This window comes from Nonomuraea insulae (genome assembly GCF_042656245.1).
In genome coordinates this window covers 1-57,671 of the sequence record NZ_JBHSPA010000060.1, presented here as the reverse complement: position 1 = coordinate 57,671, position 57,671 = coordinate 1, and the positions used below count along the sequence as shown (strand labels likewise).

Annotated in this window: 46 protein-coding genes (1 of these 46 running past the window's edge); 22 read left to right on the top strand and 24 right to left on the bottom strand. The window is 69.9% G+C overall.

Translation table 11 applies throughout. The annotated features are described in order from the left end of the window. On the bottom strand, nt 1-1,048 hold the 5' portion of the coding sequence (locus ACFPZ3_RS44970) for an alpha/beta fold hydrolase (protein ID WP_379520529.1). It extends 395 nt beyond the left edge of the window; 1,048 of the gene's 1,443 nt are visible here — the first part of the coding sequence; its start codon is at nt 1,046-1,048; its stop codon lies off the left edge, out of view. Nucleotides 1,049-1,205: 157 nt separating this feature from the next. Between ACFPZ3_RS44970 and ACFPZ3_RS44965 the strand changes: the two genes are divergently transcribed. Next, nucleotides 1,206-1,850 carry a LuxR C-terminal-related transcriptional regulator gene (locus ACFPZ3_RS44965; protein WP_379520528.1) on the top strand — a complete coding sequence of 215 codons (645 nt, stop codon included), beginning with the start codon at nt 1,206-1,208 and terminating at the stop codon, nt 1,848-1,850. 1 nt (nt 1,851) lies between these two features. Here the strand turns inward: ACFPZ3_RS44965 and ACFPZ3_RS44960 are convergent, their stop codons facing one another. Then, nucleotides 1,852-4,065, bottom strand: a complete 2,214-nt coding sequence (locus ACFPZ3_RS44960; protein ID WP_379520527.1) for an MMPL family transporter — start codon at nt 4,063-4,065, stop codon at nt 1,852-1,854. A gap of 99 nt (nt 4,066-4,164) precedes the next feature. On the opposite strand from ACFPZ3_RS44960, the gene ACFPZ3_RS44955 reads away from it, so the two are divergent. From ACFPZ3_RS44955 to ACFPZ3_RS44940, 4 genes are all read left to right on the top strand, one after another. Further along, nucleotides 4,165-4,689 carry a TetR/AcrR family transcriptional regulator gene (locus ACFPZ3_RS44955; protein WP_379520526.1) on the top strand — a complete coding sequence of 175 codons (525 nt, stop codon included), beginning with the start codon at nt 4,165-4,167 and terminating at the stop codon, nt 4,687-4,689. Nucleotides 4,690-4,782: 93 nt separating this feature from the next. Beyond that, nucleotides 4,783-6,798: a hypothetical protein gene (locus tag ACFPZ3_RS44950; RefSeq protein WP_379520525.1), complete on the top strand. Its 2,016-nt coding sequence runs from the start codon at nt 4,783-4,785 to the stop codon at nt 6,796-6,798. A gap of 495 nt (nt 6,799-7,293) precedes the next feature. After that, the gene (locus tag ACFPZ3_RS44945) at nt 7,294-8,379 is read left to right on the top strand and encodes an AAA family ATPase (protein WP_379520524.1); all 1,086 of its coding nucleotides are present in this window, start codon (nt 7,294-7,296) and stop codon (nt 8,377-8,379) included. A 5-nt stretch (nt 8,380-8,384) separates the two neighbouring features. Beyond that, on the top strand, nt 8,385-9,056 hold the full coding sequence (locus tag ACFPZ3_RS44940; protein WP_379520523.1) for a DUF4276 family protein: 672 nt from the start codon (nt 8,385-8,387) through the stop codon (nt 9,054-9,056). Between the two features lie 144 nt (nt 9,057-9,200). Here the strand turns inward: ACFPZ3_RS44940 and ACFPZ3_RS44935 are convergent, their stop codons facing one another. From ACFPZ3_RS44935 to ACFPZ3_RS44915, 5 genes are all read right to left on the bottom strand, one after another. Next, complete coding sequence (locus ACFPZ3_RS44935) at nt 9,201-9,398, bottom strand: DUF6203 family protein (RefSeq protein WP_379520522.1); 198 nt, start codon at nt 9,396-9,398, stop codon at nt 9,201-9,203. Nucleotides 9,399-9,436: 38 nt separating this feature from the next. Further along, on the bottom strand, nt 9,437-11,383 hold the full coding sequence (locus ACFPZ3_RS44930) for a PASTA domain-containing protein (RefSeq protein WP_379520521.1): 1,947 nt from the start codon (nt 11,381-11,383) through the stop codon (nt 9,437-9,439). Between the two features lie 110 nt (nt 11,384-11,493). Then, complete coding sequence (locus ACFPZ3_RS44925; RefSeq protein ID WP_379520520.1) at nt 11,494-12,948, bottom strand: serine/threonine-protein kinase; 1,455 nt, start codon at nt 12,946-12,948, stop codon at nt 11,494-11,496. 67 nt (nt 12,949-13,015) lie between these two features. After that, a complete protein-coding gene (locus tag ACFPZ3_RS44920; RefSeq protein ID WP_379520519.1) occupies nt 13,016-14,515 on the bottom strand; it encodes a serine/threonine-protein kinase in 1,500 nt (499 codons plus the stop codon). A gap of 9 nt (nt 14,516-14,524) precedes the next feature. Further along, nucleotides 14,525-15,334, bottom strand: a complete 810-nt coding sequence (locus tag ACFPZ3_RS44915; protein WP_379520518.1) for an LLM class F420-dependent oxidoreductase — start codon at nt 15,332-15,334, stop codon at nt 14,525-14,527. Between the two features lie 83 nt (nt 15,335-15,417). On the opposite strand from ACFPZ3_RS44915, the gene ACFPZ3_RS44910 reads away from it, so the two are divergent. Together ACFPZ3_RS44910 and ACFPZ3_RS44905 are read left to right on the top strand one after the other, a co-directional pair. After that, entirely contained in the window at nt 15,418-16,665 is a 1,248-nt protein-coding gene (locus ACFPZ3_RS44910) for an LLM class flavin-dependent oxidoreductase (RefSeq protein ID WP_379520517.1), read from the top strand. Next, entirely contained in the window at nt 16,662-17,519 is an 858-nt protein-coding gene (locus tag ACFPZ3_RS44905) for a TIGR03619 family F420-dependent LLM class oxidoreductase (RefSeq protein ID WP_379520516.1), read from the top strand. Before ACFPZ3_RS44910 ends, ACFPZ3_RS44905 begins: the two co-directional genes overlap by 4 nt. Here the strand turns inward: ACFPZ3_RS44905 and ACFPZ3_RS44900 are convergent. Continuing rightward, a complete protein-coding gene (locus ACFPZ3_RS44900) occupies nt 17,503-18,051 on the bottom strand; it encodes a TetR/AcrR family transcriptional regulator (RefSeq protein ID WP_379520515.1) in 549 nt (182 codons plus the stop codon). The two genes, ACFPZ3_RS44905 and ACFPZ3_RS44900, sit on opposite strands and share 17 nt — an antisense overlap. Nucleotides 18,052-18,055: 4 nt before the next feature. Continuing rightward, nucleotides 18,056-18,493: a MarR family winged helix-turn-helix transcriptional regulator gene (locus ACFPZ3_RS44895; protein WP_379520514.1), complete on the bottom strand. Its 438-nt coding sequence runs from the start codon at nt 18,491-18,493 to the stop codon at nt 18,056-18,058. Between the two features lie 211 nt (nt 18,494-18,704). Here ACFPZ3_RS44895 and ACFPZ3_RS44890 point away from each other — a divergent pair, with 211 nt between their 5' ends. From ACFPZ3_RS44890 to ACFPZ3_RS44880, 3 genes are all read left to right on the top strand, one after another. Further along, nucleotides 18,705-19,508 carry a HipA family kinase gene (locus tag ACFPZ3_RS44890; RefSeq protein WP_379520513.1) on the top strand — a complete coding sequence of 268 codons (804 nt, stop codon included), beginning with the start codon at nt 18,705-18,707 and terminating at the stop codon, nt 19,506-19,508. After that, on the top strand, nt 19,505-19,882 hold the full coding sequence (locus tag ACFPZ3_RS44885; RefSeq protein ID WP_379520512.1) for a DUF3037 domain-containing protein: 378 nt from the start codon (nt 19,505-19,507) through the stop codon (nt 19,880-19,882). The genes ACFPZ3_RS44890 and ACFPZ3_RS44885 overlap by 4 nt, the downstream gene beginning before the upstream one ends. 61 nt (nt 19,883-19,943) lie before the next feature. Next, the gene (locus ACFPZ3_RS44880) at nt 19,944-21,590 is read left to right on the top strand and encodes a SpoIIE family protein phosphatase (protein ID WP_379520511.1); all 1,647 of its coding nucleotides are present in this window, start codon (nt 19,944-19,946) and stop codon (nt 21,588-21,590) included. Here the strand turns inward: ACFPZ3_RS44880 and ACFPZ3_RS44875 are convergent. The 4 genes from ACFPZ3_RS44875 to ACFPZ3_RS44860 all read right to left on the bottom strand — a co-directional run bounded on the left by ACFPZ3_RS44875 (nt 21,587) and on the right by ACFPZ3_RS44860 (nt 27,075). Next, nucleotides 21,587-22,429 carry a GNAT family N-acetyltransferase gene (locus ACFPZ3_RS44875; protein ID WP_379520587.1) on the bottom strand — a complete coding sequence of 281 codons (843 nt, stop codon included), beginning with the start codon at nt 22,427-22,429 and terminating at the stop codon, nt 21,587-21,589. The two genes, ACFPZ3_RS44880 and ACFPZ3_RS44875, sit on opposite strands and share 4 nt — an antisense overlap. A 72-nt stretch (nt 22,430-22,501) precedes the next feature. After that, nucleotides 22,502-24,094 (bottom strand): alpha/beta hydrolase, encoded by a 1,593-nt coding sequence (locus ACFPZ3_RS44870; protein WP_379520510.1) that lies wholly within the window; start codon nt 24,092-24,094, stop codon nt 22,502-22,504. Between the two features lie 365 nt (nt 24,095-24,459). Further along, nucleotides 24,460-25,623 (bottom strand): AAA family ATPase, encoded by a 1,164-nt coding sequence (locus tag ACFPZ3_RS44865; protein WP_379520509.1) that lies wholly within the window; start codon nt 25,621-25,623, stop codon nt 24,460-24,462. Between the two features lie 102 nt (nt 25,624-25,725). Further along, complete coding sequence (locus ACFPZ3_RS44860; RefSeq protein WP_379520508.1) at nt 25,726-27,075, bottom strand: helix-turn-helix domain-containing protein; 1,350 nt, start codon at nt 27,073-27,075, stop codon at nt 25,726-25,728. Nucleotides 27,076-27,282: 207 nt separating this feature from the next. On the opposite strand from ACFPZ3_RS44860, the gene ACFPZ3_RS44855 reads away from it, so the two are divergent. Further along, nucleotides 27,283-27,771, top strand: a complete 489-nt coding sequence (locus tag ACFPZ3_RS44855; protein ID WP_379520507.1) for an ATP-binding protein — start codon at nt 27,283-27,285, stop codon at nt 27,769-27,771. Between the two features lie 5 nt (nt 27,772-27,776). Here the strand turns inward: ACFPZ3_RS44855 and ispG are convergent, their stop codons facing one another. Together ispG and dxr are read right to left on the bottom strand one after the other, a co-directional pair. Next, nucleotides 27,777-28,940, bottom strand: coding sequence for a flavodoxin-dependent (E)-4-hydroxy-3-methylbut-2-enyl-diphosphate synthase (gene ispG, locus ACFPZ3_RS44850; RefSeq protein ID WP_379520506.1), 1,164 nt, complete (start codon nt 28,938-28,940; stop codon nt 27,777-27,779). A gap of 39 nt (nt 28,941-28,979) precedes the next feature. Beyond that, nucleotides 28,980-30,143 (bottom strand): 1-deoxy-D-xylulose-5-phosphate reductoisomerase, encoded by a 1,164-nt coding sequence (gene dxr, locus ACFPZ3_RS44845; RefSeq protein ID WP_379520586.1) that lies wholly within the window; start codon nt 30,141-30,143, stop codon nt 28,980-28,982. A gap of 476 nt (nt 30,144-30,619) precedes the next feature. Here dxr and ACFPZ3_RS44840 point away from each other — a divergent pair, with 476 nt between their 5' ends. After that, a complete protein-coding gene (locus ACFPZ3_RS44840) occupies nt 30,620-31,702 on the top strand; it encodes a trypsin-like serine peptidase (RefSeq protein WP_379520505.1) in 1,083 nt (360 codons plus the stop codon). A 33-nt stretch (nt 31,703-31,735) separates the two neighbouring features. Here the strand turns inward: ACFPZ3_RS44840 and ACFPZ3_RS44835 are convergent, their stop codons facing one another. Then, nucleotides 31,736-33,163: an aldehyde dehydrogenase family protein gene (locus tag ACFPZ3_RS44835; protein WP_379520504.1), complete on the bottom strand. Its 1,428-nt coding sequence runs from the start codon at nt 33,161-33,163 to the stop codon at nt 31,736-31,738. Between the two features lie 294 nt (nt 33,164-33,457). Between ACFPZ3_RS44835 and ACFPZ3_RS44830 the strand changes: the two genes are divergently transcribed. Beyond that, nucleotides 33,458-34,084 (top strand): TetR/AcrR family transcriptional regulator, encoded by a 627-nt coding sequence (locus ACFPZ3_RS44830; protein WP_379520503.1) that lies wholly within the window; start codon nt 33,458-33,460, stop codon nt 34,082-34,084. On the opposite strand, the gene ACFPZ3_RS44825 is transcribed toward ACFPZ3_RS44830, so the two are convergent. Continuing rightward, nucleotides 34,050-35,576, bottom strand: a complete 1,527-nt coding sequence (locus tag ACFPZ3_RS44825) for a PucR family transcriptional regulator (protein ID WP_379520502.1) — start codon at nt 35,574-35,576, stop codon at nt 34,050-34,052. The genes ACFPZ3_RS44830 and ACFPZ3_RS44825 overlap by 35 nt on opposite strands. 91 nt (nt 35,577-35,667) lie before the next feature. Here ACFPZ3_RS44825 and gabT point away from each other — a divergent pair, with 91 nt between their 5' ends. Beyond that, complete coding sequence (gabT, locus tag ACFPZ3_RS44820; protein ID WP_379520501.1) at nt 35,668-36,996, top strand: 4-aminobutyrate--2-oxoglutarate transaminase; 1,329 nt, start codon at nt 35,668-35,670, stop codon at nt 36,994-36,996. Nucleotides 36,997-37,204: 208 nt separating this feature from the next. Then, the gene (locus tag ACFPZ3_RS44815) at nt 37,205-37,405 is read left to right on the top strand and encodes a hypothetical protein (protein ID WP_379520500.1); all 201 of its coding nucleotides are present in this window, start codon (nt 37,205-37,207) and stop codon (nt 37,403-37,405) included. Between the two features lie 257 nt (nt 37,406-37,662). On the opposite strand, the gene ACFPZ3_RS44810 is transcribed toward ACFPZ3_RS44815, so the two are convergent. The 4 genes from ACFPZ3_RS44810 to ACFPZ3_RS44795 form a co-directional block, all read right to left on the bottom strand. After that, nucleotides 37,663-38,784 (bottom strand): extracellular solute-binding protein, encoded by a 1,122-nt coding sequence (locus tag ACFPZ3_RS44810; protein ID WP_379520499.1) that lies wholly within the window; start codon nt 38,782-38,784, stop codon nt 37,663-37,665. An 83-nt stretch (nt 38,785-38,867) separates the two neighbouring features. Then, nucleotides 38,868-40,376 (bottom strand): CoA-acylating methylmalonate-semialdehyde dehydrogenase, encoded by a 1,509-nt coding sequence (locus ACFPZ3_RS44805; RefSeq protein ID WP_379520498.1) that lies wholly within the window; start codon nt 40,374-40,376, stop codon nt 38,868-38,870. Then, entirely contained in the window at nt 40,373-41,653 is a 1,281-nt protein-coding gene (locus tag ACFPZ3_RS44800; RefSeq protein WP_379520497.1) for an aspartate aminotransferase family protein, read from the bottom strand. The genes ACFPZ3_RS44805 and ACFPZ3_RS44800 overlap by 4 nt, the downstream gene beginning before the upstream one ends. A 68-nt stretch (nt 41,654-41,721) precedes the next feature. Then, nucleotides 41,722-43,176 carry an MFS transporter gene (locus ACFPZ3_RS44795; protein WP_379520496.1) on the bottom strand — a complete coding sequence of 485 codons (1,455 nt, stop codon included), beginning with the start codon at nt 43,174-43,176 and terminating at the stop codon, nt 41,722-41,724. A gap of 55 nt (nt 43,177-43,231) precedes the next feature. Between ACFPZ3_RS44795 and ACFPZ3_RS44790 the strand changes: the two genes are divergently transcribed. From ACFPZ3_RS44790 to ACFPZ3_RS44770, 5 genes are read left to right on the top strand one after another with little or no spacing between them, the layout of a single operon-like run. After that, the gene (locus tag ACFPZ3_RS44790; protein WP_379520495.1) at nt 43,232-43,933 is read left to right on the top strand and encodes a TetR/AcrR family transcriptional regulator C-terminal domain-containing protein; all 702 of its coding nucleotides are present in this window, start codon (nt 43,232-43,234) and stop codon (nt 43,931-43,933) included. 13 nt (nt 43,934-43,946) lie between these two features. Continuing rightward, nucleotides 43,947-45,593 carry an AMP-binding protein gene (locus ACFPZ3_RS44785; RefSeq protein ID WP_379520494.1) on the top strand — a complete coding sequence of 549 codons (1,647 nt, stop codon included), beginning with the start codon at nt 43,947-43,949 and terminating at the stop codon, nt 45,591-45,593. Nucleotides 45,594-45,640: 47 nt separating this feature from the next. Next, nucleotides 45,641-47,257 carry a PucR family transcriptional regulator gene (locus ACFPZ3_RS44780; RefSeq protein ID WP_379520493.1) on the top strand — a complete coding sequence of 539 codons (1,617 nt, stop codon included), beginning with the start codon at nt 45,641-45,643 and terminating at the stop codon, nt 47,255-47,257. An 18-nt stretch (nt 47,258-47,275) separates the two neighbouring features. Continuing rightward, on the top strand, nt 47,276-47,659 hold the full coding sequence (locus ACFPZ3_RS44775; RefSeq protein ID WP_379520492.1) for a cupin domain-containing protein: 384 nt from the start codon (nt 47,276-47,278) through the stop codon (nt 47,657-47,659). Nucleotides 47,660-47,708: 49 nt separating this feature from the next. Further along, entirely contained in the window at nt 47,709-48,731 is a 1,023-nt protein-coding gene (locus ACFPZ3_RS44770) for a methyltransferase (protein WP_379520491.1), read from the top strand. Between the two features lie 14 nt (nt 48,732-48,745). Here the strand turns inward: ACFPZ3_RS44770 and trpS are convergent, their stop codons facing one another. Further along, complete coding sequence (gene trpS, locus ACFPZ3_RS44765; protein WP_379520490.1) at nt 48,746-49,708, bottom strand: tryptophan--tRNA ligase; 963 nt, start codon at nt 49,706-49,708, stop codon at nt 48,746-48,748. 255 nt (nt 49,709-49,963) lie between these two features. Between trpS and ACFPZ3_RS44760 the strand changes: the two genes are divergently transcribed. Next, nucleotides 49,964-51,433, top strand: coding sequence for a phosphodiester glycosidase family protein (locus ACFPZ3_RS44760; protein ID WP_379520489.1), 1,470 nt, complete (start codon nt 49,964-49,966; stop codon nt 51,431-51,433). 88 nt (nt 51,434-51,521) lie between these two features. Here ACFPZ3_RS44760 and ACFPZ3_RS44755 read toward each other — a convergent pair whose 3' ends face one another. After that, nucleotides 51,522-51,974 (bottom strand): Lrp/AsnC family transcriptional regulator, encoded by a 453-nt coding sequence (locus tag ACFPZ3_RS44755; protein ID WP_379520488.1) that lies wholly within the window; start codon nt 51,972-51,974, stop codon nt 51,522-51,524. Nucleotides 51,975-52,057: 83 nt separating this feature from the next. On the opposite strand from ACFPZ3_RS44755, the gene ACFPZ3_RS44750 reads away from it, so the two are divergent. Then, a complete protein-coding gene (locus ACFPZ3_RS44750) occupies nt 52,058-52,687 on the top strand; it encodes a LysE family translocator (RefSeq protein ID WP_379520487.1) in 630 nt (209 codons plus the stop codon). Between the two features lie 92 nt (nt 52,688-52,779). Here ACFPZ3_RS44750 and ACFPZ3_RS44745 read toward each other — a convergent pair whose 3' ends face one another. Next, nucleotides 52,780-55,995: a tetratricopeptide repeat protein gene (locus ACFPZ3_RS44745; RefSeq protein WP_379520486.1), complete on the bottom strand. Its 3,216-nt coding sequence runs from the start codon at nt 55,993-55,995 to the stop codon at nt 52,780-52,782. Between the last annotated feature and the right edge of the window lie 1,676 nt (nt 55,996-57,671).

Sequence of the window (57,671 nt, the reverse complement as noted above, 5' to 3'; positions counted from 1 at the left end):
CCGGCATCGCCCACACGTTCGCGTTGCCGAGGACGAACTCGGCGAATCCCGAACCGTCCCCGCGCCGTGCCTTGTCCACGGACGCGGCGAAGGCCAGCCACCGGGAGCCGTCCTGGCCCGGATCCGGGACGAAGCCGAAGCTCCGCAGCCGCCATCCCGTCAGCTCACCCTCGCCGAACTGCTCGGACGTGACGGGGATCGGCTCGCGGTCGGCATCACGGGTGAGCTCGCGCCACACCTCCGCGGCGTCCTGCCCGTGCAGCGCGCAGGCGGGCGTCTCCGCGCACCAGCGACCGAACCGGGTCAGCGCCGCCTCCATGCCGCCGGCCGCCACCAGGTTCGTGGTCGGCCAGCCCTCGGTCTGGTTGACGACCCCGTCCAGGTACATGGCCCGGATTCGCTGCGGGAACAGCCTGATGTACGCCGCCGCGGGCACTCCCCCGTACGAGTTGGCCATGAGGCTCAGCCGCTTCTCACCCAGCGCCTGACGGACGGCGTCCATGTCCCTGGCCACGGAGAGGGAGTCGAGGTGGGCGAACAGGCCCGTACGGTCGTCGTCCCGGCACGCCTTGAAGCCCTTGGCCATCGTCGCGGACAGGGCGGCGTACTGCCTGCGGTCGCGGGGTTCCGACAACGTCAGCGCGGGCCGGCCGCACGACGCCGGCATCCGTTCGCGCCAGACGGCGTTGCGCGGTTTGTAGGCGACGAGGTCGAAGCGGCGGCGCAACTCGGTCAGGTCGCCCGCCGCGTGCTTGAGGTCCTCGATGCCGTCGGCTCCCGGCCCGCCGGGCACCCCGAGCACACTGCCGATGCGGCGCCCGGGCTCGCCGACCGGCAGCCTGGCCAGCTCCAGCTCGACCTTCCGCCCCCGCGGCCTGGCCCAGTCCACGGGCACCTTGATCGCCGCGCACTCCATCCCCTCCGGCAGTCCCTCACCGGCGCAGGGCCGCCAGGCGACCCCCGACTGCGCCGCCGCCGGGGGCGTCAGACCCGTCAGCGCCGCGACCATCGTCAGTCCGGCGGCCGGCCCTGTCAGCTTGCCTAGCATGGCGTCTTCTCCGTTCGGCAGGTGGGCACAGGCCCACCTTCCGCCACGCGCCCGGCCCCGCACCACGGGGATCTCCGCCACATCGGTTCCGGACATCCCCCAGGGGCCTGCCCGAGGGCCTACGGTGGTCACCAGCCGGCTCGTGCACGGAGGACGCATGCGCATCGTGATCGCCGAGGACGCCGTGGTGCTCCGCGACGGCCTGTGCCTGCTGCTGACCTCGCGCGGCCACGAGGTGCCGGCCGCCGTGGGCGACGGCGAGGCGCTGGCGGCGGCCGTGGCCGAGCACCGCCCCGACGTGGCGGTGGTCGACGTCCGCATGCCGCCCTCCCACACCGACGAGGGCCTGCGGGCCGCGATCCAGATCCGCCGCGACCACCCCGACCTGGGCGTGCTGATGTTCTCCCAGTACATCGAGACCCGGTACGCGGCCCAGCTCCTCGCCGGCGGGGCTCGCGGCGTCGGCTATCTGCTGAAGGAGCGCGTGGCCGACATCCGCGACTTCCTGACCGCCCTGGAGCGGATCGCGGCCGGGGAGACCGTGCTCGACCCCGAGGTCGTCACCCAGATCATGGGCGCCAGCGGGCGCTCCGACGCCCTGTCCCTGCTGACGCCCAGGGAGCGCGAGGTGCTGGCCATGATGGCGCAGGGCCGCTCCAACAGCGCCATCGCCGAGGCGTTGTTCCTGTCGTACGGGTCGGTGGAGAAACACGTGACGCAGATCTTCACCAAGCTCGGCCTGGCCCCCTCCGACGGCGACCACCGCCGGGTGCTGGCCGTCCTGCGCTATCTGGGCGCCTGACCTACACGCCCACCTTGACCGGCTCCTCGCGCCGCACCGAGGGCTCGTCCTCCTCGTGCCCCTCCACCGACAGGTTCGGCAGGATCCGATCCAGCCATCGCGGGCACCACCAGTTGAGCCGCCCCAGCAACACCATCGTGGCCGGCACCAGGAACCCGCGGATGATCGTGGCGTCCACCGCGACCGCCACCGCCAGCCCCACCCCGAACGTCTTGACCATCGAGTCCGGGTAGGCGACGAACGCCGTGAACACGGCCACCATGATCAGCGCCGCGGACGTGATGACCCGCCCCGTGGACCCGAGCCCCTCGGCCACCGCACGCGAGTTGCGCCCGTGCCGCAGGTACGACTGCCGCACCGCGGTCAGCAGGAACACCTCGTAGTCCATCGACAACCCGAACAGCACCGCGAACAACATCAGCGGCACGTAACTCTCGATGGGCACCGAGAAGAAGACCGTCTGCACGTACGAGGAGTTGACCGGCGGATCCATGCCCACCAGCCCCGTCCCCAGTCCGATCGAGAACACCAGCGCCAGCGCCCCGAACGCGGCACCCAGCGACACCAGGTTCATCACCGCCGCCTTGATCGCGACGACGGGCGCGCGGAAGGCCAGCAGCAGCAGGAGCGCGCTCAGCAGCACCACGACGCCGATGACCAGCGGGGTGCGCTCCGCCATGCGGTCCCCGGCGTCGGTCAGGCCCGCGACCTTGCCGCCGACGTGCATCTGGACCCCGGGCACGGAGATGGCCCTGACGTCCCTGACGACCTGGGCGGCGCGGTCGTCGCTGGGGGCGTACTCGGGGATGACCTGCAGCAGCACCGAGCGGCCGGAGGTGTTGACCTTGGGATCGCCCACATACTTCACCCCATCGACGTCCTCCACCTCGCGGGTGAGGTTGTCGACGATGGGGTCCTCGGCGCCGGCCACCTTCGAGGGCAGCTCGGCGACCACGATCAGCGGCCCGTTGAAGCCGGGGCCGAAGCCGGTGGCCATCAGCTCGTACGCGCGGCGCGGCTCCGACCCCTTGGCCCCGTACCCCTCGTCGATCGCCCCCAGCTTCAGCGCCAGCGCGGGCGCGGCCAGCGCGCCGAGCACGAGGGCGCTGGCCAGCAGCACCTGCCACGGACGGCGCGCCACCCACCGGCCGAGCCCCGCCCAGCCGGTGCCGGAGGTCCCGCCGCCGCGCAGGAGGGGCACCTTGAGCGCGTTGACGCGGTGGCCGAGCAGCCCGAGCAGAGCCGGTACGAGCGTGACCGAGGTGAGCACGGCGGCCACGACCGAGATGCCGGTGACCCAGCCGAGCGTGGCCAGCAGCGGGAACCCGGCCAGCATCAGCGCGCTCAACGCGATGATCACCGTGCCGCCCGCGAAGACGACGGCCCCGCCCGAGCTGGCCACGGTACGCCGTACGGACTCCGCCACCGGCACCCCCTCCGCCAGCAGCCGCCGATGGCGGGACAGCAGGAACAACGCGTAGTCGATGCCCACGCCGAGCCCGATCATCGTGGCCATGATGCCGGCCTGCTTCGGCATGTCCACGACCCATCCGAGCAACCCGATCACGCCGAGCCCCGTGGCGACGCTGACGAGCGCGACGAAGATCGGGATCATCGCGGCCACCAGCGTCCCGAACGCGAACACCAGCACCAGCAGCGCGCAGACCACCCCGATGATCTCGCTGGGCCCGGTCTTGATCTCCTTGTCGGCCGGGTTGGAGGCATCCGCGGGCACGACCTCCAGACCGGCGGCCCGCGCCGGATCCGCCGCCTTCGACAACTCTTGCGTGGTGTCGGCGATCTGGTCGGAGTCGTTGCCCTCCAGCTTGATCGTGATGAGGCCGATCTGCAGGTTGGAGGAGATGCCGCCCTTGCGGAACGGGGTGTCCACCTGCTTGACGTGCGGCATCGTGCGCAACCGGTCCATCGACGTCTCGACGGCCTTCTTGCGGTCGTCCTCGATGAGGGCCCCGTCGGGGGAGTACACCAGGAGTTGCACCGTTCCCGCCGTACCGTATCCGGACCCGAAGCCCGTCTTCATCAGGTCGTGCGCCCGCTGCGCGTCGGTGCCGGGAATGCTGGCGTCGCTGCTGGTCGGGCTGGGGAAGGCCAGGCTCGCCCCCATCACCCCGGCCGCCACGACCACCCAGGCCACCAGCACGATCCATCCGTGCCGCGCGCACCAGCCGCCCAGCCGTCCCAGCAACCGCGTCATCGCTCAGCTCCCACTCGACGGCCGTCCTGTACGGGCGTACAGGACATACGATAAGACGGGATATATCCGGAAGGCTGTCTCCCGCAGGGAAATGAGACGATGACCACAGCCGACGACACCCGCGGCCGGATCCTGGCCGCCGCCAGAGAACTGTTCGCCGAACGCGGCTACGCGGCCACGTCCCTGGCCGACATCGCCGCCGCCGTCGGCCTGACCAAGACCGCGGTCGCCTACCACTTCCACCCGAAGGACCGCCTGGCCACCGAGCTCCTGTCCCCCGCGGCCGGCGACATGCTGGCGCTGCTGGACACCTCGTACCCGAGCCGGGAGGCGTTCGTCGAGACGCTGGTGGAGTTCGCGGTGCGCTACCGCTCGGTGATCCGCCTGTTCATGGAGGACCTGGCGGCGGACGAGGCCACGACCGCGCCCGGATCCGAACGCGATCAGGTCGGAACGTTCAGGGACGAGATCTACGCCAAGCTCGCAGGCGACGACCCGGCCCCGGAGACCAGGCTCAAGAGCTGGGCGCTACTCGGGGCGCTGCAGTGGGGCGCGGTCAAGACGATGGATCTGCCGGAGGAACAAGTCCGCGCCGTCCTGCTGGAAGCGGCCCGCGCCTACTAGGCCCGCGCTTACTAGGCCCAAAGTGGCCCCATGAACAGGCCATGAACCGGAATACTGGGAGTCCGGACTAGAGACAAGCAGGAGGGTCGCGCTTTGCGTACCTGGTTCGAGCCCGAGGAGACGGAGGAGTTCGAGGCGGCGAAGGCAGTGCTGCTCCGGCGCTGTCTCACCTGGGCGGACGAGCACGGCCGCCCCGCCGACGACCTGCTGATCACCGCCGCCATGGACGCCCGCCACGAGAGCCGCGACGGCCGCCTCGGCTACTGGGACGAAACCCAGATCAGACGCTTCCTTCTGGGCTGGATCCCGAAGTACGTCGTCGCTCCGAGGGAGATCCTCGACATCACCCCGGAGATCCTGCGCACCTACCTGGATTATCTGCACGACACCGGCCTGCGCGACCCAAGAGGCGAAACCCCGGCCGAGGCCGACGCCTCGATAGCCCGCCTCTCCGCCGACTTCCAGAAGGCCCTCGACGACCCCAACCGCCAGGGCCTTGCGAAATTCTGGGCGCAGACGGCCCTCGACCACGGCATCGACCTCGCCACCCCCGGCGAGCTGGAGACCTTCCAGCAGGACCTGGACGCCGGCCGCATCCGCTTCGACCAGGACGTCCTCGACAACCTCCTGGAGGCCCGCTTCATGGAGACGGGCCTGGACGTACTCGACGAGGAACGCGCCTTCCCCCAGCCGCCCATCGTCCTGCCCCCGCCTGCCGCCCTTTCCGAGGCGGCCACCCAGAGCAAGATCGTCCAACAGCTCATCTCCCTGACGACCTGGGCGGGCAAGGACGGCCACCCCCTCACCAAGGCCGGCAACCTCTCCCTGGCCGACGCCCGCGCCGTGTCGGCCCTGCTGGGCACCGGCGAGGACGAATACCAGGTCCGCAGCGCCGCCGACCTCCCCCACCTGAACCTCCTGCTCGCCTGGGCAAAAGAGATCCGCCTGATCCGCGTCGCCAAGGGCCGCGTGGTCGCGGTGGCCAAGGCCGGCCCCCTCCTTCGCGACCCCGAGGCCCTGTGGAACCGCGCCTTCGAGGTGCTCCCCGAGCTGGGCGACGTGATCACGACCCCCGTGGCGACCTGGCGCCCCGTCTCCCTCCTGGGCGACGCCTTCGACGAGCTCCTCCCGGACGTCCTCAACACGATGTACGGCATGGACGACATCCCGCTCGTTCGCCTGGAGGAGACCGTCTGGCTGGCCTGCCAGGAATACTTCGTCGTCGACGACCAGCAGGAGCACATCCAGGAGCTCTGGCGCGGCCAGGCGGCCCGCGACCTGCGACGCGCCTTCGAGGTCCTGGTCGACCTGGGCGCCGTCGAACTGACCCGCGGCCCGGCGGACGACCTCTACTCCAGCGACCTGGACCACGAGGACCAGCACCTGCCCCCCGACGCGGTGGACCGCCTCCGCGCCCGCCTCCAGGAGCCCGACCTCCTCCAGGCCCGCCTCACCCCGCTCGGCCTGCGCGCCGTACGAAACCGCCTCCTGTCAGAGGGCCGCGACGCGCCTCTGGTGGGCGAGCTGGCCGCCGCCGCACCCGCCGAACTTCTGGGCATGCTCACCCAGCACTACCCGCCCCCAGAGGCCGCCACGGAGCTGAACGGCTGGCTCTCCCACCCGGGCCAGGACATCGAGTCACTCCTGCGGGCCATCCGCGACTGCCCCTTCCGCACCAGGGCCGCCGCCATGCTCAACGTCCTGGCCGAAGCCCTCCCCGAGGGCCACACCCTCATCCGCGACCTCCGCCACGACCCCATCCTCGGGCCCGCCGCGCTGAGCCTGCTCATGGACTCTGGGGAGATCGATCCTGGGGCGTTGGGGCAGCGGGAACATCTGCTCCTGGGGGCCGAGAACTTCCTGACGTTGCTCGAACTCGGGGGGCCGGAATCGCTCATCGAGCAGCTCAAGGCCATGGCTGGGCCGGACGCGTACGAGTTCGTCCAGTCGGTGTTGTCGTCGGGGCACCATGACGTGGAGGGCTTGGCGGACATGCGCGAACTGGTCGCCGAACCCCTACGCGCCGCCCGAACCCACCTCCGCCTCGTCCCCAGCCCCTCCCCAGGCTCCCGCGGCCGCCCCAAGGGCAAGGGCAAAAAACGCCGCTAACGCCCGGGGAACTGCAAGGCCTTCCACAAGGGGACGCTACGCGCCACGGGATTCCAGACAACCCCTCCCAAGAAAGCTGCCGCCCCCTTTCGAACCCCCGAAAAGGCCGCTCGCCCTCAAACGCCCGCCCCCGGGCCCCATTCAGCGGCTGGATCGTTGGGACCACCCCGAAAACCCGTTCGCTTCGCTCGCCGGAGCGACCATTCGTGAGCGTTTCCACACTTAGAGCAATATCCCCGCGTGTCCATGTGGCTCAACGCCGGAGTCCCTGCTCCGCAGGTGGCTGAGTGGGCTGGGGCACAGCACATCCAGCCGACCAGGCAGCCGAGGCCGCTGGCTGCCAGGTTGCGCAGCCTGACCATGATCCGTGGTGCGGTGCCGGTCCGGACGCGGGAGGCGGCCTCGCGGTAGGTGACGTCGCGGAAGTGGTGTGTTCACTCTCCGACTGCAGGAGGGTGGACGCGCCGCCTGGGTAAGTCACTCTAAGCTGGGCGCATGGCGCCGCAGAGGTTGCAGTCGATCAGGATCAGGGGATACACCTCGATCCGCTCCGCCGAGGTGGAGTTGCGTGATCTCAATGTTCTGATCGGCGCCAACGGTGCGGGCAAGAGCAACTTCATCTCTGCCCTTGCCCTGCTCGGCCGGATTGTCGACGAAGAGCTCAACCTGTTCGTAGGCCAGGCGGGTGGGGCCTCCGCCCTGCTCTATCGTGGAAGTGAGAGCATCCCAGAGATCTCCCTGCGCCTGGAATTCGCGACCGACGAATATCGTGCCGAGCTCATTCCGGCGGCTCGCGACGAGCTGATCTTCGGCACTGAAGCTATCGAGTTGCATGGCGAAGGACATGTCCTGGGACGGGGACATCGGGAGACCCGCCTCTTGGATGAGATCGATGAGTCAGGCTTGTCGTCCGTCGCCGAACATGTAGTCGACACGCTGCGAGGCTGTCGCGTCTTCCATTTCCACGACACCAGCGTGAACGCCCCGGTCAAACAGACAGGGTTCGCCTCCGACAACATCGCGCTGCACCCTGATGCCCGAAATCTGGCCGCCATCCTGCTTCGCCTTCAGCGGGAGGACCACGCCGCATACAGGAGGATCGTCCGAACCATCCAGCAGGTCGCGCCGTTCTTCAGGGACTTCGTGCTCATCGAGGAGAATGGCCGGCTCCGACTGCGGTGGCAACAAGAGGGCTCGGACGTCGTCTTCCCTGCCGACGCGCTGTCGGACGGAACGCTCCGTTTCATCTGCCTCACTACATTGCTGAGCCTGCCCGACCTTCCGAACCTCGTCGTGCTGGACGAACCGGAGCTCGGTCTGCACCCGTATGCCATCGTCCAACTGGCCGACATGCTGCGCGCCGCGAGCAGCGCCAGCCAGGTCCTCATCGCCACCCAGTCGGTGACGCTCATGAACCAGTTCGAGGTGGACGATCTCATCGTCGTCGAGCGCGCCGGCGGAGCGTCGGCCTTCAATCGCCTCGCCCCCGAAGGGTTGTCCGACTGGCTGGCGGAGTACTCCTTGGGTGAGTTGTGGGAGAAGAATCTGCTCGGTGGCAGGCCGCAGGCCGAGCCGCGGTGACGGGAATGCGCCGACTGCACATTCTGTGTGAGGGCCAGACCGAGGAGACCGTGGTACGCGAAGTCATCGAGCCCTACCTGCTCAGCTCCGACCTCTACGTCACTTGGTCCATCTTCACCACCAAACGTCCCGCAGGTGGCCCTTCCTACAGGGGAGGTCTGTCCACGTGGGGCAAACTCGTCTCAGAGATCCGCCTACTTCTGGGCGATTCCTCCATCACCGTCCTGACGACCATGCTGGACTACTACGGGCTCCCTACCGACGCGCCCGGCATGGCGACACGCCCCTCGGGTTCGCCGCATGACCGTGTGACTCACGTCGAGCGTGCTATGGCCGACACCATCGGCGATTCTCGCTTCCTACCTCACCTGGTACTCCACGAGTTGGAGGCGTGGGTCCTGCTGGGCCACGAGGCACTCGGCGAGCTCACCGGCGATGACACACTTGCCCGGGCCGTCCAAGCGATCGTGGCGCAAGCCCAGGGTGCCGAACTGGTCAACGACGGGGTCAGCACAGCCCCCTCCAAGCGTCTGCTGCGTCTGTATCCGCGGTACCGCAAGACCTCCGACGGCCCACTCGTCATAGCTGAGATCGGCATCGACACCATCAGGAATGCCTGCCCTCACGCGGCCGCCTGGTTCTCTGCGGTGGCTACCGCGCTCAAGCAAGAACCCTGACACGAACCGGATCTGGGTGCTGTGGTTCTACCACAACGGCGACCGCGTCAGCGAGAGCCCATGGCTTCGCACCGCTGCGGTGAGAGAGCTGTGGGCTGCTCTGCTTGATGGCCGGGCTCGATAGCGAGGGCGGCCAAACGGTGGTCAATGCCGTCCGGCCCGCACCATCCGCTCGCGCTTCGGGCCGGCCCGCCCGCTCTCATGTGCGGCCCGCCCGCCCTCGCGTTCGACCAGTTGCCGTTTACGTCGCCGGGCCAGGAACCAGCCGAGCCCCAAGACGACCAGGCCCATCGGCGAGACCGCCAACCGCCGCGCCACCAAGAGCTTGAGCAACTTCATCATGGGACCACAACTGCCCCTGAACAGGCAGAACACGCATCTCAGTCGCCGGAGACCGAGCCGCTGGGGGTTTCTGTGGGCTCCTCGTGGGGGTCAGGTCCGGATTGGCCCGCTACGCCGACCGTGAGCGCGATCTGGGTGCCGGGCTTGGTGCAGGAGCCGGGTTGAACGCTCTGGGACAGGACGAGGCCCACTCGGGATTCGTCGTCCACGACCTGGTCGCTCGTTCGTACGGTGAAGCCGGCCGCTGTCAGGGCGTCGCGTGCCCCATCGCGGGGACGGCCGACGACCGACGGGACCGGGGCGCCGTTGCGGGAGAGCGTGAGGGAGACCGGGGCGCCTCCGGGGAGGCGACTGCCCGCGCCGGGTTGGGAGGAGAGCACGCGGCCGGCGGGCTCCTGGGAGCAGGTACGGGTGACGGCGCCGACCTTGAGGCCCGCGTTGGTCAGTGTCGTCTCGGCGGCCTTGCGTTGCAGACCCCTCAGCGAGGGTACGGGCAAGCCCGCCGACACCTGCAGGGTCACCGTGGCGCCCCGGTTGACGACTGTGCCGGAGGCGGGCTTGCTGGTCAGGACCTGGCCGACCTTCAAGGGGGAGTCGACCTTGGTGACCGGACCCAGGAGCAGACCGGCCTGCTTGATCGCCTTGCCGGCCGCGCCCTTGTCCATGCCTGCCAGGGGTGGGATCGCGACCGTGATCGGTGGGCGGATCACTGGTGGGTTGGTGGTGGGTTCGCGGGGGCCGTGACTGTCCTGGGGCTTGGCAGGGGTGGCTTTCTGCTTCTGGGGTTCGGAGGCGGCGGACGGGGAGGAGTTCGGTGGGAGGGAGGGGCCGGCGGCCTGGGGGGCTGCCAGGGACTCGGACTTGTTCATCGAGGGGATGATCAAGGTGAGGAGTACGGCGGCCGTCACGAACAGGGCGGCGCAGACGGCGATCGCCGCCCTGGGCCAAACCCTTCTGGGCTGCTGAGACCGGTCCTCACCGCTACCGGCGCTGACGGGGCCGGGGCCCATGCGGACGCTCTCAGGTCCGGCTAAGCCCTCTAACCCGGACAGGACGTACCCGCCGGACGCGCCCGTCGCCTCGGGCGAAGCCATCGGGGCCGGATCCGATGACGATGGTGAGCGCGGCTCCGGAACAGGCAGGATGTGCGGCGGGGGCGAGCGCAGCACATCGGACGGCAGCTCGTCGGTCGACTCCCCCAGCAGCTCGAACAGCAACTCCCGGCTGCTGGGCCGGTTTCGAGCATCCTTGTCCAGGCAGGCGTCGACCAGCGTCCGCAACCGCCCGTCCAAGCGCCCCAGCTCCGGCTGGGCGGTCAGGATGCGGTGGAGCACCGGTGCGACCGAGTCCTGGCCGAAGGGCGCGGAGGCGTTGGCGGCGAAGCACATCGTCGCGCCCCACGAGAACACGTCCGCCGCCCCCGTGACGGCCTCGGCGGTGATCTGCTCGGGAGCCATGTACGCGGGCGTCCCCACCCCTCGCCCGCTCACCGTGGCCGCCGCGTCCAGCGCCTTGGCAAGGCCGAAGTCGATCACGCGCGGCCCGTCCGAGCCGAGCAGCACGTTCTGCGGCTTGAAGTCGCGGTGGACGATCCCCGCGCGGTGAATCGCCACCAGCGCCGTCGCCGTGCTGACCGCCAGCCGCTCCAGCCCTCCGCCCCGCCGGGGCCCGGTGAGCGCGACCTCACGCTGGAGTGAGGGCCCGTCCACGTATTCGCTCACGATGAACGGGCGCCCAAGGTCGAACCCGGCGTCGATCACCTGCGCCGTACAGAACCGAGCCACATGCTTGGCCAGCTCCACCTCCCGCAGGAACGCCGCCCGCTCATCCCCCACGGGCCCATGCAGCAGCTTGACCGCGTAGCTCTCCCCGCTCCGAGAACCGAGGAACACAGCACCTTGACCACCCTCACCCAGGCGCCCGGAAAGTGCGTACTCCCCGAGTTGCTGCGGGTCCCCCGTTCTGAGCGGCTGCGCCGTTGGCACGGGGCGCCTCCCCTCAGCCGCCACCCCTTTACTGCTCTCTACTGAAAGCAACCGGCCGCGATCAGTCAACCGTGCTCAGCGCAATCGCGGCCTGACCGTGACACAGCCGGTCAGGAGGTACGCGCGACCTTGCCCGAATACGTCACTTCGTCCTTACCCTCGCGTGTCACCTTGATGGCCATCTGGTTCACGTCGGAGGTCGGGAACATCCGTACCGTCCCCGGATAGCACTCCTCGCCCTCGACCTGATCGAGCCCGAAGACCATCCCGGTGCCGTCCCGCCCGAGCCGTCCCGCGCAGTGCAGGTCCGCTCCCCACCGCATCGAACCGTCGCCGTCGCCGTCCAGGCGCACTTGGACCGGGAAGATCCGCTTGGCGGTGAGGTGCTCGGCTGAGCCGGTCCACGTGCCTTCGAAGCCGGGTTCCTGGGCACCGCGCAGCCAGAAGACGAACCCGGCCGCCGCCGCCAGCAGTCCGGCCGCGACGATCGCCAGCTGCCAGGGCCGGATCCGCCGCCACACCGGCTCCGTGGGGTCGGTGCGGCGGGCGGCCGCGAGTTGGGGGGCCGTGATCGCGGGGAAGCTGGTGGTCGGATCGGGGTCGGTGATCACACCGGGCTCGGCCTCGGCGGCGCCCAGACCGACGACCATGCCGGGACGAGCGGTGAGCGACTTCAGACCGGCCGGTTCACGGGTCTTCCTGCCGGCAGGCGCGCCGGTCGCGGCGACGGCGGCCATCGCGCCCGTCGACAGCAGGTCGGCACCGGCCGCCCCCTGTCCCAGCAACCGCCGCAGCACCTCCTCGGCGTCCGGCCGCTCCCCGGGCTCCGTCGACAGGCACGCCTCCACGATCTCCCGCAGCTGCCCGCTCAACGTCCCCAGTTCAGGCTTGCCGTACAGGACCCTGGCCAGCACCTCCTGATGGGTATCGGCCGTGTACGCCTGCCGCCCCGTCGCCGTATAGGCGACGGTCAGCCCCCAGGCCCACATGTCGGAGGGAGGCCCGGCGGACTCCGCCTTCATCCGCTCCGGCGCCATGTAGGCGGGCGTCCCCATGGGTATGGCGGCGGTCGCCGCGGCGTCCACCAGCCGCGACACCCCGAAGTCGATCACCCGCGGCCCGTCGATGCCGAGCAGCACGTTGCCCGGTTTGAAGTCCCGATGCACCACTCCGGCCCGGTGGATCGCTCCGAGAGCGGTGGCGGTGCCGATGGCGATGCGCTCCAGCGAGCCGCCCTGACGGGGTCCCTCGGCGGTCACGTGCTCGCGCAGCGACGGCCCGTCCACGTACTCGCTGACCAGGTAGGGCCGGTCCCCTTCGAGGTCGGCGTCCAGCAGTTGCGCCGTGCAGAAGGCCGCCACCCTGCGTACCGCCTCGACCTCCCCGAGGAAGCGGCGCCGTCCGTCGGGGTCTCCCGACAGGCTCGCGTGCAGCAGCTTGACCGCGACCTGCTCCCCCTGCGGCGAGTGGCCGAGATAGACCACTCCCTGGCCACCTTGACCAAGCCTTCGTGTCAGCCGGTATGACCCCAACTGCTGTGGGTCATCGGCACGTAGCTCGGACATATCCTTTCATTATGCCCGCTCACCTCGATGGGCGGCGTACTGATGGAGCAGCGGCGACGCCGCTCGATCAGGAATCCCGGAAGACCTTGCCCGAGTAGGTGATCTCGTCCTCCCCCTTGCGCGTCACGTGGACGGCGACCTGGTCGGGACCGGCGGACGGGACGAGGCGCAATGTCCCTGGGTAGCACATGTCGCCCTTTACTTGGTCGAGCACGAACGTCAACGCGGTCCCGGCCGGTTTCAGCCGTCCCGAGCAGTGCAGGTCGGCTCCCCAGCGCATGGTGGACGAGCCCGTGGAACGCAGGCGTAGCTCCACCGGGAAGATCCGCTTGGCCGTGGGATGCTCGGCCGACCCGGTCCACGTACCGTTCAGATCCAGCGCGGCCGTCGTCTGCGGAGCGGAGGACGACGGGACGGAAGACGGCGAAAAAGAAGACGACGAGATCGACCGCGAGGGCTCCACCGATCCCGCCCGCTGAGCACCGACCGCCCAGAGGACGCCCCCGGTAACCACCACGGCCACCGCGGCGACCACCGCCCCGACCCGAAATCCCCGCCACCCTCGCCGTCCAGAAGGCGGCCCAGAAGGCGGTCCGGTAGGCGGGCCCGTGTCCGGCTGGCTCGGCGGGCTGGTGTCGCCGGCCTGGCGCGCCTCCTCGACCACTCCGGGCAGGTCAGCATCCAGCACTACGGGCGCCCCCGGATCCATGACCGGCCGGGAGCCAGGGCCGGTGGCGGCCTGGGCGCCGGTGCGCAGAACGTCGTCCGTATCGTGCCCCAGCAACCACCGCAACACCTCCTCGGCGTCCGGCCGCTCCCCGGGATCGCGCGCGAGACACCCTTCCACGATCTCCCGCAACCGCCCGGACATCCCCCGCAGATCAGGCTTGCCGTAGAGGATCCTGGCCAGCACCTCCTGGTAGGTGTCCGCCATGTACGCATGCCGCCCCGTAGCCGTGTAGGCCACGGTCAACCCCCAGGCCCACAGATCGGCGGCGGGCCCGGCGGACTCCCCCTGGATGCGCTCCGGCGACAGGTAGGCAGGCGTGCCGAGGCTGACCCCGGTGCTGGTGGCGGCGGCGTCCATCAACCGCGACACCCCGAAGTCGATCACCCGCGGCCCGTCGAGCCCGAGCAGCACGTTCTGCGGCTTGAAGTCCCGATGGACGACCCCGGCCCGGTGGATGGCCCCCAGGGCGGTGGCGGTGCCGATGGCCAGGCGGTGCAGCGACCCGCCGAGCCGCGGCCCCTTGGCGATCACGTGCTCGCCGAGGGAGGGCCCTTCGACGTACTCGCTGACGAGGTAGGGGCGGTCGCCGTCGAGGTCGGCGTCGAGGAGTTGCGCGGTGCAGAAGGCCGCCACCCTGCGCACCGCCTCGACCTCGCCGTGGAAGCGGCGGCGCACCTCCGGATCGCCGGACAGGCCGGCGTGCATGAGCTTGACCGCTACCTGGGCCCCGCCCGGCGCGTGGGCCAGGTAGACGACGCCCTGACCGCCCTGACCGAGCCTGCGCGAGAGCTGGTACCGCCCCAGCCACTGGGGATCGTCAGCGCGAAGCTCGGGCATAGGGCGACATTATGGCAGCAGCCCCGCGTACTGATCGAGGATCGGGAGCACCACGTCGGCGGGCCCGCTGGGCAGGTTGGCCACCGTCTCGGTGATCCCGAGCGAGGCGTAGTAGTCCAGCTTCTCCCGGGTGGGCAGCGTGCCGAACGGGATCACCTTCGCCATCGGCCGCTCCGCCTTCTCGCAGGCCTCCCGCAACGCCGGCAGCGCGTCCTTGATGCCGCGGCCCCCGATCGGCATCCAGCCTTCCGCGTACTCGGCCACCTGCGCGAACAGCTTGGGCCCCGCGGCGCCGCCCAGATAGACGGGCGGCACGGCGACGGGCTTGGGCCACGACCAGGACGGGGCGAACCCCTCGAAGGAGGCCACCTCGTCCCGCCACAGCGCCTGCATGGCCAGCACGTTGCGCCGCGCCACCTCCCGGCGCCGCCCGTACGGGACCCCGTGGTGCTCGATCTCCTCCACGTTCCACCCGAACCCGACCCCGACCACCAGGCGCCCGCCCGACAGCAGGTCCAGGGTGGCCAGCGCCTTGGCGGTCACGATGGGGTCGCGCTGGGCCGCGAGCAGAATCCCGGTCCCGACGCGCAGACTGCTGGTCGCGGCGGCGGCGAAGGAGAGGGCGACGAGGGGGTCGAGCGTGCGCTTGTACTCCTCGGGCAACGACGTCCCGCCCGGGTACGGGGTGCGCCGCGCGACGGGGATGTGCGTGTGCTCGGGAACGTACAGGGAGGAGAAGCCGCGCTCCTCCGCCGCCCTGGCCAGTTCCTGGACCGGCATGGCCAGGTCTGTGGCGAACATCGTGACGCCGAGCCTCATAGTCAACCCCTAAACCAAGCGATTGCTCGGGTAAGATTTCCAGAGTACCTTGCAGAAGACCATCCCGCGGAAAGAGGTCCCCGGTGAAGTTTTCTCTCTTCCTGAATCCGCAAATTCCAGGCTCGGGTTACGCGGCCGAGGAGAACGCCAGGGCAAAACGCCCGATCGGGCGTGACACGGACTCGTACCAGAGACTGTTGCACGAAGTACGCGAGATAGCCGTGCACGCCGACCAGATCGGCTTCGACGCGCTGATGATGACCGAGCACCACTTCCACTCCGAGGGCATGGAGTTCTCGGTCAACCCGCTGATGTTCCTCACCGACCTGGCCGCCAGGACCGAGCGCATCCTGCTCGCGCCGCTCGGCCTCGTCCTGCCCGCCTGGGACCCGATCAGGGCGGCCGAGGACGTGGCGCTGCTCGACCAGTTCAGCAAGGGCCGCCTGCGGCTGGGCGTGGCGCGGGGCTACCAGAACCGCTGGATGAACGTCCTGGGCCAGCGCTGGCAGGCCGCTGCCGCCCGCTCCGACGGCTCGGCGAGCGACACGCGTAACTTCGACGTCTTCGGCGAGGTGCTGAAGATCATGAAGATGGCGTGGACGCAGGAAACACTCCGCTACAAGTCGGACGTGCTCGACTATCAGGTGCCCTATCCATATGAGGGCATCGAGGGCTGGCCGGCGCAGGAATGGACCCGCACGTTCGGCTCGCCCGAGGAGATGGACGAGGACGGCACCATCAAGGCCGTGTCGGTCTGCCCCAGGCCGTACCAGAACCCCTACCCCGAGCTGTGGCAGCCGTTCACCATCTCCGACCGGTCGGTCATCAGGGCGGCGCAGGAGAACATCCTGCCGTGGATGTTCACCCCCAACCCCGACGACCACGCGGCCAAGGCCAAGCTGTACCAGGAGGAGTCCGCCAGGCAGGGCCGCCACTACAAGCTGGGCGAGCACACCGGCATCCTCAAGATCGTCGGCATCGGGGACACGACCGAGCAGGCCATCAACACCTTCGGCCGCAGCATCCCCAAGGACTTCGCCGCCTTCTTCGGCCCCTTCGGCTACCTGGAGGTGCTGCGCAAGAAGGAGGACGAGAAGCACAAGCCCATCTCCCCCGAGAAGGGCGACGCCAAGCGCATGAACGACGTCGAGATGGCGCTGTTCGGCACCCCCGACGACATCAAGCGCGGCATCCAGCGCATGCTCGACCGCATGCCGGACCTGGAGTGGTTCGGCCTGTACATGCAGGGCCAGCAGGGCGTGCTGCCACTCGACACGGTCAAACGGAACCTCGAACTGTTCGCCACCAAGGTCGCACCGGAGTTCCGATGAAGTTCTGGCTGGGAGCCTCGTTCGCCGACGCGGACCAGTTCGTCGAACTCGCGCGGGCCGCCGAACGGTGCGGATTCGACACGCTGACGCTGTCCGACCACCTTTTCTACGCCGACTTCGCCACGCCGTACCCGTACTCGCGCTCGGGCAAGCCGCGCTGGGACGCTCGTACGCACTGGCCGGACGTCTGGGTCACGATCGGCGCCATGGCCGCGGTGACCAGCACCCTGCGCTTCTCCCCGAACGTCTACATCGCCCCCGCCCGTGACCTGTTCACCGTCGCCAAGCAGGTCTCCACGGCGGCGGTGTTGTCGCGGGACCGGGTGACGTTCGGCGTGGGGGTCGGCTGGTGCAAGGAGGAGTTCGTCGGCACCGGCCAGGACTTCCACACCCGCGGCCGCCGCCTGGACGCGATGCTCCCCGCCCTGCGCTCCCTCTGGTCGGGCGAGATCGTCACCCTCGACGGCCTCCCGCCGTTGTCGATCTCTCCCACCCCCGCCGCCCCCATCCCCGTGTACGTGGGCGGCGACAGCGACGCGGCCCTGCGCCGGGCGGCCAGGCTCGGGGACGGCTGGATCGGCAACCGCATCTACACGGAGGAGCAGTTCGACGTCGTCCTGGATTCCCTGCGAAATCATCTCGCAGGCAGGACCATCGACATCATCGCCCCCCTGGCGGTCATGCCGGACGCGGAGACCTACCGCCGCTTCGAGGCCAAGGGCGTCACGGGAACGATGGCCGCCCCGTGGTGGCTGGCCACCCCCGAGGAGAAGTCCCGGTACGGCGAGGGCACCCTGGACCTCAAGATCGCCACCATGGAACGCTTCGCCGAGGAGATCATCGCGAAGATGTGAGCCCCAGCTCGGCCATGGCCAGATCCACCAGGTCGGACGGCATCTCCCGCACCACCCCGACCCGCGCCAGTGCCGCGAGCCCGAGATAGGTCCCGTACCCGGACAACACCCGCCGCGCGGCCTCCTCCGGCGGCTGGCCGGCCTCCTCCAGGATGGCCCGCATGTACGCCAGCCGCCGCTCGCTCACCCGCCGCGCCACCGCGCCGACGGCGGGATCGTCGGCCTCGCTGATCAGCCGGAAGGAGACGGCCGCGTCGTGCCGGTTGCCGAAGGCGCCCTCCAGCAGCGCCCGCATGCGCGCCACCGGGTCCCCGACGTCCTCCAGCCGGACGATGACCTCCTCGGTCCACTCCTCCCATCGCCGCAACGCCGCCTCCACCAGCGCCTGCCGATTGCGGAAATGCCAGTAGAAACTCCCCTTGGACACCCCGAGCCGCACCGCGACGGGCTCCGCCGCCACGGCGGCCAGCCCGCCCTCGGCCAGCGCCTCCAGCGCGGCCCGCGTCCAGTCCTCCGCGCTCAACCGCCCCACCGGCTCAGCCCTCCTCGGAGAGGTTGCGCAGGATCCGCCCCAGCATCTCCGTGACCTGCTCGATCTCCTCGGGCGAGAAGCCCTCGAAGACCTGGTGACTGATCTTCCCGAAGATCGGCGGCAGGCTGGGCACCAGCGCGTGTCCCTCGTCGGTCAGCTCGACGACGATCGAGCGCCGGTCCGAGCGATGCCGGGCCCGCCGCAGCAGCCCTTTGGCCTGCAGCCGGTCCAGGAGCCGGGTCATCCCGGCCGTGTCCGTGCCGAGCCGGCTCTTCAGGAGGCTGGGCGTGCTGTCGCCGCGCGCCGCGTGCAGGAGCAGCGCGGCCTGCTGGGCTGTGAGGCCGAGGGGCGCGAGGCGCCGCTCGGTCTCGGTGTTGAGCTCCCGGCCCACCTGCACGAGCAGCGACCCTCCACCGAGGACCAGCTGGAACTGGTCGATCATGTCGTGCAGGATACTTGACGGGACACTTGCTGTCGCGACAGCTACCGAGCTAAAGGGGTGCGCGCCCACTTCGCGGACGGGCGGAGCGTGGACGGCGACCTGCTCGTGGGGGCGGAGGGCGTGGGCTCCCGCGTACGCGGCCGTGCGGGCCTCCAGGGAGCACCCGTTCGCCCCGGTCTCAGCGCTGGGCCGGGGACGATAGCCTCTTCGGGTGCTGGAAAAGATCGCAGCCACCCGTTATGTCACCCCTTTGCGGGAGGGCGGGTCGCTGCCCGGCGTGGTCGAGGCCGACGACCTGGGCACCTACGTGGTGAAGTTCCGCGAGGCCGGGCAGGGCCGCCGGGTGCTGGTCGCCGAGATCATCGCCGCGGAGCTGGGCCGGCGGCTCGGCCTGCGGACCCCGGAGCTCAAGCTCATCGACCTCGACCCGCAACTGGGCATCAGAGAGCCGGACGAGGAGGTGCAGGACCTGCTCAAGGCCAGCACCGGCCTCAACCTGGCGGTGGACTTCCTGCCGGGCGCGCTCGGGTTCGAGCCGCTGGCCTGGATGGCGGACCCGCTGTTCGCGGCCAGGGTGGTGTGGTTCGACGGGCTGATCCACAACATCGACAGGAGCTGGCGCAACCCCAACCTGCTGATCTGGCACCGCGACACGTGGCTGATCGACCACGGCGCCGCGCTCTGGTTCCACCACAACTGGCGCACCGCCGACCCGCTGCGGCCGTTCGACACGAGTGACCACGTGCTGGCGCCGTACGCGGGCGACGTCCGCGCGGCGGGCGCTGAGCTGGCGCGGAAGATCACGCGGGAGCTGCTGGAGACCGTGACGGCGCTGGTGCCGGACGAGTGGCTGGACGGGGAGCCGGGCTTCGGCTCCCCCGCCGAGGTGCGCGAGGCGTACGTCGATCATCTGCTCCAGCGCGCGCCCGGCGAGTGGCTCGTCGAGGGCGAGCGGAAAGAGGCGGGGAAGACCGGGTCGGTGGGCCGGTTCTGGCGAGGAGGCGGCGGCCGGTGACCAGGGACGTCTACGAGTACGCGGTGATCCGCGTGGTGCCCAGGATCGAGCGGGGCGAGCTGATCAACACCGGCGTGCTGCTCTACTGCCAGCCACGCGACTACCTGTGCGCCCGGGTCGAGCTGGACCCCGGCCGGCTGCGGGCCCTCGACCCGAACGCCGACATCGACGGTGTCCGCCGTGCGCTCACCGCGTACGAGCTGGCCTGCGGCGACAAGCCGGGCCCGCTGGCCGGCGAGTCGCTCGGCGGCAGGTTCCGCTGGCTGACTGCCCCGCGCAGCACGATCGTGCAGGCGGGCCCGGTGCACGCGGGCCTGACCGCCGATCCCGGCACCGAACTGGCCAGGCTCTTCGACAAGCTCGTCCGCGTCTGAAACCCGCTGACCTGCGGCGATATGGGTATGAGAGGGAAGGGGGACGGAAGGAGGGCCTGGCATGGAGGGCGAGCGCCCTTTCCGGTTGCCGGATCTCTCGGACGCGGGGACGTACGTCGTCGACGATCGAGGCCTGATCGTCGAGATCAACCCTCGTGCCGAGGAGTTGCTCCGCCGTACCGCCGATGAGCTGCTGGGCCGCGACGCCCACGACGCGATGCACCGAGGGGAGCGCGGCGAGCCGCTGCCGCGGAGCCGGTGTGCGATGCGCCGGCCCCTCCTGACGGGCAGCACCGCGTATGGCGAGCGGGACTGGCTGGAGCGGGGGGACGGCTCGCTGATGCAGGTCTCCTGGCTGGTCACCCCCTGCAGAACGGGTGCCCTGGTGCTCTTCCACGAGACCGCCAACCCCAAGGACGAGTGGCGGCCGCCGCTCGCCCTCACCTCGATGTCGGAGCTGGACCGGCTGGCCCTGCTCGCGGAGACGACCGCGACGCTCATCTCCAGTCTCGACAGCGACGAGACGCTGCGCCACCTGGTACGCCTGGTGGTGCCGCTGCTCGCCGACTGGGCGGTGGTGGACCTGCTCACCGAGGAGGGCGGCGTGTCGCGCGCCATCGTCGTCCACTACGAGAACGGCGCTCTGACACAGCGCCCCGACCTGGAGCGGCCGATGCCGCCGGTGCCGAGCGAGTCCGCGATGCCCCTGGCGCGGGCGCTGCGCGGGGTCACCGCGACACTGGTGGGCCCCGAGAACTACGAAGGCGTTCTCGAGTCCGACCTCGCGGTCGCCCAGCGCGACATGCTGGTGGCGACCGGCATCCGATCCGCGTGCATCGCCCCGATCCGCGGCGTACGAGAGGTGATCGGCGCCATGACCCTCGGACGCGCCGACCGGCCCCAGCCGTTCACCACAGGCGATCTGCTGCTGGTCGAGGACATCGCCCGCCGTGCGGGGCTGGCGCTGGACAACGCCCGCCTGTACGAGCGGCAGCGACGCGTCGCCGAGACCATGCAGCGCCACCTGCTGCCCCGCCTGCCCACCCTGCCGGGCCTGGAGATGGGCGCCTGCTACGTGCCGGCGCCGGACGCCTCCCAGGTGGGCGGTGACTGGTACGACGCCTTCGTCCTGCCCAGCGGCACGGCCGGCCTGGTGATCGGCGACGTGGTGGGCCACGACCTGGACGCCGCGTCGGGCATGGCCCAGGTGTGCAACATGTTGCGCGCGTACGTGGGAGAGGTGGAGGCGCCGCCCAGCGTGATCGTGGACCGGCTCGACCAGGCGGTGTCGCGCATGACCGAGACGACGATGGCCACCGTCATCCTCGCCCTGGTGGAGCACGCGGACGGAGGCTGGCGGCTGCGCTGGACGAACGCCGGCCACCCGCCGCCGCTGCTGGTCGAGCGCGACGGGCGCACCCGTTTCCTGGACGACGCGAGCGGCCTGCTCCTGGGCACCGGCCTCTGCCCGCTCCGCGAGGACGCCGTCACCGAACTGCCGCCGCGTTCGACCGTGCTCCTCTACACCGACGGGCTGGTGGAGTCGCCCAGCCACTGCATCGACGAGGGCCTGGACCGGTTGCGCCGGCACGCCGCCGCGCTGAGCCGGCATCCGCTGAGCGCCTTCTGCGACCGGCTCCTCACCCGGGTCCGGCCCTCCGACAACGACGACGACGTCGCCCTGCTGACCTTGCGCGTTCCCGGCTAGAACAGCACGGACATGAAGGTGTCCACCTCGCGGAAGCCCACCTTGCGGTAGACCGCCCGCGCCGAGTGGTTGTAGTCGTTGACGTACAGCGTGACGATCGGGGCGAAACAGCTCATCGCGGCCTCCACCACGGCCGCCATGCCCGCCGCCGCGTGCCCCTTGCCGCGCAGTTCGGGCGCCACCCAGACGCCCTGGATCTGGCAGGCGTACGGCGTGACGGCCCCGACCTCGGCCTTGAACACCACCCGCCCGTCGTCGATCCGCGCGTACGACCGGCCGATCCTGATCAGCTCGGCCACCCGCGTACGGTAGAGCACCCCGCCGTCACCGAGGTTGGGCGAGACCCCCACCTCTTCGGTGAACATGGCCACGCACGCCGGCAGCAGGGTCTCGAACTCCTCCGGCCGCACCCGGCGTACCAGCGGATCGGAGCGCACCGGCGCCTTGTGCGAGGTGGCCATGACCGGCTGCGCCCAGCGGATCGCGCGCGCCCGCCCCCAGTGCGGCTCCAGCCGCTCCCACAGCAGCGAGACCGCGTCGACGGGGCCCACGATGGACGAGCAGCGCCGCCCCTGTTTGCGGGCGCGGTCGGCGAAGGCGTGCACGGCTTCGGGACCGGCGTTGACGGGCACCAGGTTGGCTCCGGCGTAACAGAGTGACACGAGGCCACCGCGCGTCCCGAATCCCCACATCTGCCCGCCCAGCCTCGCGGGATTGAGTCCGACGGCCCGCACTCGGGAGGAGACGAAGACGTTGGCGACCGGGTCGGAGTCCAGCAAGGCGAGAACTTCGTCCCGGTCGTTGTCGTCGAGCACGCGCGACGCCGATGTACGCAGCATCACACGGTCAGACTACGCGAAGGGTCACCGATTAGCTCATCTGGCACTGCCCACGGTAACCCTTTCTTGACGTCAGCCGGCACGCAACCTTTCCAGCACCCCGAGAATGCCCAGCAGCGGGTCCGTCCGAAGGCTCCCCGACGTCATGTGGGCGGCCGGACGGGGCTCGGCGGTCGCGGCACACGTCCCGTTCTGCCGCGGCAGCGTGCCATCCCTCAGGTACGCCGCCAGATGCCCGTCCACACACGGGCTCCCCGACAGCGACACCCCGTGGTTGCCCCCGTCGTCCACCACCATGCGCGCCCTCGGGAACGCCTTGGCCATCTCCAGCGCCCCCTGATACGGGGTCGCGGCGTCGCTCTTCGACTGCAGGATCAGGAACGGCGGCAACTTCGCCGACCCGTGCACCTTCACCGGCGTCCCGCCCTTGACCGGCCAGAAGGCGCAGGGGGCGTTGAACCAGGCGTTCGGCCAGGTCAGGAACGGCGCCCGTTCGTGCATCGCGACCATGTCGGTCCGCCAGGTGTCCCAATGCCGCGGCCACCGGGCGTCCCGGCACTGAACGCCCAGGTAGACGGCGTACCCGTTCTCGTCCTCCGCGTCGTTCTTGGCCTGCTTCTGATAGATCTCGGTCAGGCTCTTCACGTCGCCGTCCCGTACGTAGGAGGACCAGACCTGGGCGAACGTGGGCCAGATCTTGTCGCTGTACCCGGCCATCGTGAACAGGTCGTCCAGCTCACTCGGCCCCACGACGCCCCCCGCCGGATGGGACCGCAGCCGGTCGCGCATGGCGTAGTAGGCGAAGGAGGTCTGCTTGGCGGTGGCGCCCAGCTTGTACACGTCGTGGTGGCGGGCGGTCCAGGCCAGGAAGTCGCGGTGGCGGCGCTCGAAGGCGCGGTCCTGCTTGAGGTTCGACTCGTACCAGACGCCGGTCGGGTCCACGGTGCTGTCCATCACCAGCCGCTTGACCCGGCTCGGGAAGAGGGTGGCGTACACCGCGCCGAGGTAGGTCCCGTACGAGTAGCCCAGGTAGCTGATCTTCTCCTCGCCCAGGGCCCCCCGGATCCTGTCCATGTCCCTGGCGGAGTTCTCGGTGGTCAGGTGCGGCAGGAACCAGGACCAGAAGTGCCCGCACCGCTCGGCGTACTCGGCGGCACGGCCCAAAAGCACCTTCTCCTCGGCCTGACCGTGCGGCACCTGGTCCGGCCGCGGCGCCTTGTAGTACGTCTCAGGATCCACACAGTGGATCGACGGCTCGCTCCCCCCGACGCCCCGCGGATCGAACCCGACGATGTCGTACCGCTCGGAGACGTCGGCTGGCAGGGACGTGGCCACGAACTCGGCCAGATTCCTGCCCGACGACCCCGGCCCCCCAGGATTGACCAGCAGAGTGCCGAGATGATTGGCGTCCCTGGACACCTTGGCCCTGACCCTGTTGAGCGCGATCGTGATCGATTGCCCCATGGGCACCCGGTAGTCGAGCGGCACCCGTACGGACGCGCATTCCACCGCCGCCGACGCCGTCTTCCCCGCCACCTTCGGACAGGCCCCCCAGACCACCGCCGCCGGCGCCTTCCGCCCGGCCACCGCCGCCGCACCATCCGCGCTGACATTCCCGGCGATGAGCACCACCAGTCCGGCGACAACCCCAACTACCCGCTTCACCCGGCCCCCTTCACTGTCATAGGCCTTGCGATGCTCCCGTAAGCAACCGAGCGGTGACGCTGGGTATAGCGAAACGCTTGCCAATCTGTAATCGGACCATTGCAAGCGGTAACGGATCTCAGACGGCTACAGTCGTGGAGCGAATGAGGCCAACCCGTCGATGATCGCGGCACTGCTGGGCGCGTTACACGGTCCTGGATGCGGAGCAGCCGTCCCTCATATGGCTCGCGCAGCACTCCATCGCGCCGCCCAGGAATTGGGCGAATGACCGGTTCCGGCCGGTCGGGCGAGCGATCAACCCCAGCTCAACCGCCTTCTCCAGGACGAGCGGCGCATCCGACTCCCGATACCGCCCCCCTGAAACCTCAGCCTTCACTGGCACGGACGATCTTCTCGACCTTGCTCCTGGAGATCGCCGGAATGAGCGACGAGCCGTCGTCGCCTCGCTCGCACACGATGAGTTCCTCTGGCTTGAGCCGGTCGGCCAGCGCCGGCGAATGCGTAGCGATGATGAACTGTGTCCGCTCACCTGCGTCACGAACGCGCTCGACCAGCAGCTCCAGCGCCTGAGGGTGAAGCCCGTGGTCGATCTCCTCGACGCAGGCCAATGCGGGCGGGTTCGGGTCGTGCAGCATCGCGAGCAGCCCCAGGAGCCGGATGGTTCCGTAGGAGGCGTCCGACAGCGGCGTAGGCTCGCGCAACCCCCGCTCCCGCAGCATCCCCAGAACGGTCGGCCCAGCGTGTTCGAACTCGATGGCCTCCAACTGAGGCAACACCTCAACCGCATCTGCCTGCAACCGCTGCCATATGTCCGGTTCGTTGGCGCTGAGCCAGACGAGGAAGGTCGAGAGGTTGGATGCGTCGTTGGCGATCCCCTCGCCGAGCCTGATCGGTGCCCGACTCGGCCGCGTTGCCGCAGGGACATCCACCTCGAAGACCCGGAGGCTACCCAGCAACCTTGCGACTTGACCCGTAATCCGCGCGAACCTCTCGTCATGAAGCCTCGGCAGTGTAGACAGCCCGCTACTCGCTGCTTGAATGCCGATCTCCTCAGCGTTCGTCTTCTCCATCGAGAGCGGCTCAGGAGACCGGGTTGGGTCCGCCTCGGCACGTGTGGTCGCCGCTATGTCCGAGACTGTGATCGTCTGCAACAGGTGCCGTTCCATGCTGGACCGGAAGATCTCTTCCCGGGCGAACGGGGCCCCTGCGATCCGCAGGTCGTACTCGTCCTGTTGGTCTCCCGGCTCCGACGACCACGATCCCTTGATTCCGATTCGGATGTGTTCCGGATCTGCGGCGCCGCCATGAAAGACGAGACGCTCGAACCCACCACGCCGGTCCAGCGCGGGAACAAGATCCGTGTGCACGATGTCGGCCAGGAACCGGAACACTTCCAGGACATTGGTCTTGCCCGCACCGTTCGGCCCGACGAGCACGTTGACCGGTCCAAGCGGCAGAGTCACCTGCCGCAGGCTGCGGAAGTTCTCCACTTCCAGAGAGAACAACCGATGATCCGCCACCGTGCCCACCCGCCCCACCTCATCGGCTCCACCAGCGGCAACAAGGCTACGCGTGCTCACGGCCGACGTCGTACCGCAAGCCGCGAACCCGCAGCGTCCAAGTTCATGGAGCTATACGGTGGCGAGGGCCTCATGGAATGCCTTGGCGTCAGCATGATCCGGCCACCGATCGAGCAACTCCCCGTCAAGGATGCGCAATTCGCGCTGGATACGCGCCGAGCTGGTCTGCGCAGCGGCACTTAGAGCTTCGCGCCCAAGATACGCGGCCTGGGTCGGGTCTTTATCGGCTTGAACGACCGCCACTGCCAGTTTCGCCGTTAGATGGCCACGGTCACGCACCAGCGTGGGGGACAGTCTGTGAATCTGCTTCTGCAAAATGTGGACCGCCTGGTCGGCGCGGCCTGCCGCGCGATAACAGACCGCGGACTGCTCCTGCAGAGTGTCGGCGTCGTAATGATAGAGGTAGACCGGCAGGTGCGGATGGCTGGTGTGTGGGTGGTCACGCAACGTTTCGGCGGCGTCGTCCAGGAGGTTGAACGCCTGACCGTGCTCGCCGAGCATGGCCAGGCCGCGCGCCTGCTGCTGGGCAGCCAGCGCGTTCAGCTTCGGCTCCAGCTCTGCGGGACGGCGGCGCGCGGCGGCGGCGAGCTGTACGACTGCGGCATAGTCGCCGGTCAGACATGCGATGTTGCTCTGGCGGACCAGCATGTAGGCGGCCATCTGTGTGTCGTCGGCGCATTGGGCCCACTCGGCAGCTCGACGCGTCCAGTCCATCGCCTCGTCGAGCTCGCCGAGGTCCTGGTGAAGCCATCCGGCCATCTCGGCGTACTGCGAGAGCACTTGCAGCAGCGGGTCGGCGTGCCGGGGACCAGCGCCGCGGCGTAGCTCGTCGAGCACTTCGATCTGGGCCAATACCGGACGTAGCAGGCTGCGGGGGCCGAGCATCTTGTCGGCGGTGTAGTGCTCGTTCAACACGCGGCGGAAGTAGTTGATGACCTCGTCGTCCACGCGCGCGGGTTGCTCGATGGCGCGTGAGACGCGCTGGGCCTGCTCAGCGTTGCCGATAGCGGGCAGGACGGAGGAAAGTGCTCCACCGGCGAGCAACTGCGCGAAGTGTCGGCGTGAGATCTTCACTGTCACCATCCTGCCATCCGAGGTCTGCATGTCCAGGATGACGGGTTCGCCCTGGCAGGTTCCAGGGGCTTGGGTCACCAGTGGGGTTGGGCCGTCGCCCTGTCGCAGTGCGGTGATCAGGCCGCCTGCACCGAGTGCGCGGTCGAGATCCTTGACACGGTCCACAGGGATGAGGGAAGTGCCTTGTTCAGCACGGGCGATCTGCGTGTAGTCGTAGAACGTGATCTTCGCGAGTTCGCGGAGTGAATAGCCGCGCTGCTCACGGAACTGGCGCAGGACCGGCCCGAACGCGTAGGCCGCGGCGTCGGTGTCGTCGTTGCGGTCCATCACGAAACCTCCTCGCCCGCCCCGCGTTGGTTTCTTCCCCAACACCAGATCCCTAGGCGGGCCAGCATCGGCTGGGTGACGATCCGTACATGCGGATGATCGGAGCGTAACCTGCGCGCCAAGGTAGCGCACGGTTTAACGCATGACCGTCACCGCTACGGCACACCCGCGAGTCACGAACGTGGAGATCTAGTGAAGAGAGCCGACATGCGCACCCAACTTGTCGAATTCGCCGTCCCCAAGCAGCCTGTCATCCACGGCCGCCACATCGACGCCATGATCGACCTGAGCCCCGGTGGCCTTATCTGGCGGCGTACGTTCGCCGGAACCCCCGGCCAGATCCCCGAGGCCCGCCGCTTCGCCCGCTATCTCCTGACCGACTCCCCGCACCAGGACGACGCCGAGCTGATCGTCTCCGAGCTGGCCACGAACGCCCTCAGGCACACCAGCAGCGGCCGTCCAGGCGGCACGTTCATCGTCGAGATCTCCCGCACCATCACGACCGCCACCATCGCCGTGTACGACTGCGGCTGGGGCGGTGTCCCGCGTTTCGGCATCCCGCAGCGCACGAGCGCCAGGCACAGACGGGGCCTGGCGATCGTCGAAGCCACAGCCCATCGCACGGGGTACGAGGGAGATGACGCGACCGGGCACAAGGTGTGGGCCCAACTCCAGGCTCACACCTCATTGAATTGAACGGGTCAGCCCACGGTGACCGTCGGGGCGGAGTCCTCCTCCAGGTCCACCTCGACGCCCATCTCGTCGGCGAGCCGCAGCGCCTCCTCGATCAGCGTCTCGACGATCTGCGACTCCGGCACGGTCTTGATGACCTCGCCCTTGACGAAGATCTGCCCCTTGCCGTTCCCCGAGGCCACCCCCAGGTCCGCCTCGCGGGCCTCGCCAGGACCGTTGACGACGCAGCCCATGACGGCCACCCGCAGCGGCACCTTCATGCCCTCAAGGCCGGCCTGGACCTGCTCCGCGAGCGTGTAGACGTCCACCTGCGCCCGCCCGCACGACGGGCAGGAGACGATCTCCAGGCCGCGTTCCCGCAGACCGAGGGACTCCAGGATCTGGGCGCCGACCTTGACCTCCTCGACGGGAGGGGCCGAGAGGGAGACGCGGATGGTGTCGCCGATGCCCTCGGCGAGCAGGGCGCCGAAGGCGACGGCGGACTTGATGGTGCCCTGGAAGGCCGGGCCGGCCTCCGTGACGCCCAGGTGCAGGGGGTAGTCGCACTTGGCGGCCAGCAGGCGGTAGGCGTTGATCATCACGACCGGGTCGTTGTGCTTGACCGAGATCTTGATGTCGCGGAAGCCGTGCTCCTCGAACAGCGAACATTCCCAGAGGGCGGACTCCACGAGGGCCTCGGGCGTGGCCTTGCCGTATTTCTGCAGGAGGCGCGGGTCGAGGGAGCCGGCGTTGACGCCGATGCGGATCGGGACGCCGTGGTCGGCCGCCGCCCGGGCGATTTCGCCGACTTTATCGTCAAATTTCTTGATGTTTCCGGGGTTCACCCGGACCGCGGCGCAGCCCGCGTCGATGGCGGCGAAGACGTACTTGGGCTGGAAGTGGATGTCGGCGATCACCGGGATCTGGGACTTCTTGGCGATGATCGGCAACGCGTCGGCATCGTCCTGGGACGGCACCGCCACGCGGACGATCTGGCAGCCGGAAGCCGTCAGCTCAGCGATCTGCTGCAAAGTGGCGTTGACGTCGGCGGTCACCGTCGTCGTCATCGACTGCACCGACACGGGGGCGTCGCCGCCCACGGGCACACCGCCGACCATGATCTGGCGTGAGTGACGGCGTTCGGCGAGCGGCTTGGGCCGGATCGACGGAATGCCGAGAGCTACAGGAGACATTTCAACCCTTACTGTGACGACGCTTTCCAGTTTAGGTAGTTATCGGGAGTGCCCGGCTGTGAGTTCGGCCGCACGGGCCCTGGCCCAGGCATCGGCCGCCAGCACCTCTTCGACGGAGTCGGCCGGGGTGACCTGGTGTTCCTCCACGACCTTGGCCACGGTGTCGACGATGGCCAGGAACGGCAGGTTTCCCTGGATGAAGGCATCCAGACACGCCTCGTTGGCCGCGTTGTAAACGGCGGGCGCGGTGCCGCCCTCGCTGCCGACGTGCCTGGCCAGCGCGACCGAGGGGAAGGCCGCGTCGTCGAGGGGCTCGAACGTCCACGTGTGCGCCATGGTCCAGTCGATGGCCCGCGCCGCGCCGGGGATGCGGCCGGGGTGGCCGAGCGCGAGCGCGATCGGCAGGCGCATGTCGGGCGGGGAGGCCTGGGCGATGGTGGAGCCGTCGACGTATTCGACCATGGAGTGGATGATCGACTGGGGATGCACCACGACCTCGATCCGGTCGAAGCCGAGGTCGAACAGCAGGTGAGCCTCGATCACCTCCAGCCCCTTGTTGACCAGGGTCGCGGAGTTGACCGTGATGAAAGGGCCCATGGACCAGGTGGGGTGGGCCAGCGCCATCTCCGGCGTGACGTCGGCCATCTCCTCGCGCTTCATGCCCCTGAACGGCCCGCCGCTGGCGGTGATCACGAGCTGCTTGACGCACGAGGGGTCGTAGCCGTCGGGTCCGGCGGCCCACAGGCACTGCTGCACCGCCGAGTGCTCGGAGTCGACCGGGAGGATCTGCCCCGGCCGCGCCAGCCGCTTCACCAGCGGCCCGCCGATGATCAGGGATTCCTTGTTGGCCAGCGCGAGCGTCCTGCCCGCCTTCAGCGCGACGAGCGTGGAGGTCAGCCCGAGCGCGCCGGTGATGCCGTTGAGCACGGTATCGCACTGCCACCCGGCCACTTCGGCGACCCCTTCTGGCCCGCCGAGCACGACGGGGCCGGCTCCGTGCGCCCGCAGCGCCTCCTTCAGCGCGGGCACGGCCGAGGCATCGGCCACCGCCACCACCTCGACGCCGAACTCCGCCGCCTGCCTGGCCAGCAGGTCGACCCTGCCACCCCCTGCCGCCAGCCCGGCAACCCGGTAGTCGCCGGGGTTGGCGGCGATGACGTCGAGGGCCTGGGTGCCGATCGAACCTGTTGAGCCGAGCACGATGACGGAGCGGAGGGTCTCTGCATGCACGTGTCCATTGTCCCCGCTGTGCGGCGCGCTCGGGCACGCGGCACCGGTCATCCCAAAATTCTCCACCTTATGTGACGCGAGATAACACAGTTAATTATGTCGGAATATCGCTATATCGGAATGCGCAAAACTTGAGAAATCTGGCTATTGAGACGGCTATCTTCCCAGGTCACGCCCGGTTTAGGGAGGTACGTAATGCACCGCCGGTCGCGCCCACCGCCATCCTGCCACTCACGGGCCCAGCCCGGACCCCGAAGCCCGCCCAGCACGCCGCCGCCACCGACACGGCCTCTACTCCACCACGCCGGGCGGCAACGCCTCCCGCTCCGGTACGGGGTGACCAGCCTCCGGTACGGGGTGACCAGCGCCAGCACAAAGCACGAACGCACTCTGAGTAATTTACCGAAAGTAGTCACAAGAACACATCTCGTAGTGCACACTTCGGGGACATGACCTTGAGCACCCCCCTGCTTGCGGCCGCTCCGCTTCTGGCGGGGCTGATCGGCCCCGCGCTCCTCGGCGCGGCTCCGGACCGCGAGCAGGCCGCCATAACCGCCGTACCCGCCCATACGGCCAAACGCAGTGACATCGTCGAACACGTCGCCGCCAGAACCGGCGCCGACCAGCGGCGCGTGCTCGACTACTGGACGCCGGAGCGCATGGCCAAGGCCCTGCCCGCCGGCCTGCTCGACGCCGTGACCGACGACCTGCTGAGCGGCCTGACCAGCCGCGCGGGCATCCAGGCGACCCCGGAGCTGTCGGGCAGGAAGGCCGACCTGTCGATCCCCCGCCACCAGGCCGCCGCCAGGCCCGGCACCGGCACGGCCGGCTCCAGACCCTCCGGCGGCACGGTCGGCGCCCGCTGGATCACCGGCGGCCAGGTGGCCAAGACCACCGGCCGGGTGTTCATGACCGTGGGCGGGGCCGACTTCGTCTGCTCGGCCAGCACGGTCAAGAGCGCCAACAGGGACGTCGTGGTCACCGCGGGCCACTGCGTCAAGGACGGGGCCGGCGAATGGGCCGGGAACTGGACGTTCGTCCCCGGTTACGGCATGGCCGGCGAGCACCCGTACGGCCAGTACACCGCCCGCCGCATGTTCGTCGCCGGCCCGTGGTCACGCAGCGGCGACGACAACTACGACGTCGGCATGGTCGCCCTGGCCACCTCGCGCGGCAAGCACGTGGCCGACGCGGTGGGCACGCAGGAGATCGCGTTCAACCCGGCCCGCGGCGGGCAGGCGTTCGGCTTCGGCTACCCCGCCGACCCGCCGTACGACGGCGGCCACCTGGTCTACTGCGCGGGCCGGCTCAAGGACGACCCGTACGCCCAGACCCGCGACCAGGGCCTGGGCTGCGACATGACCGCGGGCGCCAGCGGCGGCCCCTGGATGTCGAAGTTCGACGCGGCCACGGGCAAGGGCACGATCATGTCGCTGAGCAGCTTCAAGTACAGCGACGACGAGCGAACCATGTACGGACCGTATTTCGGGGACTCGGTCAAGGCTCTGTTCAACACGGCGGAACACGCCTGACCCGGCGGGCGCCCCCTCCGGTGCCCGCTGGGTTCAAAGCGACAGACCCGTCAAAACCATGACCTTCTCGTACGTGTAGTCCTCCATGGCCGAGTGCAGCCCCTCGCGCCCGACCCCCGAGTCCTTCACCCCGCCATAAGGCATCTGGTCCGCCCGGTACGACGGCACGTCGCCCACGATCACGCCGCCCACCTCCAGCTCCCGGTTGGCCCGGAAGGCGGAGTCCAGCGAACGCGTGAACACCCCGGCCTGCAGCCCGTACGCGGAGTCGTTCACCATCGCGTACGCCTCGTCGATCGAGGCGGCCGGCTGGAGGATCATGACGGGCCCGAAGACCTCCTCGCAGGCGACCTTGGCGTCGTGCGGCACGTCGGACAGGACCGTCGGCGCCACCGTGGCGCCCTCCCGGGTGCCGCCCGCCAGGACCTTGGCCCCGGCGGCGACCGCCTCCCCCACCCACTGCTCGACCCGCTCGGCGGCGGCCAGCGAGACCAGCGGGCCCACCTGGGTCTTCTCGTCGGCCGGGTCGCCGGTGACGAGGGCGGACACGGCGGGCAGCAGGCGCTCGACGAACGCGTCGTACACCGGCCGCTCGACGATCACCCGCTGCACGGCGATGCAGCTCTGCCCGGCCTGGTAGTTGGAGTAGAGGGCGATGCGCTGGGCCGCCCAGTCGAGGTCGGCGTCGGCCAGCACGACCGCGGCCGCGTTGCCGCCCAGCTCCAGCGTCACGTGCTTGCGCGGCACCTGGTCGGCGATGGCGTAGCCGACGGGGGCGGAGCCGGTGAACGACACCACGGGGAGCCTGGGGTCCTGGACCAGGGCCGAGGCGCGGTCGTTCTCGATCGGCAGCACCGAGAACATGCCCGCGGGCAGGTCCGTCTCGGCCAGGATCTCGCCCAGCAGCAGCGAGGACAGCGGGGTGGCGGGGGCGGGCTTGACGATCACCGGGGCGCCGACGGCGATGGCGGGGGCGACCTTGTGGGCGACCAGGTTCAGCGGGAAGTTGAACGGGGTGATCGCCAGCACGGGGCCGTGGGGCACGCGCGACACGTACGCCAGCCGCCCGGCCGCCGCCGGTTCGGTGTCGAGCCGCTGCACGCCGCCCGACCAGCGGCGGGTCTCCTCGGCGGCGAAGCGGAAGGTGGCCACGGCCCGCCCGACCTCGCCCCTGGCCCAGAAGATGGGCTTGCCGTTCTCGGCCGTGATGAGGCGGGCGATCTCGTCGGCCCGTTCCGCGAGGCGGCGCGAGACGTGGGCCAGGGCCTCGGCCCGTACGTGCACGGGCAGCGCGGCGGCCTGTTTGGCCACCGCGTGCGCCGCCGCGACGGCCTCCTCGATCTGGGAATCGGTCGGCACGGAGTGCCGGCCGATCTCCCGGCCGTCATGCGGGTTGGTGACAGTCAGCTCGGTGTCCCCGGTCGCGGCGCGGCCGGCCAGCCAGAAGGTACGCACGTCCATACCCACGACGTTATGCCAAGGCGTGAACCGGGGATTTACACCACGATGCACAAGACGCTCATGGGGGCTCGCCGTTAAGTACAAGCCCCGTTTCATACCCAGGATGTAACAGAACTAGACCTAATTCGGGATGTTTACCATACGGAGTGGTTTGAGCGATCTCCGCCATGGCTAAGTCACCGGGTGCGGGTCTCCAGCGCGGCGGGCCCCCGATCTGAAAGGCGTGGGCCCCGTGACCGAACACCGTGAGGTCACAAGGACGCATACCTGCTCCTTGGCCACGAGGGAGGCCTCATGACCTCGGTGCCGCTGGGGCTTCAGGGCGCCTATCTCCTGGGTGAGCGCGCCGGCCATGACGAACTGCGCGCCCGCCTGCTGGACGTGGCGGTGAACCTGCTCCAGAGCGACGGGCCCGAGAGCCTGACCATGCGCAGGATCGCCGCGGAGGCCGGCTGCACGACGACCGTCATCTACACGATGTTCGGTAACAGGGAGGGCCTGGCCGAGGCGCTCTATCTGGAGGGGTTCGAGCGCTTCCGCCGGATCCTGGAGGCCGTGCCGCAGCGGCGCAACCCGTTCGAGCACCTGAACGCGCTCGGCCCCGCCTACCGTCAGGCATGCCTGGCCGAGCCCGGCTACTACAGCCTCATGTTCGAGCGGGCCATCCCCGGCTTCGAGCCAAGCGAACGCGCCAGGACCCTGGCCAGGGCCGCACTGAACATTCTCGACCGCGTGATCGCCGACTGCATCTCGGCCGGTTACCTCATCCCGACGCAGCCCCGCAAGATCGCGGACGCGCTGTGGGCGGCGGCGCAGGGAGCGGTCAGTTTGGAACGCGCCGGGCACCTGCGCGACGGTCGCACGTTCGAGGCGGTGACCACGGCGGTCATCTGCTGTTACCTGGTGGAGAAGGGGGAGTAGGCGCGCGGCCGGCCGCTTCCATGGCCAGCCACAGCTCCGCGCGTACACCCGGGTCGTCGAGGTCGCGGCCGAGCAGGTCGGCGACGCGTCTCATGCGGTAGCGCAGCGTGTGCCGGTGCACGCCGAGCCGCTGCGCCGCCGCGTCCCAGTGGCCGTTGCTGTCCAGGTACGCGCGCAGGGACTCCACCAGGTCCGCCCTGGAGCCGTAGGTGGTGAGCGGGGCCAGGATCGCGGCCGAGAACGCCTGGGCGGCGGCCGGGTCGAGCAGGGCGAGCAGCCCCTGACCCGCCAGCTCCCCGAACCTGACCACGCCGCCGCGGCCTTTGGCTGCTTCCAGTGCGCGTCTGGCCTGGTCGAGGGCGTTGGGCAGGGTCGTGTATCCGGACGGCAGGCTGAGGCCCGCGGGCGCCTCCGCGCTCAGCGCCGCCTCCTCCGCCACGAGCGCGACGGCGGTCCGACCGTCGTCGGCCAGGGCCGCGAAGGCGTGCGCCTCCAGGGCTTCCAGGGCGTCGGCGGGCGCCGCGAGCACCACCAGGGGGCCCTCCGGGAGTCGTTCACCGAGCGGGCCCAGGACGGCGCGGGCGTGCTCCTCCTCCCCCGCCAGCAGCATCTCCAGCACGCCGACGCGCAGGCGGCGGGCGGCGGCGAGCTGGGTCCTGCCCTGCTCCATGGCCAGCGTGAGCAACGACCCGGCGGCGTTGATCACCGTGTGGGTGACGGGTGAGAAGGGGTGCTTGGCGCCGACGGCGAAGAAGCCGCGCGGGCGCGTGCCGCCGCTCAGCGGCTGCACCACTATGTGCTCGCCCGGCCCGGACAGCGCGAGGCTGGAGGGCAGGCGGGCGTCGGCGGGCTCGGGACGGCGGCCGCCGCGCGGGCGGGCGTCGGCGGGCTCGGGATGGCGGCCGACGCGAAGGCGGGTCAGCTCGGCCGACACCGCCTCGGTCTTGGCGCCGCGCGTGGCGTGGCGCACCTCGCCCGACTCCTCCAGGAGCGCCGCCCAGCCCCCGACCTCCTTGGCGAGCCGGTCGATGACCGCGTGCATGCCCTCCGGCCGCAGCGCCGCGCGCGTGAGGCGGCCCTGGGCGGCGAAGGCGCGGCTGATCTCCTCGTACTGCTCGGCGGCCAGCAGCTCGCTGACCGCCTTGCCGACCGCGATGAACGGGGTCTCGCGCGGCACCTCCAGCAGCGGCAGCCCGGCCTCCTCCGCGGCCTCGACCAGGGCGGGCGGGACCTCCTCGTGGGAGACGCCGACGCCGAAACCGAGACCGGCGACGCCGCGGGCGACGAGGCGGGCGACATAGTGGTACAGGTCGCCTTCCATGCGCATGCCGGTGGTGAGGAGCAGCTCGCCGCCTTCCAGGTACGGCGTGGGGTCCGCCAGCTCGCTGACAGCCACCCAGCGCACCGCGGCGTCCAGCACCCCGGGCGCCGAGGTCCCGGCCAGTGGCCGGAGGTTCATGCGGCGCACGACGGTCTGCAACGAAGGCGGCATGCGAGATTTGTCCATTCCGGCAAAGAGGAGCACTCCTAGTGTGACATATCGACGTATCGGCGCAGGTTGGCGCCCGCCGTAGCGTCAGACCATGAGCATTCCCCAGGAGCGGCGCGTCGTGACCGCGATCCCAGGCCCCAAGTCGCAGGAGCTGCTGGCCCGCAAGCAGGCCGCCGTACCGCCCGGCATCGGCACCACCCTGCCGATCTTCGTCACCCGCGCCGGCGGCGGGGTGCTGCAGGACGCCGACGGGAACTCGCTGATCGACTTCGGCTCCGGCATCGCCGTGACGAACGTGGGCAACGCCGCGCCCAAGGTCGTCGAGCGCGTCCAGAAGCAGGTGGCCGACTTCACCCACACCTGTTTCATGGTCACCCCCTACGAGTCGTACGTGGAGGTCTGCGAGAAGCTCAACGAGCTGACGCCGGGTGACCACGAGAAGCGCACGTTCCTGGTGAGCTCGGGCGCCGAGGCCGTCGAGAACGCCGTCAAGATCGCCCGGCACGCCACCGGCAGGCAGGGCGTCGTGGTGTTCGACCACGGCTACCACGGGCGCACGCTGCTCACGATGACGCTGACGGCCAAGAACATGCCGTACAAGCAGGGCTTCGGGCCGTTCGCGCCAGAGGTGTACCGGGCGCCGCTGGCCTACCCGTTCCGCTGGCCGGGCGGAGCGGAGAACTGCGCGGAGGAGGCCGCCGAGCAGGCCATCGACCTGATCACCAAGCAGATCGGCGCCCAGAACGTGGCCGCCGTGGTGATCGAGCCGATCGCCGGCGAGGGCGGGTTCATCGTGCCGGCCAGGGGGTTCCTGCCGCGGATCGCGGAGTTCTGCCGGGCGAACGGGATCGTGTTCGTGGCCGACGAGGTGCAGACGGGCTTCGCGCGGACGGGGACGTTGTTCGCCTGTGAGGACGAGGGCGTCGTCCCGGACATCATCACCACCGCCAAGGGCATCGCGGGCGGCCTGCCGCTGGCCGCCATCACCGGGCGGGCGGAGATCATGGACAAGGTGCACGCCGGCGGGCTCGGCGGCACGTACGGCGGCAACCCGGTCGCCTGCGAGGCCGCGCTCGGCGTGCTGGAGACCATCGAGGCCGAGGACCTGGTCGCCAAGGCGCGCCGGATCGGCGAGATCATGCTGCCCCGGCTGGAGGCGCTCAAGGAGCGCTTCGGCGTGATCGGCGACGTGCGCGGGCGGGGCGCGATGATCGCGATCGAACTGGTCGAGCCCGGCACCAAGGAGCCGAACCCGGCCGCCGTCGCGGAGATCGTCAAACGGTGCCACGCGGAGGGGCTGCTGGTGCTGACGGCGGGCACGTACGGGAACGTGTTGCGCTTCCTGCCACCCCTGGTCATCCCCGAGCACCTCCTGGAGGAGGGCCTGGGCATTCTGGAGAAGGCGATCGCCGAGGTCTAGACGAAAACCAACCAAACGGGCATCCAGCTTGAGGCTGGATGCCCGTTTTGTGGTGTAACAGGCGTCACTCGGGTAGAGAATTCACCCTGACTTGACGCTCAGCTAGACGCTCGCGGCCTCGGTCAGGGTTATAACGGTTCCGACATACGGAGGGGCGATGGCTGCTGGGAGCGTGATGAACTGGGGTCCGACCAGAACGGCGCGGAGTATGTTGACGTTCGACCCTGAGGGCCTGACCACAGCCCAGCGCGACGGCGATGCCTGCGTGGTCTGCCACAAGAGGTGGCCACGGCCCCGGGTGCGCGTCGGCCGCCTGCCCGACGACGCCGCCGTCCTCGCCTGCGCCGACTGCTCAGAAGCGCTCCTGCCCGCTCCCATGGCCACCGTCGTCGCCTTCCCGTCCCGCTGATCTTCCATCATCCGTTACGCGGCGCCGTGGCCCGCCACCCGCCGCACTCCGGCTGACGACCCTCCAGGAAACGCCCTCTGAACCCTTCAGCGGCGAGCCGCCGCTACGCGAGCCCACGTTGCCCGGTCACGTGGTCAGGAGCAGACGAGACGCCCCGGGACGGGGGGAAGGCCCGGGGCGCCTCTGGCGGGCCTGGCCCAGCGGGGGGAAGGGCAGGTCCGCGGCACGGTCACGTGGGGATCAACGGCCCCCACCACCTACTTCGCGAGTTCGCGCCACCGATCCGTCCAGGCGGCGTAGTCAGTGCATTCCCCGTCCTTCGCCCCGCAACCCCCGGGCGGCCGCACCGCGAACTCCACCCGGTCGAGCGCCTTGGACTCCCCCACCCCGTACGTCTCGCACATCGCCTTCGCCCGCCCCTTGCACGCCTTGTCGTTGGCCGGCGCCATGCCCGCCCAGGCGGCCGCGTCGCGTTGCGCGTTCGCCGCGGTGACCCAGTTGAGCCACCGGTAGGCGCAGGTGGTGTCGGGCAGGTTCGCGCCGAGCATCCAGGAGTCGACCCACCCGGTCGTCCTGGGCGTCTGGAGCACCTTGACCGGCTTGCCGGCCTTCTGCAGGAGCAGCCGATAGTAAGGAGTGACCTGCGCGTAGTCGAGCGCCCCGGTGGCGAACCCCTTGACCAGGTCGATCGGATTGCGCCAGTAGGTGCGGTCCTTGTTGCGCTCCAGCATCGCGACTGCCTTGTCGAGGTCGGCCTCGCTCAGCTCGTATGGCTCCTTCACGGACCCGTCGGCCAGGGCCGCGTCGGCGATCGTCAGCGGGTTGTCCCTGAGCGCCGCCCGCTCGGAGGCGAAGAGCTGCTCCAGCCCCCCGCCCGTGACCTTGGTCGAGTCGTAGATGAACTCGTCGTACGCCCACAGATAGGGCACTCCATAGACCTTGCCCGACACGGTGGACATGTCACGGAAACGCTTGTCGAGATCGGTGTATCCGCTCACCTTGGCCGGATCGATGGCCTGCACCTGCTTGCGCTCGATCAGGTCCCCGGCCAGCACCGGCCCGGCGGTGATCACGTCGTAGGGGCGCTGCCCGACGCGGTCGGCCATCTCCTCGGCGCTCTGCACGGTGTCGAGCCGCGCGATCCGGCAGCCGGTCTCCTTCTCGAACGAGCCCACCCAGTTGACCCGGCCGCTGGTGCCGCCGTACTCGGCGTACCCGCGGTAGGTGAGGATCTGGAGGGTGCCGTCGCTCTGGGAGGCGCTGGGAGAGGGCGTGGGGGACGGCGTGGGGGACGGTGAGGGCGTCGGACGAGCCGCACCCATGCCGGCGGTCAGCGCCGTCACGGCGAGCGCCATGGCATAAGTACGACGACGATTCACGTTGTCCCCCCTTGTCCGTGTGCTGGAGCTTACCGGGGACGGGAGCGGGAGGAATGCCAGTCCCTCCCGCTCGTGATCGCCTCTTACCCGTTCGTGGGGAAGCCCAGGTTCACGCCGCCGTGCGAGGGGTCGAGCCAGCGGGAGGTGACGACCTTGCCGCGGGTGTAGAAGTGCACGCCCTCGGTCCCGTGCACGTGCGTGTCGCCGAACAGGGACGACTTCCAGCCGCCGAAGCTGTAGAAGGCCATCGGCACCGGGATGGGCACGTTGATGCCGATCATGCCAACCTCGACCTCGTTCTGGAAGCGCCTGGCCGCGCCGCCGTCGTTGGTGAAGATCGCGGTGCCGTTGCCGTACAGGCCGCCGTTGATCACGTCGAGGCCCTCCTCGTAGGAGGAGACGCGCACGACCGACAACACGGGCCCGAAGATCTCCTCCGTGTGCGTCCGCGATCCGGCCGGCACGTGGTCGAGCAGCGTCGGCCCAAGCCAGAAGCCGGGCGACTCGGACGCCTTGGCGCCCCCCGCGACGATCGTCTCGCGGCCGTCCACGACCAGCTTGGCGCCCTCCTCGACCCCGAGGTCCAGGTAGGAGGCCACCTTGTCGCGGTGCGGCCCGGTCACCAGCGGCCCCATCTGCGACGCCGGATCGTCGCCCGGGCCGATCACCAGCTTGTCCACCCGCTCGACGATCTTCTGCACGAGCTCGTCGCCGACCGGGTCCACGGCCAGCACGACGGAGATCGCCATGCACCGCTCCCCCGCCGAGCCGAAGCCCGCCGAGACGGCCGAGTCGGCCACCAGGTCGAGGTCGGCGTCGGGCAGGACGAGCATGTGGTTCTTGGCGCCGCCGAGCGCCTGGACGCGCTTGCCGTGAGCGGTGCCGGTCTCATAGACGTACCTGGCGATCGGGGTGGAGCCGACGAACGACACCGCCCGCACGTCCGGGTGCTCCAGCAGCCGGTCCACGCTCACCTTGTCGCCCTGCACCACGTTGAACACGCCGTCGGGCAGCCCGGCCTCCTGCCAGAGCCGCGCCATGAGCAGCGAGGCCGACGGGTCCTTCTCCGAAGGCTTGAGCACGAACGCGTTCCCGCAGGCGATCGCGACGGGGTACATCCACATCGGCACCATGGCCGGGAAGTTGAACGGCGTGATCCCGGCCACGACGCCCAGCGGCTGGCGCAGCGAGTAGGAGTCCACGCGGGTCGAGACGCCCTCGGAGAAGCCGCCCTTGAGCAGGTGCGGGATGCCGCAGGCGAACTCCACGACCTCCAGCCCGCGGGCCACCTCGCCGAGCGCGTCGGAGTGCACCTTGCCGTGCTCCGAGGAGATCAGGGAGGCGAGTTCGTCGCGGTGGGCGTACATGAGCTCGCGGTAGCGGAACAGCACCCCGGCCCGCCTGGTCAGCGAGGCGTCCCGCCAGGCGGGGAAGGCGGCGACGGCCGCCGCCACGGCGGCGTCCACGTCGGAGACGGCGGCCAGCGCGACGTGCCCGCTCACCTCGCCGGTGGCCGGGTTGAACAACTCCGAGGCACGCGCGGAGTCGCCGTCGGCGAGGGCTCCGTCGATCCAGTGCTTGACGAACTTCACTGCTGCGCTGCCTCCGCGTTGATGGTCTCCAGGGCGGTGACGATGATGCCGAGGCCCTCGGTCGCCTCGTCCACCGTGAGGGTGAGGGGCGGGGCCATGCGGATGGCGTTGCCGTACAGGCCGCCCTTGCCCGCCAGCAGGCCCGCCCGCTTGGTCAGCTCCATGAAGCGGCCGGCCTGGGCGGGGTTCTCCAGCTCGACGGCGAACATCAGGCCCTTGCCGCGCACGTCCTTCACGACGGGCAGCCGCTTGGCCGCCGCCTTGAGCCCGCCGATGATGATCTCCCCGGTACGGGCGGCGTTGGCCTGCAGGTTGTGGTCGAGCACGAAGTCGAGGGTGGCGTTGGCCGCGGCCATGGAGATCGGGTTGCCGCCGAAGGTGGACAGGCCCACGGCGTGCGGGGCGTCCATGAGGTCACCGCGCGCGACCAGGCCGCCGACCGCGAAGCCGTTCCCCAGGCCCTTGGCGAACGTGATCATGTCGGGGGTCACGCCGTGGTTGCCGATGCCGAAGAACGAGCCGCCGGTCCGGCCCCACCCGGTCTGCACCTCGTCGGAGATGAACAGGATGCCCTGCTCGTCGAGCACCTCCTTGTACGCGGCGAACAGCCCGTCGGGGGCCATCGTGAACCCGCCCACGCCCTGGATCGGCTCGGCGATGAGCGCCGCCACGTCGCTGGAGACGCTGGTGGCCAGCACGTGCCGCAGGTCGTCGGTGCACGCCTGGATGTAGTCGGCGTCCGACAGGCCCTTGAACTGCGTCAGGTGCCGGTCTGCGCCGTGCAGAAAGTGCACGTTGAGCGGGGAGAGCGAGTTGTTCTTCCACGACCGGTTGGAGGTGACGCTGATCGCGCCAAAGCTGCGCCCGTGGTAGCTCTGCCGCATGGCCAGCACCTGGTCGCTCTTGCGCGCGTACGTGGCCAGCAGCAGCGCGGCCTCGTTGGCCTCGGTGCCTGAGTTGGTGAAGAAGACCTTGGCGTCGGGGATCCCGGACAGCCGTGCGATCTTCTCGGCCAGCTCGATCTGGCCGCGCAGCAGGTAGACGGTGCTGGTGTGGACGACTCCTGTGGCGATCTGGCGTTCGACGGCCTCGCGTACCTCGGGCACGTCGTAGCCGATCATGTTGGTCAGGATCCCGGCGAAGAAGTCGAGGTAACTCTTGCCGTCCGCGTCGATGACGCGGTTGCCCTTGCCGCTGACGATCTCGATGGGCTCGTTGTAGTTGAGTGCCAACCAGTTCGGCATGACTGCCCGGTGGCGCGCGAGAAGCTCCGACATGCTACTGAGTATCCCTTTTCCCGCCCTCGACCCCCAACTGCAACCTGTCGGAGAGGGCGGGAGTTGGGTTACACATTGACAGGAGCGGCCTCTGGGGTGGCGGCCGGCGCGGCCGGGCGCAGCACGGTGACGGCCAGCAGTGCGGCGGCCACGCAGAACGCGCCGCCCACCCACGAGCCGAGGTGCATGGCGGAGGTGAAGGCCTGGTTGCCGGCCTCGGCGAGGCCCGCGGCGTGCGCGCCGCCGATCGACTCCCTGGCCGCCGCGGGCAGGCCGGCGGGCATCTCCGAGGTGTAGCGCCCGGCCAGGACGCTGCCCAGGACCGCGATGCTGAGCGCCATGCCGACCTGCTGGACGGTGTCGTTCAGCGCGGAGCCGACACCCGCGTGGTCCACCGGGATGGCGCCCATGAGCGAGGCGTAGGCGGACGGACCCGCCAGACCGCCACCGACGCCCATGATCACCAGTCCGGTGAGCAGCGGCAGGTAGCCGGTGGTCAGGGCCATGACGGCGAAGCCCCCGGCCATGAACAGCAGCCCGGCGCAGATCAGCGCCCGGTTGCTGAGCTTCTTGCCGAGCCCGACGCCCACCCCGTTGAACACCGCGGCGGCCACGGCGTAGGGCAGCATGGCCAGACCGGCCTGCATCTCCCCGTAGCCCAGCACGAACTGCAGATACTGCGTCAGCATCAGCATCACCGCGCCGGCGCCGAACGACATGAGCAGGATCGAGAACGAGGCGCCGCTGAAGTTGCGGTTGGCGAACAGGTGCAGCGGCAACATCGGCTCCTCCTGCCTGCGCTCCCAGATCACGAACCCGGCCAGGGCGACGACCGCCAGCGCGATGACGGGGATGTTCCACTCGCGCTCGATGATCACGTAGACGGCCGCGGTCAGGCCGACGATCGACAACGTCACGCCCACCGGGTCGATCCTGCGCCCGGTGCTGCGGGTCTCGGGCATGAGGACCAGGGCGGCCACGATGGCGACCGCCGCCACCGGGATGTTCAGCAGGAAGACCGAGCCCCACCAGTAGTGCTCCAGCATGAAGCCGCCCAGGGTCGGGCCCGACACCATGCCGACCAGGGCCACGGCGCTCCAGGCGGCCATGGCCTTGCGCCGCTCACCCTCGTCGAACACGGTCATCAGGATCGACAACGTGGACGGCATGACGAGCGAGCCGCCGACGCCCATCAGGAACCGGGCGCCGATGAGCTGCCAGGGCTCGGTGACGAGCACGGCGAGCAGCGACGCGCCGCCGAAGAAGACCAATCCGATGACCAGGAAGAGGCGGCGGCCGTACCTGTCGGACAAGCTGCCCGAGGTGAGCAGCAACCCGGCGAAGGCCAGGACGTAGGCGTCGATGATCCACTGGATGTCGGACGGTGTCGCGCCCATCTCCTGGTTCAGCGACGGGATGGCCAGGTTCAGCACCGTGTTGTCGATGACCAGGACCAGGAGCGCAAGGCAGAGGGCAGCGAGAATCCACCAGCGACGGGGGTCTCGTACAGTGTTCGAGTTCACTCGCACAGCGTACGACAATCCTCGTACAGTGTGCGAGAGGTTTTATCCTGGGAGGATGACAGGCAAGGCGTTCTCCTCCGTCTGGCTCCGCGAGCCGCGCAAGGCCACCAGTCCCGGGCGCAGCCGGGAGGAGATCGTCAGGGCCGCCCTGGAGCTGCTGAACGAAGAGGGCCTCGACGGGCTGAGCATGCGCAAGCTCGGCGCGCGGCTGCAGTCGGGCGCCACCAGCCTCTACTGGTACGTCGCCAACAAGGACGAACTGCTGGAACTGGCCTACGACGAGGTCTGGTCGGACATGGTCGTCCCCGACCCCGGCAGGGTGAGCTGGCGCCACTCCGCCTCGGCCCTGGCCCACAGCATGCGCCAGGCGATCCTGCGCCGCCCGTGGGCGGGCAACCTCATCGGCCGCATGCCCGCGCTCGGCCCGAACGCCCTGCGCGTCGCGGACCAGATGCGCAGGATGTTCAAGGTCGCCGGGTTCGCCGGGCTGGAGATCGACTACGCGGGATCCACTCTCACCGCATACGTTTTCGGCATGACGATCCCGGAGGTCGCCTGGAACGCGGCGACCGCGGACCACTCCTACGACGCCGACGAGATGCGCGCGTCGGTCGCCAAGGCCGCAGCCCAGTTCCCCGACATGCTGGAGCGCATCGACATGACGAGTTACGACGATCCGCAGGCCATGCGGGAGATGGCCTTCGACTTCGGGCTCGCGTCCGTGCTCGACGGTCTTGAGCGGCGGCTGGTCACGTAGCAGGATCCGGGGCATGAGCGATTTCCGTGGCGCCCGTGACTTCCTCCTCGGCGCCGACCCCGCGACCGCCCGCCGTGACTTCCACTGGCCGGAACTCGGCGCGTTCAACTGGGCGCTCGACTGGTTCGACGGGGTCCTGGCCAAGGAGACCCCCGACGCCGTCGCGCTCAAGATCGTGGGCGAGAGCAGCGCCACCTACACCTTCGCCGGACTGTCGGCCCGCTCCAACCAGGTCGCCAACTGGCTGCACGAGCAGGGGGTGCGCCGGGGCGACCGGATCCTGCTCATGCTGGGCAACCAGGCCGAGTTGTGGGAGTCGCTGCTGGCCGCGATGAAGCTGGGCGCGGTCATCATCCCGGCCACCACGCTCCTGACGGCCAAGGACATCACCGAGCGGATCGACCGCGGCAACGTCTCCCACGTCATCGCCAACGCCGCTGACGCCGGCAAGTTCAGGGCCGGCGGATTCACCAGGATCGCCGTGGGCGACGCCTACAACTGGCTGCCGTTCCACGAGGCGTACGAGGCCGGCGAGCGCTTCGAGCCCGACGCGCCGACCCGCGCGGACGACACGCTGCTGCTCTACTTCACCTCCGGCACGACCTCGCAGCCGAAGCTGGTCGAGCACACGCACGCCTCCTACCCGGCCGGGCACCTGTCGACGATGTACTGGATCGGGGTCAGGCCGGGCGACGTGCACCTCAACGTGTCCTCGCCGGGATGGGCCAAGCACGCGTGGAGCAACGTCTTCGCCCCGTGGAACGCGGGGGCCACCGTGCTGATCCACGACTACCAGCGTTTCTCCGCGCCCGCGCTGCTTGAGGTGCTGCGCGGCGAGCGGGTCACCACGTTCTGCGCGCCGCCGACCGTGTGGCGGATGCTCATCCAGGAGGACCTGGCGGCGTGGAAACTGCCTCTGCGTACGCTGGTGGCCGCCGGCGAGCCGCTCAACCCCGAGATCATCGACCAGGTTTCCAAGGCGTGGGGCCTGACGATCAGGGACGGGTACGGCCAGACCGAGACGACCGCGCAGATCGGCAACGTGCCGGACGAGCCGGTCAAGCCCGGATCCATGGGGCGGCCGCTGCCCGGGTACGAGGTCGTGCTGATCGATCCGGTCTCGGGTGAGATCGGGGACGACGGGGAGATCTGCCTGCCGCTGGACGACCGCCGCCCCCTAGGCCTCATGTCCGGATATGTCGGTGGATTGGCGGAGGCGCTGCGTCAGGGCTTCTACCACACGGGCGACGTCGCCACCCGCGACCAGGACGGCTACATCACCTACGTGGGCAGGACCGACGACGTCTTCAAGGCCTCCGACTACCGCATCTCGCCGTTCGAGCTGGAGAGCGTGCTGCTGGAGCACGCGGCCGTGGCGGAGGCCGCGGTGGTGCCCGCCCCCGACCCGGTGCGCCTGGCCGTGCCCAAGGCGTACGTGACGCTCGCCCCCGGCTTCGAGCCCGACGAGGCCACCGCCCGGGCGATCTTCGAGCACTGCCGCAGGGAACTGGCCCCGTACAAGCGGGTGCGGCGGCTGGAGTTCGGCGAGTTGCCGAAGACGATCTCCGGCAAGATTCGCCGCGTCGAGCTGCGCGTACGCGAACCGCGGAGGGAATATCGTGAGGAGGACCTCAATCCAGACAACGGTGGCAAAGTGTAAATTCACCTATGGCCGTTCTTACAGTCTGATCGGCTAGGCTCTGCCCCGTGTTGCCCACCATCGCCGACGTCCTCGCCCTGGAGACCGTGCGCCGGGGCAGCCCGCGCGTGGTCGCGGGCGCCGACCGGCTCGACACCAAGGTGCGGTGGGTCCACGTCGGCGAGATCGCCGACATCGCCCAGCTGCTACGCGGCGGCGAACTGGTGCTCACCACGGGGGTCGCCCTGCCGCAGGACCCGGACAAGCTCGCCGACTACATCGGCGAGCTCTCCTCCGTCGGGGCCTCGGGGCTGATCGTGGAGCTGGGGCGCAGGTTCGTCCGCGAGCTGCCGCCGGCCGTGGTCAAGTCGGCCGAGGAGCACGGGCTGCCGGTCATCGTGCTGGCCCGCGAGACGCCGTTCGTCCAGATCACCGAGTCGGTGCACGCCCGGATCATCGACATCCAGCTGGAGGAGCTGCGCGCCTCCGAACAACTCCACGAGGTCTTCACCGAGCTGTCCGTCGAGGGCGCCTCGCCTGCCGAGGTGCTGGCCCAGGTGGCGCGGCTGTCGGGGCGTCCCGTGCTGCTGGAGAACCTGGCGCACCAGGTGCTGGCCGCCGAGTCGGCGGGACGCGACGCGGGGGCGCTGCTGGCGGGCTGGGAGACGAGGTCGCGGGCGGTGGCGCCGGCCGAGCGCACCGCGTACGATCCGGCCTCCGGCTGGCTGGTCACCACGGTCGGGGCGCGCGGGCAGGACTGGGGACGGCTCATCCTGCTCTGCGACAAGCAGCCCTCGCCCCGCGACATGGTGCTGGCCGAGCGGGCCGCCACCACGCTCGCCCTGGGCCGCCTGCTGGAGCGCCACCAGGAGTCGCTGGAGCGCCAGGCGCACGGCACGATCATCACCGGCATCCTGACCCACGCCTACTCCGACCCCGAGGAGGCCGCCGCCCGCGCCCGCGCGGTGGGCGTGCCGCTCACCGGACGCAAGCTGGTCAGCGTGGTCATCAGGCCCACCGAGCCCATCGACCAGGCGCTCGACGGGCAGGCGCAGCTCGGCGAGCTGGCCGAGGCCACCGCCGCCGCCTGCCGCGACGCCCGCCTGCCCGCCCTGGTGGGCGCGCTCGACCAGGAGCGGGTCGGGGTGCTGCTGCCGCTGCCGCCGCGCACCCAGGCCGAGCCCGCGCTGACCTCGCTCGCCGAACGGCTGCGCGTGCTCTGGCGGCCCGGCTCGGCGTTCGTGCTGGCGGCGGGGTCGGTGGTGGAATCGATCAGGGACGTACGCCGCAGCTTCCTCGAAGCCGAGCAGGTGGCCGACGTGGCGGTCCGCCAGCCCGACGGCCGGGCCTTCTACCGGCTGCCCGACCTGCGCCTGCGCGGCCTGCTGCATCTGCTGCGCGACGACGCCCGGCTGCAGACGTTCGCCGAACGGGAGCTGGGCCCGCTGCTGGCCCACGACGCGCAGCGCGGCGGCGACCTGACCAGGATCCTGCGCGTCTACCTCGACTCCGGGCGCAACAAGGCCGTCGCCGCCCAGAAGGCCCACCTGTCCAGGCCCGCCTTCTACGACCGTCTACGCCGCCTCGAACGCATCCTCGACACCGATCTCGACGACGTCGAGTCGTGCCTGTCGCTCCACGTCGCGCTGCTCGCCCTGGAGTCGTTCCGCCGAGAGAGTCGCTGATGTGCTGGAATGGGCGATATGTCTGATGTGCTGATGCCCGATGCGGACGACCTCGGCCGCATGCTCGCCACCGCGGGCGCCTTCTCGGTGCCCGTCCACGACGTACGGCTGACCCCGGACAAGCTCGAACCCGAGCAGATCGTCGCGGGTGACCCGGCCACCTCGTCCCTAGAGCTCGGCGACGGCCGCGGCATCTGGGAGATCACGCCCGGGGTCGTGACGGACGTGGAGAGCGACGAGATCTTCGTCGTGCTGTCGGGTCGCGCCACCATCGCCGTCGAGGGCGGTACCACGATCGAGGTAGGCCCAGGCGACGTGTCTCTGCTGGCCGAGGGCGCCAAGACCACCTGGATCGTGCACGAAACGCTGCGCATGGTCTACCAAATCCGGCAACCCACGTGACACACGCCCCACCACCACTGGCACGCCCCCGCGATCTACCGTCGCTAGTGTGCCCCTCTTCTTCAACCCTCTCGAGGCCGCGGCCCACCGGCTGTCGCTCGTGCCTCCCATGTTCGACTACTTCGGCGCTCTGGGCCTGCACGCGGTCATCGCGGCGGCCAGGATCGGGATCTTCGACGCCCTGGGCGGGCGCCCGTCCACCGGCGTCGAACTGGCCACCGCGCTCGATCTGGAGCCGCGTGCCACCGACGCGTTGTTACGGGCCCTGGCCGGGCTCGGCTACCTGCGCTCCAGAGGTGGCCGCTACCGGCTGACCCGCACCGCCCGGCTGTGGTTCACGACCGGCTCGCCGACGTCGCTGCTGGCGGGGCTGGAGTTCTGGGAACGTACCGCCTGCGTGATCTGGCCCCGGCTGGAGAAGGCGGTACGGGACGGCTCGCCGGCCACCTCCTTCTACGCCTTGCTCGAAAGCGATCCCGAACTGTCGCGCTCGTTCCAGGCGTGGACGGCGGCGATGGCGGACCGGCAGGCCCCGGCCGCCGCCAGGACCATCCCCGTGCCGCGCGGCGCCACCCGGCTGCTCGACGTGGGCGGCGGCCACGGCGTGTTCAGCGTGGCGCTGCTGCGGCGCCATCCCGGGCTGTCGGCCACGGTGATCGATCTGCCGCAGGCGCTCGAAGCCGCCGCCGCCCATCCCCGGCTGACGTTGCGCGCCGGGTCGTTCCTGGACGACGACCTCGGCGACGGGTATGACGTCGTCCTGCTGTTCAACGTCGTACACGGGCTGAGCGACGACGAGACGGCCCTGCTGTTCCGGCGTCTGGCGGCCTCGCTCAAGCCGGGCGGCACGATCGTGGTCGGCGACCAGTTCATCGACAGCGTCATGCCGGGCCGCGCCAGCCGTACCCTCCTGCATCTGCTGAACCTGAACTACCTGGTCACCGTGGGCGGCAGGGTACGCGGCCTGCGCGAGGTGGCCGCGTTGTTGCGGGCAGCCGGTTTCCACGGCATCCGGCACCGCCGCCCCCCGGGCTCCCCGGCCACGGAACTGGCCATGGCCAGGAGAGCGTGAGGACGTGCCGGTGACTAGAAGCCCATGGCGACGCGTACCTCCTCCAGCGTCCGGATCGCCCGTTCGCGGGCCCGTTCGTTGCCCGTTGCCAGGATCTGCCGGACGTCGCCCTCAGTGAGCTCGGCCCGGCGCTTCCTGATCGGCCGCAGGAACTCGTTGACCGCCTCGGTCGCCACGCGCTTGAGCGTGGCGGCGCCGCCGTCGCCGATCTCCTCGGCGAGCTCGCGCGGCGACCGGCCCAGGCACAGGCCGGCCAGCGTGAGCAGGTTGGCCACCTCGGGACGACGCTCCTCCTCGAACGTGATGTGCCGCTCGGAGTCGGTGCGGGCCTTGCGGATGAGGGCAGCGGTCTCGTCCTCGGTGGCCGACAGGGCGATCGCGTTGCCGCGGCTCTTGCTCATCTTGCCGCCGTCCAGGCCCTTGAGCAGCGGTTGCTCGCCCATCATGGCCTCGGGCAGCGGGAACACCTCTCCGTAACGCTCGTTGAACCGGCGCGCGACCAGCCGCGTCACCTCCACGTGCGGGAGCTGGTCCTTGCCCACCGGCACCAGCGTGCCCTTGCAGAACAGGATGTCGGCCGCCTGGTGCACCGGATAGGTGAACATCAGCCCGCTCACGGCCTGCTGGGAGCTGTGCGCGATCTCGTCCTTCACCGTGGGGTTGCGCTGCAGCTCCGCCACGGACACCAGGCTCAGGAACGGCAGCAGGAGCTGGTTCAGCTCGGGGACGGCGCTGTGCTGGAAGATCGTCGCCTTGGCCGGGTCGATCCCGACCGCCAGGTAGTCGAGGATCAGTCCGGTGGTGTGCCGGCGGATCTCACCCGGCAGGTCACGATCGGTGATCACCTGGTAGTCGGCGATCAGCACGTACATGGGACAGAGGTCCTGCAGCTCGACCCGATTGGCCAGCGAGCCGAAGTAGTGGCCGAGATGCAGCGGACCGGTCGGACGGTCGCCCGTCAGCACGACGTCGTTCATTGAGGTCTCTCCTAGGGATCTTGCCGTCCAGGAGAGCAACGCCCGCTCGGTGAGCCGTCTCCAGGACGGCCCACGCATGGGGATTCAGCGGCCGTCTGTAGGCCGCCACCACATGCAGATGCGAGTCATACACGAATGGTATCCGTTCGCGGTGTCAATCTCGTAACCTCTTTACTCGATTGGCGTGTTTCTCTGCCCCGAGGACCTTGATCTCGCCACTATGGTGCGGTCCCTTTTCCGCCCTCTGGAGAGTTCATGTCTCGACGCACACTCGCCGGCGGCCTGGCCATAGCCGCGGCGCTCACCCTCACGGCGCTGCCCGCGACAGCGGAGCAGCTGTCGGTGCGGTTCCCGTCGGCCAAGTTCCCGCTGGGCGAACGGCCCGTGCCGACCAAGACGATGACCGCCGTGACGCAGGGCATCGACCTGTACGACGTGAAGGCGGGCTCGTCCACCGACGGTTACACGGTGACCGTCCTCATGCCGAGCGGCCGTGACTACGGGACGCTCCCGACAGCCGAGACCCAGGTCGCCGCGGTGGAGGCGGCCGGGGAGACGGCCAGCCTGCAGAAGGTGATCCGGCCGAGCGTGGCCGATGCCCCCTCCCAGACCGTGTACATGGTCCGCGTCGGCCTCTGGTCCCTCAAGGACAAGAAGAAGGCCGACGAGACGGCCAAGAAGCTCAAGGAAGCCGATCTGAAGGTCAAGGTCGACTACCTCGGCGACGACGGGCTCAAGACCACCGGCCCGTGGGACGTCAAGGTCGTCATGATCGACCCCAGGACGTTCCGCGGCTCGTACGCCGCCTCCCTCGGCGCCAGCGTGGCCAAGCGGGAGACCGTCTCCTCGATGGTCAAGGCGCGCGGCGCCGTGGTCGGCGTCAACGGCGGCTTCTTCAACATCCACACCTCCAAGGCGCTGCGCGGCGAGCCCGTCGGCACGTCCGTGGTGGGCGGCAAGCTGCTGAGCGAGGCCGTGCCCGGCCGCTCGGCGGTGGTGCTGAAGGGCCGTACCGCCAAGATCACCGAGCTGAAGACGGACGTGACCGCGATCTCGCAGGACGGCGAGCGGGTCCAGGTCAACGGCATCAACCGCGCCGTCGTCACGGACGAGCTGGTCCTGTACACGGAGGAGTACGGGGCCAAGACGCCCACCGGCGGCACCGACGCCGTCCTCGACGCCAACGGCAAGGTCGTGGGCCTGCGCACCTCGGGCGCCGCGATCGCCGCCGGGACGCGGGTGCTGCACGGCAACGGCGTGGCCTCCGACTGGCTCAACGAGCACGCCTGGCAGGAGTGGACCGTCAAGATCGACACCAAGGTCGTCGACCTGCGGACGAAGAAGGCACTCAAGCTGACCCCCGACCTGAACGTCGTCGCGGGCAGCGTCGGCCTCGTCCGCAACGGCAAGGTGAAGATCACCGCCAAGCAGGACGGGCACGACTCGATGAACATGATCCTGCGCCGCCACCCGCGCACCCTGCTCGGCACCACCCGCAACGGCAGCCTGATCCTGGCCACCATCGACGGCCGGCAGCCCGGTGTGACGGTCGGGGCGAACTTCGTCGAGGCCGCGCAGTTCATGCGCTGGCTGGGCGCCACGCAGGCGATCAACCTGGACGGCGGCGGCTCGACGGCCATGGTCGTCGGCAAGAAGCTCGTCAACCGGCCGTCCGACGGCTCGGAACGCGGCGTCGGCGACGCCCTCCTGGTCCTGCCCAAGTAACCCCCGTGGGGCGAGGCGCACAAGCCTCACCCCGCCGACGACCACAACCCAAGGGACCCGCATCTCCACATGCGGGTCCCTCAGCCGTCTAGATCGGCAGCCCGACGTCCGGTTTGACCGCCTTCATCGCGAGATGGGAGGTCACCTGCGCCACCCCCGGCAACCCGGACAACTCCTCCGAGTAGAACCGCTCGTACGCCGCCACATCCGCCACCGCCACCCGCAGCAGGAAATCCGGGTCCCCGAACAACCGGTGCGCCTCCACCTCCGCCGGCAGCCCCGCCACCCGCCGCTCGAACTCCGCCACCGTCTCGTGGTCCTCGTACCGCATCACCACCGTGACGAACGCCTGGAACCCGCGCCCGACCGAGTCCCCGTCGAGCAACGCCCGGTAGCCGCGAATGACGCCGCTCTCCTCCATCTGCCGCACCCGGCGCAGGCAGGGCGACGGCGTGAGCCCCACCCGGTCGGCCAGGTCGGCGTTGCTGAGCCGACCGTCCCGCTGCAGCTCCTGGAGGATCCTGCGGTCAATCTTGTCCATGGCGCAATATCCTGCCACGACCAAGCCTTTCCCAGCACGAATCCACCATCGTGTGCCAACCCTGTTCGGCTAGCGTGAAGCGCGTGGACATCCGGCTCCTCCTGCTTTTCCTGGGCATGGATCTGTTGCTGATCTGCACCCCGGGACCCGACATGCTCTACGTGATGGCGCGCTCGCTCGGCCAGGGCCGCCGTACGGGGCTGACGGCGGTGGCGGGCATCTGCTGCGGCTACGCGGTGCACACCGTCCTGGCCGCCGCCGGGCTGGCCGCCGCACTGCGCGCGGTACCCGCCGCACTGCCCGTGATGCGCTACGCCGGGGCCGCGTACCTGGTATTCCTCGCCGTCAGGACGCTGATGTCACTGCGGAACCGCACCGGGCCCGCGCTCGGGCCGGCGACGGCCGAGCCGGCGGGCAAGGTGTTGCGGCAGAGCGTGCTCACGGCGCTGCTCAACCCGAAGGGCCTGCTGCTGTACCTGTCGCTGATGCCGCAGTTCATCTCCACCGGGACCGGCGTCCCGCTGGGCTTCCAGCTCACCGCCCTCGGCCTCCTGCACGTCGTCAACTGCGCGCTGCTGTACGGCCTGGTCGCCGTCGCCACCGCGCGGGCGAGCCACGCACTGACCCGCACCCCGAAGGCGGCGCGCCGGATCTCGGCGGTCTCGGGCACACTCCTGCTCGTCGTCGCGGCCGCCACACTCGGATCCCATTAGGCGCGTCGCGTCGCGATCAGCTCCCATTCAGGCCCGTCTCGTCGCGGTCGGCTCCCATCTGGCGCGTCTCGTCCAGTCACGGCCGGTTCGTGTCAGGCGTGTCTCGTCCAGTACGCGAGCTGCTCCCTGGTCGTGCGAGTGGCGGGGTGGTCGGCGCCGAGCACGCGTTCCCTGAGCGGCAGCAGCTCAGCGCACTGGTCGCGGGCCGCCGCCGGGTCGCCCGCCTGTCCGGTCCAGTAGGCGAGGTTGGCGCGGGCGGTCAGCGTGTCGGGGTGCTCGGGCCCGGAGACCCGCTCGCGGACAGGCAGCAGGTCGGTGTAGGCGTCCCTGGCCGCCGCCGGGTCGCCCAGCTCACCCAGCCACCGGGCCAGCTCGTGCCGGATGGTGAGCGTGTCGGGATGGTCGGAACCGAGAACACGTTCCCTGACCGGCAGCAGGGCCGCGTACTCGTCGCGCGCCGCCACCGCGTCACCCGCCTGGCCGCTCCAGTAGGCGAGGTTGTGCCGGGTGATCAGCGTGTCGGGGTGCTCGGGACCGAGAACACGTCCCCTGATGGGCAGCAGCTCGGCACACCGGTCGCGGGCCGTCGCCGGGTCGCCGGCCCGGCCGGTCCAGTAGGCGAGGTTGTGCCGGGTGGTCAACGTGTCGGGGTGGTCGCGGCCGGAGGCGCGTTCGCGGCGGACGAGCAGTTCGGCGTACTGGTCGCGGGCCGAGGCTGCGTCGCCCAGTTCGCCCGTCCAGCGGGCCAGTTCGTGGCGGGTGATCAGGGTCGAGGGGTGTTCGGGGCCGAGGACGCGTTCCCTGATGGGCAGGAGTTCGGCGCAGTGGGCGCGGGCCGCCGCCGGGTCGCCCGCCTGTCCTGTCCACTGGGCGAGGTTGGCGCGGGCGGTCAGCGTGTCGGGGTGGTCGCTGCCCTGGACACGTTCGCGGATCGGCAGCAGGGCCGCGTACTGGTCCCGCGCCGCCGCCGCGTCGCCCAGCTCGCCCGTCCAGCGGGCCAGCTCGTGCCGGATGGTGAGGGTGTCGGGGTGGTCGGGGCCGGAGACGCGCTCGCGTACGACGAGCAGGTCCGCGTACTGGTCGCGCGCCGCCACCGGGTCGCCCAGCTCGCCCGTCCACCGCGCCAGCTCGTGCCGGTTGATCAGCGTGGAGGGGTGGTCGGGGCCCTGGACGCGTTCCCTGAGGGGCAGCAGGGCCGCGTACTGGTCCCGCGCCGCCATCGGGTCACCCGCCTGACCGGTCCACTGGGCGAGGTTCGCCTGGGTGATGAGGGTGTCGGGGTGCTCGGGGCCGGACACCCGCCTGCGTACGGGGAGAAGAGCCGCGTACTGGTCGCGCGCGGCCACCGGGTCGCCCGCCTTCCCGGTCCACTGCGCGAGGCTGTGGCGGGTGGTCAGCGTGTCGGGATGCTCGGGGCCGAGCACACGCTCGTAGATCGGGAGCAGTGCCGCGTACTGATCGCGCGCCGCCGCCGGGTCCCCGGCCTCGCCGGTCCACTGGGCGAGGTTCGCCCGGACGGTGAGGGTGACGGGGTGCTCGGGGCCGAACCGATCCTCCCTGATGGGCAGCAGGTCGGCGTACAGGTCACGGGCGGCCACCGCATTGCCCGCCTCCCCCGTCCACTGGGCCAGGTTCGCCCTCGCGGTCAACGTGTCGGGATGCTCGGGCCCCTGCACACGTTCCCTGATCGGCACCAGATCCGCGTACAGATCCCGCGCCGCCACCGCGTCCCCCAGCTCACCCGTCCACCGCGCCAGCTCGTGCCTGATGGTCAGCGTGTTCGGATGCTCTGCCCCCTGCACCCGCTCCCTGACCGGCAGCAGCGCCGCGTACTGGTCCCGCGCCGACGCCGCGTCCCCCAGCTCCCCCGTCCACCGTGCCAGCTCGTGCCTGATGGTCAAGGTGACCGGATGCTCGAGCCCGAGCCGGCGCGCCCGGATCGGCAACAGGTCCGCGTACTGCCTGCGCGCCGACGCCGCGTCCCCCAACTCCCCCGTCCAGCGCGCCAGCTCGTGCCGCGCGGTCAGCGTGGACGGGTGCTCGGGGCCCAGCCGCGCGGTCAGGGTCTCGCAGATCTCCTGGAACACCGATCTGGCCGTACGGTAGTCGCCGCTCGCCCCCAGATACTGCCCCGTCTTGTCCATGCCAGGAGAGGTCGGCGTGAGCACGGCGAGGATGTGCGGGAGCAGGTGAGCGTACCGGGGCCAGGTCCCGGCGTGGGCGGGATCGTCGGGCAGCACGGACTCCAGGAGCACGGCGGCGGCATCCCGCCAGCGCTGCTGCTCGTGGGGCACGAGCTGGTCGAGGGTGACGGCCTGGACCAGCCGATGCACCGACACCGACCCGTCCACCGGCTGACCGATCAAACTGTGATCGCGCAACGCGCTGACGGCGGCGTTCACCGAGAGGGCGTCGCGCGGCAACTCCTGCAACACCGCCAGCGCACTCAGCCAGGGATGAAAGTCCCGCAACCACCGCACCCGCGAACCCGGCAACCGCCCATACACCCGCTGCCGCCGCATGTCCGCCCCGAACAGCTCACGCGGACTGCGCAGTTCGAGCTGGGACAGCAGCAGATGGTACGGGATCGCCTCGTGCGAGTAGCAGGCCAGCACCCGCAGCAGCGCGATCGCCTGCGGACTGGTCCTGGCCAGGTTCTCGAACGCGAGCAACCACGTCGTGGTGACCCGTTCCTGGTACCCCCACGCCCGCCCCTGGGCGAGCAACTCGGCCCGCCGGTGGTGCAGCAGATCGAGGTACTCCGACAGGCTCAGCCCCGTCTCGGCCATGAACGCCGCGGCCTGCTCCAACGCCAGCGGCAACGCACCCAGCTCGGCCACCACCTCCGAGGCCGCCGCGCCGTCGTCCTGCCCGGACCGCGCCAGCACCAGCGCCACCCCCGGCTCCTGCTCCAGCACCGGCAACTCCAGCGCCTGCTCCCGCGGCCAACTCCCGGACCGGGTCGTCACCAGCACATGCCCCGGTCCCGCCGGAGGCAGATAAGGACGCAACGCGTCAGCCTCCGGCGCGTTGTCGAAGATCAGCAACCAGGGCTCGGCACGGGCCGCCAGCGCGGCATGCACCTGATCGACCGGATCGGCCGCGTCGACCGTCTCCCGCAGACCCAGCAGCGCCGCCAGCCTGGCGAAGGCGGCGGACAGGACGGCGGGGTCGGTGGCGGGCAGTTGCCAGACGAGCTGGTAGTCCCGCTGGTGCCGATAGGCGTACTCCAGGGCCAGGCACGTCTTGCCCACACCGCCCAGCCCGTACACGGCGATCACGCACGGCTGCGCCCTGCTCGTCGTCAACCTCCCCCGCAACCCCTCCACCACTTCATCCCTCCCCAGCAACCTCGGGGGCCGAGGCGCCAGCTGCACGGGACGGGTGGGGACCGGGGGGCGGGGCAGCAGATGCACATCACCGACGACATCCACATGCCCAACGGTCACAGCGGTCGCCCTGTCACCGGTCATCGCCACTCCGCGGTTATCACCCCCCAACGAAATGGAACGTTCCACACTTTGTTCGATCACACTGGACATATCCGACCGACCCCGCACATCCGACGCCCCAGCCCTCCCAGACCCACCACCTACCTCCGACCCACCACCACCGTCCGGCCCACCACCTACCTCCGGCCCATCACCACCGTCCGACCCGCCATCACCGTCCGAGCCATCACCACCGTCCGAGCCATCACCACCGTCCGACCTACTATCACCGTCCGACCCGCCATCACCGTCCGAGCCATCACCACCGTCCGACCCGCCATCACTGTCCGAGCCATCACCACTGTCCGAGCCATCACCACTGTCCGAGCCATCACCACTGCCTGACGCACCGCCTCGGCCCGACCGACGCCCTCGGCCCGTCTCTTGGTCAGCATCCGACTGGCCACCGCCATCTGGCTCGCCATCACTGCCCCCCTCACCATCGCCACCTGACCGGCGCCCACGGCCCGTGACCCCACCGGCATCCGACTGGCCACCACTGTCCGACCCACCACCACCGCCTGACCGGCGCCGACGGCCCGTGGCTGCACCACCGTCCGACGCGCCACCACCGTCCGACGCGCCACCAACCTCTGGACTGTCACCACCGTCTGGACTGTCACCACCGACCGATCCGCCGTCGCCGACCGACCGGCGATCTGCGACCGCATCATCACGCGGTTCCGATCCACGGTCGGCGGCCTGATCGCCGTCCGAGGCCGGCTGACGGCTTACTCGCCGTCTGCCACGCCCGCGCCAGCCGCGACCTGCTTTCCACCATCCGGGAGCGCTCGAATCCCTCAGCGCAGATTCATCTGCCGGCACAGGCTCGCCCGCCCCACCAGAGTCGCCCACCAGTGGCGAATCTCCCGCCCCACCGAAGTCGCCCGCCAATGGCGAATCTCCCGCCAACGCCGGTTCTCCTCCCAACGTGGAGCCGTCGGTAGGCGTGGGATCAACCGCCGACATGGAATTAACCGCCGGCGTGGGATCAACTACCGGCGTGGGGTCAACCGCCGGCGTGGGATCAACCGCCGGCGTGGGATCAACCGCCGGCGTGGGATCAACCGCCGATCCAGGGTCATCCAGATGACCCGCGCCGCATTCCTCGAGCGGTTCGCCGTTGGGCGGCAACCTCACCGATGAGCGACGTCGCACCACTACCAGCACAACCGCCACCATCAGCCCCATGACCCCCAGGGAAATGCTGATCAGGCTGTCCTGCTCATTCAGGAACATTAATAGCGTGCCCGGCATCCCCAACATGTCCGCAAGAAAGTCCACCAACCCCGCCACCACCAGAGTGAGCGAAATTGGCGTGACCATCCACGAAAGGACACGCGGTTGTCGGCGTTTACGCCGTGCAGGCCCGGGTGTCTGCCCTGTGGGGGGAGAAGCCGTCACTCCTCAAGAGTGACGGCGTTGCAGTGGGGTCGCCACCGAAACATCAGCATGCCCGGAATGCATCGTATTCATGGGCAAATAGAAAGGGG

Excerpts from the sequence above, each read along its gene's own strand:
- ACFPZ3_RS44830 (WP_379520503.1), top strand. The coding sequence starts at position 33,458 with ATGACCTCGGTGCCGCTGGGGCTTCAGGGCGCCTATCTCCTGGGTGAG.
- ACFPZ3_RS44825 (WP_379520502.1), bottom strand. The coding sequence starts at position 35,576 with ATGCCGCCTTCGTTGCAGACCGTCGTGCGCCGCATGAACCTCCGGCCA.
- ACFPZ3_RS44895 (WP_379520514.1), bottom strand. The coding sequence starts at position 18,493 with ATGATCGACCAGTTCCAGCTGGTCCTCGGTGGAGGGTCGCTGCTCGTG.
- ACFPZ3_RS44815 (WP_379520500.1), top strand. The coding sequence starts at position 37,205 with ATGTTGACGTTCGACCCTGAGGGCCTGACCACAGCCCAGCGCGACGGC.
- ACFPZ3_RS44945 (WP_379520524.1), top strand. The coding sequence starts at position 7,294 with ATGGCGCCGCAGAGGTTGCAGTCGATCAGGATCAGGGGATACACCTCG.
- ACFPZ3_RS44755 (WP_379520488.1), bottom strand. The coding sequence starts at position 51,974 with ATGGACAAGATTGACCGCAGGATCCTCCAGGAGCTGCAGCGGGACGGT.
- ACFPZ3_RS44955 (WP_379520526.1), top strand. The coding sequence starts at position 4,165 with ATGACCACAGCCGACGACACCCGCGGCCGGATCCTGGCCGCCGCCAGA.
- ACFPZ3_RS44790 (WP_379520495.1), top strand. The coding sequence starts at position 43,232 with ATGACAGGCAAGGCGTTCTCCTCCGTCTGGCTCCGCGAGCCGCGCAAG.
- ACFPZ3_RS44760 (WP_379520489.1), top strand. The coding sequence starts at position 49,964 with ATGTCTCGACGCACACTCGCCGGCGGCCTGGCCATAGCCGCGGCGCTC.
- ACFPZ3_RS44800 (WP_379520497.1), bottom strand. The coding sequence starts at position 41,653 with ATGTCGGAGCTTCTCGCGCGCCACCGGGCAGTCATGCCGAACTGGTTG.
- ispG (WP_379520506.1), bottom strand. The coding sequence starts at position 28,940 with ATGTCTCCTGTAGCTCTCGGCATTCCGTCGATCCGGCCCAAGCCGCTC.
- ACFPZ3_RS44935 (WP_379520522.1), bottom strand. The coding sequence starts at position 9,398 with ATGATGAAGTTGCTCAAGCTCTTGGTGGCGCGGCGGTTGGCGGTCTCG.
- gabT (WP_379520501.1), top strand. The coding sequence starts at position 35,668 with ATGAGCATTCCCCAGGAGCGGCGCGTCGTGACCGCGATCCCAGGCCCC.
- ACFPZ3_RS44920 (WP_379520519.1), bottom strand. The coding sequence starts at position 14,515 with ATGCCCGAGCTTCGCGCTGACGATCCCCAGTGGCTGGGGCGGTACCAG.
- trpS (WP_379520490.1), bottom strand. The coding sequence starts at position 49,708 with ATGAACGACGTCGTGCTGACGGGCGACCGTCCGACCGGTCCGCTGCAT.
- ACFPZ3_RS44960 (WP_379520527.1), bottom strand. The coding sequence starts at position 4,065 with ATGACGCGGTTGCTGGGACGGCTGGGCGGCTGGTGCGCGCGGCACGGA.
- ACFPZ3_RS44880 (WP_379520511.1), top strand. The coding sequence starts at position 19,944 with ATGGAGGGCGAGCGCCCTTTCCGGTTGCCGGATCTCTCGGACGCGGGG.
- ACFPZ3_RS44860 (WP_379520508.1), bottom strand. The coding sequence starts at position 27,075 with ATGGACCGCAACGACGACACCGACGCCGCGGCCTACGCGTTCGGGCCG.
- ACFPZ3_RS44775 (WP_379520492.1), top strand. The coding sequence starts at position 47,276 with ATGTCTGATGTGCTGATGCCCGATGCGGACGACCTCGGCCGCATGCTC.
- ACFPZ3_RS44785 (WP_379520494.1), top strand. The coding sequence starts at position 43,947 with ATGAGCGATTTCCGTGGCGCCCGTGACTTCCTCCTCGGCGCCGACCCC.
- ACFPZ3_RS44925 (WP_379520520.1), bottom strand. The coding sequence starts at position 12,948 with ATGTCCGAGCTACGTGCCGATGACCCACAGCAGTTGGGGTCATACCGG.
- ACFPZ3_RS44965 (WP_379520528.1), top strand. The coding sequence starts at position 1,206 with ATGCGCATCGTGATCGCCGAGGACGCCGTGGTGCTCCGCGACGGCCTG.
- ACFPZ3_RS44905 (WP_379520516.1), top strand. The coding sequence starts at position 16,662 with ATGAAGTTCTGGCTGGGAGCCTCGTTCGCCGACGCGGACCAGTTCGTC.
- ACFPZ3_RS44840 (WP_379520505.1), top strand. The coding sequence starts at position 30,620 with ATGACCTTGAGCACCCCCCTGCTTGCGGCCGCTCCGCTTCTGGCGGGG.
- ACFPZ3_RS44835 (WP_379520504.1), bottom strand. The coding sequence starts at position 33,163 with ATGGACGTGCGTACCTTCTGGCTGGCCGGCCGCGCCGCGACCGGGGAC.
- ACFPZ3_RS44855 (WP_379520507.1), top strand. The coding sequence starts at position 27,283 with ATGCGCACCCAACTTGTCGAATTCGCCGTCCCCAAGCAGCCTGTCATC.
- ACFPZ3_RS44915 (WP_379520518.1), bottom strand. The coding sequence starts at position 15,334 with ATGAGGCTCGGCGTCACGATGTTCGCCACAGACCTGGCCATGCCGGTC.
- ACFPZ3_RS44940 (WP_379520523.1), top strand. The coding sequence starts at position 8,385 with ATGCGCCGACTGCACATTCTGTGTGAGGGCCAGACCGAGGAGACCGTG.
- ACFPZ3_RS44875 (WP_379520587.1), bottom strand. The coding sequence starts at position 22,429 with ATGCTGCGTACATCGGCGTCGCGCGTGCTCGACGACAACGACCGGGAC.